The following is a 55,061-nucleotide window of genomic DNA, read 5'->3' as shown; positions in this document are numbered from 1 at the left end:
AAGTTCGTCACCGACGGCGATGTCCTCGAAGCGGAACACGGTGCGCGGGATGCGCGTGCGTGAGATCGGCGAAAGACGGGCAGTGGTCCGCGAATCCGGTTCTGTCACCAGCGGCGCGTCCACGTCGGCCGCAGCGGCGGTGGCTGGGGAGGTCGTGTCGAGCCCGCTCATGATGACGCGCTCGATCGTGTCGCTGATGTCGGGGTTGACGTCCTCGTTGGTAAGGCCGAGGACGGTGGTGTGCATGATCTGCACGATGTCACCGGTCTGGTCGGTGAAAGTGTTGGTGATGGTGAGCAGGTCCTTGCCCCCGATACGACGTGTCGAGGACAGCTCGACATCGCTGACCAACCGGTCGCCGGTGAGCACCGGCTTGTACATTTCGAAAACCTGATCGGTCTGCACGACCACGTCGTAGCCGGTCATGACGATCTCGAGCAGCCTGCGGTTGGCCAGCATCGCGGCAGTGGAAATGAACGTGGTCGGCGCGATCAGACCGGCGTATCCCAGCTCACCAGCAGCCCCTTCGCTCCAGTGCGCCGGGTGGAAGTCCTGCACCGCTCGCGCGTACTCGCGGATCTTCTCCCGCCCCACCTCGTAGAAGTCATCTGTGCGATAGCGATGCCCTACCAGCCCAGCCACATCGAACGCTGCTTCCACCAAGCCCCTCCTCCATCCGGATCTATTCCACACTTGTAACCGGCACCGGCAGTGCCGAATTCACGAGTGAAACCCCACCTTCTCACAAGACGCGGCGCTACACCGAGAAAAGCAAACGTAGGTTCGCGAGACGCATTGAGTTGCTTGAGATTTCCGCACGACGAACGAGGCAAACGCCGCTGCACCGTCGACCAGATCGCCGCCGTCGCCCCGGCGGAGGCGGCCGGCCATCATCAGTTCGATCACTGGCTCCGGTGTGGCCGACGGCGGTGACGCTGTGGCCCCAATCCAGCGCTGGCACACTGCTCAGCAGTTCCGGATGCAACTGATCCACGACTGTCACCGGGTGGCCGCTGACGTCGGCCACCCGGTGACGATGTGTGGTTGCGGTGTGGGCTTTACACGACCACGGGACGCCGGGCGGCGTTTTCGGCGATGGCCGAGATGATTTCGCCGAACAGCGGCGCGGGAATGTCATGCCCCATCGCCTCGAGCGGCAGGTAGCTCGATCCGGGGATCGCCGCATGGGTGGCCTCGCCGCCGACGATCTTGATCAGCGAATCCTCCGCGCCATGGATCACCAACGTGGGCACCTGCAATCGCTGGAGGTTTCTCGTGCGGTCGGGGGCGATGACGGCTGCGGTCACCTGACGAGCCGCCCCCTCGGGATGGCGCGCGCGGTCGTAGGCGTGGGTCGCCAGGGCGTAGCGGCGTTCACGCTCGCTCTCGGCGTAGGTCTTCGACCCGATGAGGGTGTACAGGGCGACGATCTGCTCGATCGCGTCGTCGCGATTCGGCGGAAGCGGTTTCATCAGCTCCTGGAGCACGTCACCGTCGGCCATGCCGATGCTGGCGTGCGGAGTGCTCATCATCGAGCACAGCGACCGTACCCGCGCCGCGTGCTCGATCGCGACCAACTGAGCGACCATCCCGCCCATCGACGCGCCGACCACGTGCGCGTGGTCGATACCCAGGTAATCGAGCAACTCGACAGTGTCGCGCGCGATCGCCCTGAGGAAGTACTGGCTCGGAGTGACCTTCCACTCGGTCAGGCCGCTGTCGCGGTTGTCGGGACGGATGACGCGGTAGCCGCGCGCGCCGAGACCATCGACGATTTCCTGAGGCCAGTGGATCAGCTGCGAGCTGAGCCCCATGATCAGCAGCATCGGTTGCCCCGCCGGATCACCCTCGTCGCGGTAGCACATCCTGACCTCGGACAGTTCAGCGAATCGGTCGATCCCATTGCTCATGACAAACCTCCCGAAGTTGTGGCCGACGATTGCAAACATCGAGCATTGCAAGACGAACTGCACCCGGGTGTTCATGAAGCTTTCGACCGCGACAGGCCTGTTCATCGATCCGACGGCCGTCGCCAGTCCATGATCCCACCCGAGGCTCACCGCGTATCACGTTTCGCCCAGTACAGCCGGACACCGGCCACAGTGGGCCGCTCAGTGGCGGGATCGCGGGGTCGGCGGGCTCATGCCCGACCAGCCCAAGTGGCACGCGCGATCGGGCAAATGTGTCGGTGGGCGGTCTGGCCTTACGCTGTCAGGCAGTGGCGATCAGTTCGTCGACGCGGCCACACCTCACCCGTGCGTTCGGCGAGCATCCAACCGTTCTAGCGTTCCAGCCCCGCGGTCAACCTCGTTACGTACTCTCGTGCCCGAGCCCGTGGCTCCGCACGCGTGAACCGGGACCCGACCCTCGACATCAACGAATTCAACTCGGCCACAACATGATCCAACACCACATCTACCAGCGCAGACCCAGACGAGTGTCGTTGCGGTCGGTCAATAGGTGAGGTGCGGAAACCGGTAGCTGCCAGTGGGGCGCGATAGGTCGTCAGCGAGCAGACCCCCTGCTACGGACAGCTGGCGTGACGCCGAGCTCGGCGGTTCTCATTCGCCCGCAATATCTTTCGGAAACGGCAAGATCGATGCCCGCCTCGCCGTACGCTGGCCCACCGTCCCTGAACAGTTATCGGCACCACTCGGAGGCACCATGCTGTCCCTGCAGGAGATTTCGGACCGTCTGGAAATAGAGGACCTCATGGTCCGCTATTCCCACGCCGTGGACACCCACCAATGGGAACTGCTGGACGAGATCTTCACCCCCGACGCCCACATCGACTACACCGCCATGGGCGGCCCGGCCGGCGACGTGGAATCCACCAAGAAGTTCCTCGCGACCGTCATGCCGAATTTCTCCGCCTTCCAGCACATGATCAGTAACTCCTCCATCCGCGTGGAGGGCGATCACGCTACCGCCCGCACCATGTGCCACAACCCCATGCTGGTCACCGCCGCCGACGGCACCCGCCAGCTCATGCTGTGCGGGCTGTGGTACCACGACACCTTCGTGCGCATGGACGGCGAATGGCGCATCGAGCAGCGGGTGGAGGAGAAGAGCTACATGTTCATCGCCCCCGACGCGGTCCCGGGCACCTGAATCCTGTGGGGGTCACTCCCCCTTCAGCAGCTCGATGAGCGGGCCGAACCGGTCCATGTTGTGCTCGAGCACCGTGATGTAGTTGAACCCGAAGCGTTCCCGGCGTTCACGCAGGGCTTCGGCCATCTGCGCGGCGGTGCCGACCAGCAGTACGGGCAGGTCCTCGAGCGCGCCGGTGTAGCCGAAGGGCAGGTGCTCGGTCAGGTACGCGACCGCGGCCTCGCGATCGGTGGGTGCGGCGATGCCCTGCACCAGCAGGTTGAATTCGACGGTGCCGGCGCGGTTTCCGAGCAGCCCGCGCACGTAGGCCGTCTTCTTCGCGGTCGAGTCGGCATCCGCGAGCGTGAGCAGGCCGCTGTCGGCCGAGCTCGCGCCGGTGAAGGCGACGATGTCGGCGTACTCGGCGGCCAGCCGCAGCGCCCGCTCACCCCAACCGGCCAGGAGCAGCGGCGGCCCGGAAGGCTGCGCCGGACGCGGCTGATACTCAGGATCGGCGAAGAGGCGGCGCAGCGTCGTGACCGTCTCCTCGAGGTGACCGACGCGGCCGCCCGCCGACGGGAACGGCATTCCAGCGGCCTCGAATTCGGACCGCACGTACCCAGCCCCCAACCCCAGCTCGAACCGCCCTCCGGTGAGCTGATCCAGGCCGGCCACGTCGCGGGCCAGCAGGACCGGGTTGTAGAAGGGCGTATTGAGCACGAAGGTGTTCAGCCGCGGCCGTTCGGTGACATCGGCGGCCAGCATGAGCGCCGGGAACGGAGCGGGCAGCCCGAGATGGTCGGGCACTCCGATGACGTCGTAGCCGAGTCCCTCGGCGCGACGGCACTTCTCGATCCATTCCGGGCGGGACGCGGGGGCCAGCAGGTTCACGCCGAAGCGGAAAGGGAGGACCATGACTTCTTGTCTACCAGTCGAATCCGGAACCGTTCGAGGGCGGGACCGGGCGGCGAACGCTGCGAAGCCGCCCGGAACGAATCAGCGCACGGACTGCGGCGAATGCGGCCCGCGCGATGCGACCGCGCGCCATCATGGGATATCGCTCGGTCCGGTCGCACCGCGAGGAGTTTGCTCCATGACCAGTGGGCGTAGGGCGCGAGCCCGGTCCTTCAGGGCTGGGTCAGCGCGTCAATCTGGCTGTGGCGCAACCACAGTGTCTTGTCGGTGGGTGAAGATACGATGCGGGGGTGCAGCTGCGGTACAACTTCCGCGTCTACCCGACGCCCGGCCAGCGGAGCGCGCTGGCGCGGGCGTTCGGGTGTGCACGGGTGGTGTACAACGACGGGTTGCGGTTGCGGCAACGAGCCCGCGAGGCGGGGTTGCCATACATCAAGGACTCGGCGCTGCACACCCTGGTGATCACCGACGCGAAAAGGACCCCCGGACGGGCATGGCTCGCCGAGGTTTCCAGCGTCGCGCTGGTACAGGCGTTGGGCGACTTGCACACCGCCTACCGCAACTTTTTCACCTCGGTCACCGGCAAGCGCAAGGGAGCGCGGGTAGCGCCGCCGACGTTCCGGTCCCGCAAGGACAACCGACAGTCGATCCGGTTCACGCGCAACGGGTTCACACTGCGCCCGAACGGGCGACTGTATATCGCGAAGGTCGGCGAGCTGACGGTCAGCTGGTCGCGAGAGCTGCCGTCGCAACCGTCGTCGGTGACGATTGTCAAGGACGCGGCCGGACGATACTTCGCGTCGTTCGTCGTGGTCACCGACGACCGGCCGTTGCCGGCGGTGGAGTCCGAGGTGGGTATCGATCTGGGTTTGTCGACGTTCGCGGTGCTGTCCAACGGGCAGAGGATCGACTCGCCCAGGTTTCTGCGCCGAGCCGAACGTCGCCTGCGCAAGGCGCAGCAAGCGTTGTCACGCAAGCAGAAAGGCTCCGCGAACCGCGCCAAAGCCCGCATCAGGGTCGCGAAGGCGCACGCCAAAGTGACCGATACGCGGCGGGATTGGGCGCACAAGCATTCGACACGAATAATCCGCAACAACCAAGCGGTGTTCGTCGAAGACTCGAGCGTGAAGGGTCTCGCACGCACACACCTGGCGAAGTCGGTTCACGATGCCGGGTGGGGCATGTTCACCCGCATGTTGGAGGAGAAAGCCGCCCGATACGGCCGTGGCTTCTCGAAGACGGATCGGTTCTTCCCGTCCACCCGCCTGTGCTCGGTGTGCGGGGCTGTGGGCGAGAAGAAACCGCTACATGTGCGCGAATGGACGTGCACCTGTGGAACCGCCCACGACCGCGATCTGAACGCGGCACACAACATCCTCGCCGCCGGACGGGCGGAGAGGCCAAACGCCTGCGGAGGGGCTGTCAGTCTTTCCGTCTAAAGGAAAGCGAGCCCCGGTGAAACAGGAACCCACCGCAGCGGCGCGAAGCGCCGCAGGAGGAATCCCGGTCCTTCAGGGCCGGGAGGACGTCAAACAGCTGCCAGTCCCTTCACGCCATCGTGCGGAGTTGGAGAAGGCCTGGGTGCGGTGGACCACGGCGTCCTCCGGCCGCCCGCCCGGCACCGAGGTGGTGCTGCGCAACGAGGTGGCGGAGTCGTGGGAGCGGTCGCTGCGCACGGTCGATCCGACGCGCACGGCGGCGCCTGGAACCGATCGGGACGAATTGGGTTCGCGCTGGGCCGAATCACCGCTGCGGACGCCCATCACCGAGATGGCGGGTGAGCTCCGGGCATTGTCGGAGGATTCGGGCATGGTCGCGGTGGTCACCGACGATACGGGGACCGTGCTCTTCAGCTGTGGCGACCGCTCGGTCCAGCGGCGCGCGGAATCGGTCAATCTTGCCCCCGGCGGCTGCTGGGACGAGCCGTACATGGGCACCAGCGGCGTCGCGCTGTCGCTGCACAGCGGCCGCCCCACCTCGGTCTGGGCCGCCGAGCATCTGGTGGAGGCGCTGCACGGCTGGGTCTGCTACTGCGCGCCCATCCGCGCCGCCGACGGCCGTCAGCTCGGCGTGCTGGATCTATCGACGTATTGGGATCGCTCACATCCGCTCATCCTCACGACGGCCCGAGCCCTGGTGACAGCCATCGAAGCCCGAGTCCATGTCGAGCAGTCCCGCCCCGCCCGCAATACCCGGCTGGAATCGCTGGGGGTGCCGCACCTATACAAGCAGGGCAAGCAGATGGCCATGCGGCCGCGTCAGCTGGAGATCCTGACCCTGCTCGCCCTGGAACCGGAGGGCTTCACGCCGGAACGCTTGCACGAGGCCGTCTACGGCGACCGGTCGGTGTCCTCCAGCACCCTCAAGGCCGACGTCTCCCGCCTGCGCGCCGCCACCGACGGCCGCATCGCCGACCGCCGCTACATGCTCACCGAGCCCCTCGCCTGCGACGCCGTCGAACTGCTCGCTGCCCTCGAAGCGGGCGACCTGACCACCGCCGTCCGCCTGTATCGCGGTCCGCTGCTGCCTGATTCGGACGTTCCGGGCATCGTGCAGTGGCGCGAACACCTCAACGTCTGCCTGCGCACCGCCGTGCTCGCCGACCGCAACCCCGAGCACGCCCTGCGATTCGGCCAGCGCTGCCCGGACGACATCGAGATCCACGAGCACGCCCTGCACCTGCTCTCCCACGGCGACAGCCGCCGCGCCCTGGCGACCGCGCGCCTGCACACCGCCTTACGCGCGTAATCGATGCCGGAGCGCGTGCACAGGTGCACGTCATGCCATGAATATGTCGGCCTTGTCCGGAATGTTCATTACCGCAGTCGTATTCGACAGCAGTGACTCAGCAACGTTTCGCCAACCCGGCGCCAACCTCGCGCCAACCTTCGCGGTTCATAGTGACCCCCGTCACCGCAGATACGGGATCAGGAGCCGCGCCATGATCTACGCCAAACCCGGCACCGCCGGGAGCATCGTCAGCTTCAACCGCCGCTATGACAACTTCATCGGCGGCGAGTGGAAAGCGCCGATCGAGGGCAGATACTTCGACAATCCCTCCCCGATCGACGGTGAAACCTTCTGCCAGGTGGCGCGTTCGAGTGCCGCGGACATCGATATGGCCCTGGAGGCGGCGCATCGGGCGGCCGACGCCTGGGGTGCCACGTCGGTAACGGATCGTGCCAACATCCTCAACAAGATCGCCGACCGGATCGAGACGAACCTGGAGCGTCTCGCCGTCGCCGAAACCTGGGAGAACGGCAAGCCGGTCCGTGAAACCCTCGCCGCCGACCTGCCTTTGGCGATCGACCACTTCCGCTACTTCGCCGGGGCGGTGCGCGCACAGGAGGGTCATCTCTCCCAGATCGACGCCGACACCGTCGCCTATCACTTCCAGGAACCGCTGGGTGTGGTCGGGCAGATCATTCCGTGGAATTTCCCGATCCTCATGGCGGCCTGGAAGCTGGCACCCGCGCTCGCCGCGGGCAACTGCGTGGTCATCAAGCCCGCCGAGCAGACCCCGGCCTCGCTGCTGCTGGTCATCGAGCTCATCGCCGACCTGCTGCCGCCCGGAGTCGTCAATGTGGTCAACGGTTTCGGCGTCGAGGCCGGCAAGCCGCTGGCCTCCAGCCCACGCGTCGCCAAGGTCGCATTCACCGGCGAGACCACCACCGGCCGGCTCATCATGCAGTACGCCAGCGAGAACATCATCCCGGTCACCCTGGAACTCGGCGGCAAGAGCCCCAACATCTTCTTCCCCGATGTCATGGCCGCCGACGACGCCTTCCTGGACAAGGCCGTCGAGGGCTTCGTGATGTTCGCGCTCAACCAGGGCGAGGTCTGCACCTGCCCGTCGCGGGCGCTGATCCACTCGTCCATCTACGACGAGTTCATGGCCCGCTGCCTCGAGCGCACCAAGGCCATCAAGGGCGGTAATCCGCTCGACGACACGACCATGATCGGCGCACAGGCCAGTAACGACCAGTACGAAAAGATCCTGTCCTACATCGACATCGGCCGCAAAGAGGGCGCGACGGTCCTCACCGGCGGCGAGATGCGCAAGGTGGAGGGCTTCCCCAATGGGTACTACATCGAACCGACGATCTTCGAGGGCCGCAATGACATGCGGATCTTCCAGGAGGAGATCTTCGGTCCGGTGGTAGCGGTGGCCCGCTTCGACAACGAAGTCGAAGCGGTAACCATCGCCAATGACACGCTCTACGGCCTCGGCGCCGGCCTGTGGACCCGCGACGGCAGTACCGCCTACCGGGTGGGCCGCGCCGTCAAGGCCGGCCGGGTGTGGACCAACTGCTACCACGCCTATCCCGCGCACGCGGCGTTCGGCGGCTACAAGAAGTCCGGCATCGGCCGGGAGAACCACCGTATGATGCTCGACCACTATCAGCAGACCAAGAACCTGCTCGTGTCCTACTCCCCGAATAAGCTCGGATTCTTCTGAACCGCAAGCAATTCGGTTCATTCAGAACTGCCGGTAATTCGAAGTCGGACGGGCCGGACGGTCTGCGAGGAGCGTGATGAAAGCAGGTTCCGTATCCAGGGTGACCATCACCGAGGCCGCCGCACACGTGCTGCAGGACCTCATCGTCCACCACGGTCCGGTGATGTTCCACCAGTCGGGCGGCTGCTGCGACGGCAGCTCCCCGATGTGTTACCCCCTGGGCGAGTTCCGGGTGGGCGCGGCCGATGTGCTGCTCGGGCGCGTCTTCCCGGACACGGCGTTCTGGATCAGCGCCGACCAGTACGAGTACTGGCGCCACACCCATCTGACCGTCGACGTGGTCCCCGGCCGTGGCGGTGGTTTCTCCCTCGAGGCCCCCGAGGGAGTCCGATTCGTCATCCGGTCACGCCTGTTCACCGATGCCGAGACAGCGGCGTTGGAAGCGGCTCCCGCTCCGCTGCGCGGCAACGAGCTGGCCGGATGAAGGAAGGTGGCGCGGCCGGTTTCTCCGGGTCGGCCGCGCCATCGTAAACCTCCGGAGCCATCGGACCGCTCCGGACCCGAAAGTCCCTACCGCGGAACGCGACCGGTGCCCAGCCACGCGGTGGTGGACAGCGGCGTGCCCGGCACGTAGTGCTCGCGCAGATAGCCGATCATGACCTTCTCCTGGGCTGCCCAGGTGGCCTTGTCGGTGCGCCGCCGGGTGGCCTGCAGCGGTGCGCTGCCCCGGGTCAGCCGGTCCCACATCTGCTCGGCGCTGTCGTAACTGAACGATTCGGAGTGCGGCCGCAGCACCACCTCGGTGAAACCGGCCGCGAGCAGCTCCTTCTCGAACACGTTCGGGTTCTCGAGGCTCTCCGGATTCGGCTGGGGCGCGGGGAATCCCGGAATCCCGGCCTGGAACGCCTCGAACAGCAACGTCATCAGCGGCGAGTCCGTGATCGGGGCCCAGCTCGACACCACCGCGATGCCGCCCGGCCGCAGCACCCGGTGCAGCTCGGCGAACCCGCTGGCCCGGTCCGGGAAGAACATGAGTCCGAACATTGAGAACGCGGCGTCGAAAGTGTTACTGGCGTAGCGCAATTCCTGCCCGTCGCCGACGCCGGTGAGCACATTGCCGACCCTGGCCTGCATGATGGCGCGCCGCAGCCGCCGGATCATGGCCTCGGAGAAGTCGACCGCGACCACCTCCGCGACTCGCGGCGCGGCCAGCAGCGCCAGCACACCGGGCCCGGTGGCCACATCGATGATCCGGGACCGGTCGCTCAGCTCGGCCGATTCCAATGCGCGAATCGCGAACGGCCGCATCATGTCCGATACGACGTCGTCATAACTCTCAGCGACCTGGTCCCACGCGCCCGGCGCGGCAAGCGGATTCTCCGGCATTCGACCACCCTTCCGACGGGTACAGTGTACGCACACCGGACGGGCGGTCCAGCGGGGAGATCAGCGACCCGGCAGGAACCGGATGCCGCGGGCGATGGCCATGAGGAACGGCTGCCACTTGGTCTGCGGGATGAAGGGCGGGGCGTCCAGGTTCAGGAACCGCGTGACCACGATGGACTGGGGTTCGGTGAACTTCAGCAGGCCGTCGGGACCGTGGCGGCGGCCGACGCCGGAGATGCCCATGCCGCCCATCGGCGCGCCGGTGGTGCCCCACGCGGGCGCGTAGCCCTCGTCGACATTGACCGTGCCCGCGTGCAATTGCTCCGCGATGCGCTCGCCCTCGGCCTTGCTGCCCGCCCACACGCTGGCGTTCAGTCCGTACTCGGTGTCATTGGCGCGGGCGATGGCCTCCTGCACCGAGTCGACCGGGTAGATCGACACCAGTGGGCCGAAGGTCTCGTTGCGGCCGCATTCCATCGCGTCGGTGACCTCAGACAGGACGGTCGGTTCGAAGAACAGCGGGCCCAGGTCCGGGCGGGCATTGCCGCCGGCGAGCACCTTCGCGCCCTTGGACACCGCGTCGGCCACATGCTTGGTGACCGTCTCCAGCTGGGCCTCGGAGATGAGACTGCCGATATCCTGCGAGAAGTCGTACGCGGCACCGAGTTTCGCGGCCCGCACCGCCGCGACGAACTTCGCGGTGAACTGGTCGGCGACCGCGCGCTCGACATAGAGCCGCTCGATGGAAATGCACAACTGGCCCGCATTGGAGAAGCAGGCGCGGACCGCGGCCTTGGCCGCCTTGTTCAGATCGGCGTCGCGGGTGACGATCATCGGGTTCTTGCCGCCGAGCTCGGCCGAGAAACCGATGAGGCGGCGCCCGCACTGCTCGGCCAGGGTGCGGCCGGTGGCTGAGGAACCGGTGAACATCAGATAGTCGCAGTTCTCGACGATGGCCGTGCCGACCACTGTGCCCGGGCCGGGAACCACCGCGAACAGATCGCGGGGCAGCCCAGCGCGCGCGAACAGCTCGGCATTGACCAGCGAGGAGTACGGGGTCTGGCTGTCGGGCTTGACCACCACGGCATTCCCGGCCAGCAGCGCCGGAATCGAGTCGCCCACCGAGAGCAGCATCGGGTAGTTCCACGGCGCGATCACCCCGACCACGCCCTTGGGCACCGCGCGCACCGAGGCCCGGTTCAGCAGCGGGAACGCGCCCGCCGCACTGTGCGGGGCGAGCAGCCGCGGGGCCACCCGGGAGAAGTAGCGGGCCGCGAACATCAGGCCGATGACCTCCTCCTGGGCCGCCCACCGGGCCTTGCCGGTCTCGGCCTGGATGATGTCCATCAGGTACGCGCGGTTCTCGACCACGAGCGCCCGGTACCGATCCAGCACCTCGGCCCGCTGCTTGGGTGTCCGCGCGGCCCATTCGGCCTGCGCGATACGCGCTTTGGCGATGGCAGCCGCGACATCGGCGGCGGTCCCGACCGGCACCGAGCCCAGGGTCTCGCCGGTGAACACCTCGGTGATCGCTCGGGTCGCATGGTCCTGGGTGGTATCCACGGCCGCGAACGAGCGCAACCGCTCGAACACCGTGGCAGCCGGCACCGGCATCATCGCCTCCTACTTGCGGGTAACTTCCAGGTACACACAATCTACTCCGCTCCGCACGCGCCGGGCCGGGACCGCGGGATTCCGCCCGCTCGGATCGGGTTCCGGGCGGATTTTCGGCTCGGCTGAAATGTCGTGATTGCCCTAATTTCGGCTTCTACCTGCGAAATCTGTAACTGATCGTGAACGCAGAACGAAGAAACAGCCGGCAGTACCCGGGCACGGATCTACCGCCGGTGAGGCAGCACCGGCGACAATGCCCGATCCCGCGCACGCACGAGGGGTGCGTGCGCGGGATCATGAAAAGCGCTGCGGGAATAGGTTGTTCGTTGACCAGTACCCGGAATCGACAGTGCTACGGCGGAGATCGGCGCATCGGCCGCAGATGCGGTGATCGTGAAGGGGACGCCATCCGGGTTCGGGGTGTGCGCGCCACCGTCGGGTGCCTCGTCGTCGTGCCGGAAGCTTCCCGCACCCAGCACTTGACCGGTCGCGTCGTAGCGGGCCGCGTGCGCCTCCAGTGCCAGCACATCACTGATGTCGGAGGTGATGGCGAAAGTGCCGCGTACCGCAGCGCCTTTCCCGTGCTGCACGTCGTCTCCTCCGTCCGCGCGTCCCGGATCACCGGGCGCGGCCCGCTGTCCCGGGCGCAAACGAAGCTAGTGCTGAAAGTTTGCCCACTCTGGTCTCGAGGGAAGCTCACAGCCGACTCGAAGGCAAATGAATTCTAAAGAAATTGCAGAGAGCTCGGCAAACCCCGGGCTTACGGGACTCGTCTCGTCAGTGTCAAATCCCGTCCCGCACAAAAGGACTCGACTCGCGGAGCGTATCACGACGCACTTACGTTGCAGCGATGCGCTTTCCGACGCTCGGGGTCCGGACCCGGATCCTGGCCATCGCGCTGGTCCCGAGCGTGGCGTTGGCGGCCATCGGCCTCGGCGTGGCCGGCACCCTGATCGACCGCTCACACCAGGCCCGCACCTGGGCCGACGAGATGCAGGCCGGCATCGCGCCCACCCGCGAGCTGATCGAGGCCGTGCAGGCCGAACGGCAGCTGACCCTGTGGCGGGTAGCCGGGATGGATTCCGATGTGCGCCGGCTGACGACGGCGCGCCAGCGGCTCGACAGTGCCGTGCGACTGATCGCCCCGGCCCAGTCGGCGCTGTCGCGGATCGGACCCGCGTCCATGGGCCAGGCCACCGGCGCCCTCGGCGAAATGAGCAAGCAGCTGGCCGGAATTCGCGCCGGCGTCGATGCGGGCACCCTCGGACTGGCCGACGCCTACGCCTTCTACAACCACATTCCCGAGGCCGTCATGGCGGGCGTGCAGGTCGCGCAGAAGACCGCGCCCGATGCCGCCACCGCCGTCGAGCTCACCCAGGCCGCGGACGTACTGCACTGCCTGGAGGCCATGAGCCGCGCGAACGCGCTGGGCGCGGCCCTCGTCGACGGCAACGACCTCTCCCCCGAGCTGGGCGCCGAATACCTCAGCCTGGTCGGCTATTACCGCACCCGGGTCGACGGCATCGTCAGCGCGCCCGACGAGAAACAGGCCGCCGCGGCGCGGGCGCTGGTCTCGACCGCCGCCTGGCAGCAGCTGGGCCTGGTGGAGCCGGTCCTGGCCCAGCACACTTTGGTGCCGGCCGACGGCTCGGCCAAACGCTCGGCGCTGCAATCGCTTCCGATCTCGGTCGCGGAATGGCAGCACAGCGCCGGGGAGGTCACGCACGGTCTGGCGAACCTCTGGCAGGCGGAAAACGCCGAGGCCCAGCACCTGGCCGGGGCCGCCGCGGTCGACACCACCAGGAAATCGCTGGCGGCCGGGGCGGGCATGGTCGTGGTCGGGATGGGCGCGATCCTGGTCGCGCTGGCGTTGGCCAATCGCATCATCCGCCGACTCCGGCGTTTGCGTGACCGCACCTTCGCCCTGGCCGACGAGCAGCTGCCCGAGACGATGAGTCGGCTGGCCGCCGGTGAACACCTCGATATCGAGACCGAGACCCCCGTGCTGGACTTCGGCCGCGATGAAATCGGCCAGGTCGCCGAGGCTTTCGGCCACGCCCACGGGACGGCCGTCGCCGCCGCGGTCACCGAGGCGCGCACCCGGGAGGGCGTGAAGTCGGTCTTCCTCAATATCGCGCACCGCAGCCAGGTGGTGGTGCACCGGCAGCTGGAGATCCTCGACGAGGCCGAATCCCAGCAGGAGGATCCGGAGCTGCTGGACATCTACTTCCGGCTCGACCACCTGGCCACCCGCGAACGTCGCAATGCCGAGAACCTGATCATTCTCGCGGGTGGACGGCCCGGCCGCCAGTGGCGCAATCCGGTGCCAATGCTGGAACTGGTGCGGTCTGCGGTCGGCGAGACCGCCGACTACACCCGGGTCCGAACCGGCCGCCTGCCAGCGGCTTTCATTGCCGGTCGGTCCGTCGCCGACCTCATCCACCTACTGGCCGAGCTGATCGACAACGCCGCATCCTTCTCCCCGCCGCAGTCCCGCGTCGAGATCTCCGGCGCCTCGGTGGCCCGCGGGGTCGCGGTCGAGATCAGCGATCAGGGCATGGGCATTCCCGAGTCCGACCTGGCACGGCTCAACGAGCTGCTCGCCGGTCCACCGGATTTCGCCGTCACCAGCCTGTCCTCGGATTCCCGCCTGGGCCTGTTCGTGGTGTCGCGGCTGGCCGTCCGGCACGGCATCTCGGTGCGCCTGTCCGATTCCGATTACGGCGGCACGCGCGCCATCGTCCTCATCCCGTCGGGGCTGATCGAGGGCGAGCTCGGTGCGGCGGAACCGCGGACGGAGAACAGGCCGCCGCAGCGTCGAGTCGAACTCGAGCGGGCCTCGACCGCGTCGCCGGAATTTCGCGAGGCCGCAGCATCATTCGATGCGTGGCATCCGGGCGGGTACGAGCCGGACTTCCCCGCATCTGATCCGCAGGTCACCGCCGATCTCCGGCCCGAGCTGCCGCGTCGGCGCCGCCAGGAGCATCTCGCGCCCGAGCTGGCCGAGAACCCTGCCGTCGAGCACTCTCCCGCCGTGGCCCCGGCGCCCGGCGAACGCAGCGCCGAGCAGGCGCGAGAGCTGTTCTCGGCAATCGAGAACGGCACCCGGCAGGGGCGGCAGGCCGATCCTGGCGCGCCGCCCGCCACTCGACAGGAAGGTGATGGTGAAAACCTCCCCCGCTGGTGATCTCGACTGGCTACTCGACGATCTCGTCGGCAAACTCGCGGGCGTGCGGCACGCGGTGGTGCATTCCGCCGACGGGCTGCTGCTCGGCCGGTCGGCCCGGATGAGCCGGGAGGACGCCGAGCACTTCTGCGCCATGTCCTCGACCCTGTTCGGGCTGTCCCGCAGTGCCGGGCACCGATTCGACGCGGGTGGGGTGCGGCAGGCCGTGATCGAACTCGACCGAGCGGTCCTGTTCGTCACCGCGGCGGGCGCCAATGCCTGCCTGGCACTGCAGGCCGGGGCCGACGCGAACCTGGGCATGGTCGCCTACGAGATGAACCTGACCGTTCAGCGGGTCGGATCCTTCCTTTCTGCTGCACCGCGCCAACGTGCATGAGGGTCGCGAATCGTGCTGTCCTGCCATCGATTCCGATTGCCAGAAGATAGCTGGATTAGGGGAGCCTTTGTAATGTACGTGCATACATGAATAAAGAAGTCAATCTCAGTCCTGCTCAACGGGATCGGTGGGGCATACGTGACTTAGGCCCCGTTACCTTTGCCCGATGTTCAGAGCGAGGCTCGGGGTCCGGACCCGCGTGCTCGCCATCGCACTTGTCCCGAGCCTGGCGCTGCTCGTGATCGGCGTGGGTGGCGCGGGGTACCTGGTGGTCGAGGGCAAGCACGCGCGGGATTGGGCGGACGCGTTGTCCGCCGCGGCACCGCCCACCGGAGAAGTAATCGCCGCGGTGGAGCAGGAGCGCCAGCTCTCCCTCGCCCAGATGGGTGGCGGCGAGGACGCCAGCCCGAAGTCGTTGGCGCAGGCACGCACCCGTCTCGACAGTGCGTTGCAGGGCATGGCGCCGGTCAGCGCCGCCATGGAGAAGAACGGCCCGAAATCCGTCACCGGCGACGTCGGCGGGCTGCTCACCCTGACGCGCCAGCTCGCCGGCTTGCGCACCCAGATCGACACCAACGCCGTGTCGATATCCGACGTCTATTACTTCTACGGCAAGCTGCTCGAGTTCGTCTGGATCGGCACCCGCATCGTCGCCGACACCGCGCCCAGTTCCGAAGTGGCCCTGGAGGTCGCCAACGGCCTGCAGGTCGTGCAGGCCGCCGAGATGCTCTCCCGCGAGGCCGCGGTCGGCGAGGTCCTGCTCGCCGGCGGCTCCCTGCCACCCGAGCTGGCCATCGAATTCTCCCGCGTGGCAGGCACCTACCGGGTGAACCTCGGCGTGCTGGCCGGCGGCGACGGTACCAACGGTGACGTCGACATGCAGGCCCTCATGAACGATCCGGACTGGACGAAGATCGTCATGATGGAGAACGTGCTGCTGTCGCGGGCACTCGATCCCATGACCGTGCCGCCCGTGAAACCCGGTGGTACCACCCAGGTCGCACCCCTGACCTTCACCGCGCAGGAGTGGCGCGATACCGTTGCCCGGCTCAACACCCAGATCCTGCACCTGTGGGACAAGATGAGCCGCCACAACGAGAAGCTGGCCGCCGAGGTGGCCGACAGCAATTCCCGCAACTCCGCGCTCGCCGGCGGCGGCATACTGGCGGTGTCCGGGCTCGCCTTCCTGGTGTCGCTGGTGCTCGCGAACCGCATCATCCGCCGCCTCAAGGGCCTGCGCAACGAGACGCTGGTGCTGGCCGACGAGCGGCTGCCCGAGATCATGGCCAAGCTGCGCACGGGCCAGCCGGTCGACGTCGCCGCCGAGGCCGCGGCGCTGGACTTCGGCCACGACGAGATCGGCCAGGTGGCAAAGGCGTTCACCCACGCCCACTCCGCCGCCGTGGCGGCCGCCGTCACCGAGGCCCGCACCCGTGAGGGCGTCAAGGCGATGTTCCTCAATATCGCCCACCGCAGCCAGGTCATCGTGCACCGCCAGCTGGAGATCCTCGACGCCGCGGAGTCGTCGCAGGAGGATCCGGCGCTACTCGACATCTACTTCCGCCTCGACCACCTGGCCACCCGCGAACGCCGCAATGCCGAGAACCTCATCATTCTCGCGGGTGGCCAGCCCGGCCGGCAGTGGCGTAATCCCGTGCAGCTGCTCGAGATCGTGCGCTCGAGTGTCGGTGAGACCCTCGACTACACCCGCGTCAAGATCGCGCGGCTGCCCGACGTATCCATCGCGGGCAGCGCGGTCGCCGACCTCGTGCACCTGCTCGCCGAACTCGTCGACAACGCCGCCCACTTCTCGCCGCCGCAGTCGCAGGTCGAGGTGCGCGGCAACGTGGTCGGCAAGGGCGTCGCCATCGAGGTGATCGACCAGGGCATGGGCATGCCCGAGGAGGAGCTGGCGCGGATCAACGAGATCCTGCGCGACGCACCCGATTTCGGTGTCGCCATGCTGCCCGACGACTTCCGCCTCGGCCGCTTCGTGGTCGCCCAGCTGGCGGCCCGCAACGGGATCTCGGTGCGGCTCACCGAATCCGACTACGGCGGTGTGCGGGCCATCGTGCTGGTACCCAACAGCCTGGTCGTGCAGCCCTCGGGCCGTACCGGTGAGATCCCGGTCGTGCCGCGGCAGCTGGATGCCGCCGAGCCGTCCGCGGCCTCGCTGGCGGTGGCCGCGCTGCCGCAGCTCCCCGCGGCGCCGGCGGTTCCCCCGTCGACGATCTCGAGCTACGAGCTGCCCATCGTCGGTTACGAGGCCTACACGCCCCCACTCGCGCCGGAACCGCCCGCCACGCCCAGCGCGCCGGTGGCTCCGGTCGCGCCCCAGCCGGAGCCGTTCGGGCCGTCCACCGGCTCGCTCGTGCCGCCGGTCATGTCCTTCGGAGCCGCAACGCCGTTCGACCCGCCGACCAACCCGCGGCCGAACCCGAATCCGCCGGTCGAACCGGTTCCGCCGGTAGAAAACGGTTTCCGGTCTCGCGAATTCGGGCGATCCCATTACACTGGCTCCGACGCCCGGCCCGCGCTCCCGCGTAGGCGCCGGCAGGCAAGTCTCGCACCGGAATTGGCGCAGGAGCAGTCGGCCCCCGAGTCGACGGTCCAGGCCACCCGCACGGCCGAGCAGGCCCGAGACCTTTTCTCCGCCATCGAAAACGGAACCAGGCAGGGCCGCAGAGCCGACCCCGGTTCGTTCGGGCCTGAGTCCCAGGCCTTCTTTGAAGGCACACAGTCGGAACGACAGGAAGGCGACGGTGACCACCTCAAACGCTGGTGATCTCAACTGGCTACTCGATGATCTGGTCGACCGGCTCGCAGGCGTCCGTCACGCGGTGGTGCACTCCACCGACGGGCTGCTGCTGGGCCGCTCATCCGCCATGAGCCGCGAGGACGCGGAGCACTTCGGTGCCATGTCCTCCACCCTCTACGGCCTGGCGCGCAGCGCCGGAGGCAGATTCGACGGCGGCGGCGTCCGCCAGGCGGTCATCGAACTCGAGCGCGCGGTGCTGTTCGTGACCGCCGCCGGCAGCCATGCCTGCCTCGCGCTGCAGGCCACCGAACAGGCCAACCTCGGCATGGTCGCCTACGAGATGAACCTGACCGTGCAGCGCGTAGGCAACTACCTGTCCACCACCCCGCGCCACAACCTGGCCGGACAAGGCAATCCCCGACTGTCATGAGGCCGGGGCCGGGGGAACAGTGGTTCGATGACGCGGCCGGTCCGCTCGTGCGTCCCTACGCACGGACCGGTGGCCGAACCATGGGTGCGGGGCACGATCTGGACATGCTCACGGTGGTGGTGGTACCCAACGCCGCCCCACCGCTGCGTCGTGCCGAACCGGAGTACGCGGAAATCGTCCGGTTGTGTCGGCTGCCGCTGTCGGTGGCCGAGGTGTCGGCCGCCCTGCGGCTGCCGCTGGCGGTGACCAAAATCCTGGTGGGGGACCTGATTTCAGACAACATCCTCAACTTCCGGGCCCCGGCCTCCCCCGAGGCCGCGCCCGGTGACCTCAACATTCTGCGAGCGGTACTCGATGGCATTCGAAAACTCTGATACCGCCCAGCCCATGGCCGCCTCGGTGAAGATCCTCATCGCGGGCGGCTTCGGCGTGGGCAAGACAACAATGGTGGGGGCGATCAGTGAGATCACTCCGCTCCGCACCGAGGAACTCATTACCGAATTGTCCGCCGGCGTCGACGATCTGCGCGGCGTCGAGGGCAAGACCACCACCACGGTGGCGCTGGACTTCGGTCGTATCACCATCGACCAGAACCTGGTGCTCTACCTGTTCGGCACGCCGGGCCAGGACCGCTTCTGGTTCCTGTGGGACGAACTGGCTCGTGGTGCGCTGGGCGCGGTCGTGCTGGCCGACACCCGCCGCCTGGAGGGGTCGTTCGCGGCGATCGACTTCTTCGAACGCCGCGGCGTCGCTTTCACGGTGGCCGTCAACTGTTTCGAGGGCGCGCCCCTGTACACCCCGTCCGAGGTTCGCGACGCCCTCGACCTGGACGAGCGAATCCCGGTGCTGCTGTGTGACGCCCGCGACCGCGGCTCGTGCAAGAACGTGCTGATGACTCTGGTCGAATACCTCATCGATCGGGCTGCCACCGCCGGCGTGCGCTGACAGCTGTCTCGAACGCGAGGCGAGCCCGCCCGGAGAAATCCGGACGGGCTCGCCTCGTCTTCGCTTGTGCAGCAGGTCAGCTGGGCACGATGTCGGCGAAGTCGCCGATCCAGCGGTGCGGGCCGCGCGGGCTGTTCGGCTCGCCCGGGCGGGTGACGCCGATGGCCTGCCAGCCCGCTGCCACAGCGGCGTCCACCTCGTCGGGGTGGTCGGACAGGAACAGGATCTGGTCGGCGGGGACGCCGATGGCGCTCGCGATCTTCTCGTAGGAGGAGGCTTCGCGCTTCGGGCCCGCGGTGGACAGGTCGAAGTGGCCGCTGATCAGCGGGGACAGATCGCCGCCCCGGGCGAACGCCAACCAATCCTTCTGGTTGCGAACCGAACCCGAGGAGTAGATGTAGAGCTCCAGACCGGCGTCGCGCCAGGCGCGCAGCACCGGCGGCACGTCGGGGAAGAACTCACCGTGCAGGGACCCGTTGCGGAAGCCCTCGGCGCAGATGATGCCCTGGGCGGCCTTGAGCGGCTCCGACTTCACGTCGGTGTTGAGCCACTCGATGAGGATCCGGGCCACCTCGGCAGCGTCGGCGTCGGGGCGGTTCGCCTGGGCGCGGGTGGCCTCGAGGATGGGATCCGCTGCGCCGCCGGTGTTCTCGGCCAGCCAGGCCGGGAGCCGGTCGCGGGTGTAGCCGTAGAGGTCCTCCCGCACCGAACTGGTCGGGCTGGTGGTTCCCTCGATATCGAGCACGACCGCCTTGATCATGCCGGGGCCAGCAGCTCGTCGAGGGTCGGGAAGCCGGACGAGATCTTGTCGCCGGTGAAATCGCCGATCCAGCCGTCCTCCTCCTCGAAGAAGCGCACGGCCACGAACTCCGGCCGGGTGCCCATGTCGAACCAGTGCAGGGTGCCCGCCGGCACCGAGACCAGATCGCCCGCAGTGCACACGGTGGCCAGCACCTCCTCGCCCAGGTGCAGATAGAAGCAGCCCGCGCCGGCCGCGAAGAAGCGGACCTCGTCCTCGGCGTGGCGGTGCTCGTCCAGGAACTTGGTGCGCGCGGCGACCGCCTTGGCGGGCCACTCCGGATCGCTGTCGTCAGGGTGGATACGCGCCACGTCGATGAACTTGTAACGGCCGTCGACATTCAATTCGTCGATGCGGCCCTGGTATTCGGCCAGCAGCTGTTCGGTGGTGGTGGCGGGACTGAAACCCTCGAGCAGCGGCCAGCGCTCGAAGGTGATGCCGCGCTTGCCCAGCTCGGCGGCGATCACCGCGTCATCGTCGGTGCGCAGGACGACATCACCGGCGTCCTTGTCGGACATGATCTGCAACAGAGTCATAGGAGGTTCCTTTCTCGGAACGCTGTATTCAGTTCAATCATGGTCCCCCACCGGGATCTCGCGGTGTCCGGTCAAGGTGGTCAGCTCGCACATGGCCTCGAGGCACTCCGCGCGATCGCGCGCCTGCGCCAGGCTCGAACCCCAGGCGGTGATGCCGTGCCCGGCGATGAACAGCACCGGCGGGGCCTCCGGATGCTCGATCAGGTACTTCTCGATATCCGCGCCGATCCGCGGGACATCGGTGTGGTTCGGGAACACCGGGATGTCGATGACATCCGGTCGGGCCGAACCGAGGCCCTTGATCAGCTCATAGCCCGCGAAACGCGCTGTGGTGACGCCCGATCCGGCGGTCGTGATCGAGACGGCCGTGGCGTGCGGCGGGTGCACGTGCACCACCGCGTCGGCGCCGCGGGTGCGGTAGACGGCGGTGTGGATGGTGGTCTCCGCCGAGGGCTTGCGGCCGGAAGCATCGACGGGCTGGGAGTCGACCACGGCGACGCTCACCATGTCGGAGGCGGTGAGCTCGCCCTTCGACAACCCGCTGGCGGTGACTAGGGCCGTATCGCCCTGGCGCACCGAGATATTGCCGGCCGTGCCGGGCATCCAGCCGCTGGCGTAGAGGCCGCGCGCGATCTCCGCGATCTCCGCGCCCGCCGCCGGCTTCGGGGTGGTGGCCGCCGAAGCGGAAGTCCGTGCGGCCGCCGGATGCTCGAGCACCCCGAACTCGGTGACCACTGCGGTCACCAGCTCGGCAGGGGTGACATCGAAGGCCGGGTTGAACGTTTTCGTGCCCTCGGGAGCCGTTGCGACGCCGCCGAATCCGGTGACCTCGGCCGCGGTGCGCTGCTCCACCACGATGTCCGAGCCCTTCGCGGTGGAGATGTCCCGCGTCGATTCGGGCGCGACCACGATGAACGGAATGCCGTGGTGCTGCGCCGCGATGGCCAGCATGTAGGTGCCGATCTTGTTGGCGACGGACCCGTCCGCGGTGATCCGGTCCGCACCCACGACCACGGCGTCCACCTGCTCGGTGGCCATGGCCCACGCGGCGGCGGAGTCGATGGTGAGCCGGTGCGGGATACCGGCTTCGGCCATCTCCCACGCGGTCAGGCGCGCGCCCTGCAGCAGCGGGCGGGTCTCGTCCACGATCACCTCGGCGAGCGCGCCCCGCTGATGCAGGACCCGCAGCGCGCCGATGGCGGTGCCCCACGCGGTGGTGGCCAGGCGGCCGGTATTGCAGTGAGTGAGCAGCCGCAGCGGGCGGTCCGCGCACAGCCGCTGGATCAGGTCGGCGGCCGCGGTGGCGGCGGCCAGGTTCACCCGCCCGTCCTCGGCCAGCATGTCGAGGGCTTCGTCGAGCATGGCCTGGAGTCCCTCGGGGAGCTTGGCCAGCGTGCGCTGCACACCCCAGGCCAGATTCACCGCGGTCGGCCGAGCGTCCGCGATACGCGCGGCCTCGGCCTCGACGCGCCCGGTGTCGACCACGCCATCGGTGGTGGCGGCACGGGCCGCGATCACCACACCGAACGCGCCGCACACGCCGATCGCAGGCGCGCCGCGCACGGCCAGGGTCTTGATCGCATCGATGACCTCGTCGACCGTCGTGATCCGAAGCTCCCGCATCTCGTGCGGCAGCGCCCGCTGGTCGATGGTGACCAGCGCACCGTCGGCCCACGCGATCGAACTCTGATCCATCTAGTTCTGTCCTCTTGACTGGAGAATTGCGTCGACGCCCACGGCTGTGGGCACACTCCACCGTATCGAACTCGGATCCGCTCCTGACCGGTAGGTTTCGGATCAGCGCAATCCGAATAGCCGGTTTTCGTGCGGGATGTGCCGGGAGCGGCTATTGCATCTCTCGGCGATGTCAGCTCGCGTCCGCGGGTCATACCGCTCTACCATCGCGGTATGGCGAGACCGCGTCGTACCCGCAAGATCACCGTCACGATGCCGGAGGAGATCGCCGCCACCCTCGACGATTGGCGCAGCGCCGGCCGCATTGCCTCGATTTCCGCGTTCGTCGCCGAATCCGTGAAGGCCCGGGTCGATCGGGCCGAATCCCTGGCCCGCCTGGAGAACGCGCTCGGCGGCCGCCCGCCGCTGGATCTGATCAATCGTGCCCGTGCTGTCCAGGGGTTGCCGCCCTTATCGGACAAGGAGGATCCCGGCGACCGCGCCGGTGCGGCATGACCCCCGCCGCGACGCTGGGCGGCGTCGTGTTCGACACCGCAGCGCTGACCGCCTGGGCGCATCGTGTGGCGTACGTGCAATCGGTGGTGTGGGCGACCGCGGACGCGGGCCACACCATCATCGTCCCGGCCACCGCTCTCGCCGCGGCCCGCGCGCTGATTCCGCCCGGTCGCCTGGACATCCTCTCGGTGCTGCTGGACCTGCCGAACACCGTCATCCAGCCGCTCGACCGCCCGGCCAGTGATCATCTGGGCGACACGCTCGCCGATCGCCCCGACGCCGACGCACTCATTCCGGCGGGCCATGCGACGCTCGAAGCAGTGAGCCGGGATTGGCCGTGTCTGACCGACCGTCCCGATACGCTGCGCAAGCTGGACCCGCGTGTCCAGACGGACAAGCTGCCCTGAGCTTTCGAATCAAGCTCGGCCCGGGGAATATCGATCAGGCGCGTCCCAGCGCGAGGGTGACATTGTGGCCGCCGAAGCCGAAGGAGTTGCTCAGCGCGTACCGGAGCTCCTGGTGGCGCGGTTTGTCGGCCACCACATCCAGCTCGGTATCGGGGTCCGGGGTCTCGAAATTCAGTGTGGGCGGCACGATCTGCTCGTTCAGGGTGCACAGGGTGAGCATGGCCTCCAGGGCGCCGACCGCGCCGATGGAGTGGCCGAGGGCCGACTTGGGCGCGTATACCGAGGCATGCGGCGCAACCGTCATGACGGCCTTCGCCTCGGAGGCGTCGCCGATCTGGGTGCCGGTGGCATGTGCATTGATGTGGTCGATGTCCGGGCCGGTCAGACCGGCCGTGGCGAGGGCCTTGCGCATGGCGCGGGCGGCGCCGTCACCGTCGGGCGCGGTGCCGGTGATGTGGTAGCCGTCGGAGGTGATGCCCGCGCCGAGGACCCGGCCGAGCATCCGCGCACCCCGCGCCCGCGCATGCGCTTCCGACTCCAGCACCAGCAGCGCACCCGCCTCGCCGAACACGAACCCGTCCCGGTCCTTGTCGAAAGGCCGTGAGGCGCGCTCGGGTTCGTCATTGCGGGTGCTCATGGCCCGCATCATGGCGAAACTGGCGATCGGCACCGCGTCGATGCGCCCCTCGACGCCGCCCGCCACCACCACGTCGGCCTCACCGGTGGTGATCAGCCGCCAGCCGTGTGCAATGGCCTCCGCGCCCGAGGCGCAGGCCGAAACCGGTGCGTACACACCGCCTTTCGCCCCGATCTCCAATCCGACGGTGGCCGCCGAACCGTTGGGCATGACCATGGGCACCGTCATGGGCGGGACCTTCCGGTAGCCCCCGGTCTTCATCATGTCCACGGCGTTGACCAGCGCCTCGCCGCCGCCGAGCCCAGTGCCCACGGCGACCGCCAGCCGTTCCGCCTCGACCCCGGGCGTCCCTGCCTCCCGCCAGACCTGCCGGCTCAGCACCAGTGCCAGCTGCTGCACGAACGACATCCGCCGCTGCTCGATCCGGGTCAACTGCTGCCCCGGCTGCGCGACCAGTCGCCCGCCGATCCGCACCGGTAGGTCGTTGTCGGTGACGAAATCGTCTGTGAGCGTGCCGATCCCGCTGTCCCCCGCCAGCAGTCGCGACCAGGTGGTGTCGAGATCGGCCCCCAGGCAGGTGGTTGCCGCCATTGCCGTCACCACGACGCCCCGGCGAGTTTCTGTACCAGTCGTTACACTCATGCCTGCATGCATACCTGTACCACCCGCTACAGTCAATCCGTGCCCCGCCCACTCGACCACGCCCGCCGCGCTCAGCTCCTCGAAGGCGTCATCGCCTACATCGCCGAGTACGGCCTGGCCGAACTCTCCCTGCGCCCGCTGGCGGAATACCTGGGCACCAGCTCCCGCATGCTGATCCACTACTTCGGGACGAAAGAGGCAATGCTGGTCGCCGCCTTGGAAACCCAGCGCCCCGACATCGCCGCCCTTTTCTCGGGCATCGACTCCGCGGAGGTCCTCCGCGAGCGACTCTCGGCGTCCTTCGCGATCAATACCGCGGGCCAGTTCGCGACCAGCCTCCCGGTGCTGCTTCAGGTTCTGGGAGCCGCCACAGTCCCCGACAGTCCGTTCAAGGCCTACGCGACCGACGCCATCCTGGTGCTCGTCACCGCAATGACCCGGTCCCTCAGCCGAGTCGACCCCACCATCCCCGACCCCGAGGCCTCCGCCACCCTGCTCATCTCGGGCATGCGCGGCCTGATCCAGGACTGGTGGGTCACCGGCGACACCGCCCGGGTCCACCGCGCCGTGAATCTCCTCGTAGCCCAAGCCATCCCCACGCCCTCGTGAACGGAGAACATGCCGTGGCGCAACACCGGAAACGGTGCTGCGCCACGGCATGCCGGCGAGTCAGGCGGGGGTGAGGGAGGGGCGATTGCGCAGGATCGCGGCGGCGGCCAGCACGGACAGTGCCAGTAGAGTCAGCGCGAAGGTCGTCGCGCCGGTCGAGAGGCCGACCGCGTCGCTGAGGTACCCGGCGCTGACGGGCAGCAGACCGGCGGGGATGTAGCCGCCGATATTGAACGCCGCGTTGGCTTCCGCCAATCGAGCGGCCGGGACGGCGTGGTTGAGCAGCGACAGCCCACCCAGCTGGCCCAAGCCCTGGCCCGCCCCGGCGAGCAGCGCCGAGGCGATCAGGTAGGTCGGCGACTGGGTGTGGACGGCGATCACGAGGGTCAGCATCGCCAGGGCGGTCGCGACGGCGGAGATCGTCATCGTCGCCGGGCGCGGCAGGGACCGGGCGGCGAACTGGACGGCGGTGGCGGTGAAGAACATCGCGAAGGCCATGGCGCCGGCGACGATTCGGTTCGTCGTGCCGAGCAGGCCGGACAGCAGGGCCGGGCCGAGAGACAGCACGAAGGACGTGGCCGTGATTCCGGGCGCGAACACCGCGATGCCGAGGAAGAGCTGGCGGCGGTTCGCGTGGGGCACCCGGGGCACCCGGATCCATGAACCCGCACCCCGGTGCGCCGGACGACCGACGGGCATCCGCAGCACCGTCACGAAAGCGGTTGCCAGCAGCGCGATCTCGACCCCGAAGACGGTGACGGTCGGGGCCGGGACGGTCTCGGACAGGACGCCGGACAGCAGCGGGCCGACGCCCGCGCCCAGCACCATCGCCGTCGAGGCGAACAGCGCGCCCAGGTGCTTGCGCTCGGGTCCCGCGACATCGGTGACGGCGGCCATGCCCGCGGAAACCGCCGCCCCCACCGCGATACCGGTGAGCAGGCGAGCGATCATCAACGCGATCACACCGGGCGCGGTGGCGAAGATCAGACATGCGGCCGCCGCGAGGATCAGCGCCGGGATGAGCACGGCTTTGCGGCCGAGCCGGTCCGAGGCGACGCCGGAAACCAGCAGCGATCCGAGCAAACCGACGATGTAGAACGCGAAGACCACGGTCATGGTGCCCTTGGAGAACCCGAAGTCGCGCTGCCACAGCACATACAGCGGCGTCGCCGCGTTCGAGAGCACGAAGACGGCGGTCACGGGCCATGCCGCGAGCCAGATCCACCATGTCGGGGCGACGCGAGATTCGGCTCCGAGATCGATCGGCTCCCCGGCTTGCGCCGGACGGGATTGTGTCGCAACCACTTCCACTACCTCCACTCAAAGTTCGAATTGACTCGAACTAGTACGAATGGAGTCGAACATAGCATGCTGTACGATCAAAGTCGTACAAGCGTCGACAGTGAGGAGTTCATCGATGCCGGCCAAGCAGCACCCCGCGCCGAAGTTCACGCTCCCCGCGGAACCGGACGTCGTGCCGGATCCGTTGCCCGAACCCGGACTCGACGAGCTGCGACTCGAGACCGTCATGGGCGCGCTCAGTGACCCGCTGCGGCTGCACATCGTCCAGAAGCTGCTGCTCGAATCCGAGGCCTACGACCACTCCTGCGGCTGGTTCGGCATCGACCGCCCGAAATCGTCACTGACGCACCACTTCAAGGCGCTGCGCGAAGCCGGTGTCACCCGCCAGCGCCAGTACGGCCTCGAACGCCGTAGTCAGGTCCGTATCGACGACCTCGAAGCCCGCTTCCCCGGCCTGCTCGACCTCGTCGCCGCATGGGAGCCCGCGGACTGACGCCCGTTAGGCTGCGCCAATGCAGACGGAGCGAGAGCAGCGGCTGATCGACACGGTGGCCTGGGTTCGAATCGAGGACGGTCGCATCCTGTGCGCGCGGCCGCGCGGCAAGGACGTCTTCTATATCCCCGGCGGCAAGCGCGAGGGTGTGGAGACCGATGTGCAAACCCTCGTCCGCGAGATCCGCGAGGAGCTCACGGTCGAACTCGCGCCGGACACCGCCGCCCACGTCGGCACCTACGAGGCCCTGATTCCCGACGCCGTCGTGCGCATGGCCTGCTACACAGCCGACTACGCCGGCACCCTCACGGCCAGCAGCGAGATCGACGAGATCGCCTGGTTCACCTACGCCGATCGACCGCACGTCCCGCCCGTGGACCAGCTCCTTTTCGACGATCTGCACGCGGGCGGCCTGCTCGCGCACGGCTGACCGCTCCCGGCAACTAGAACATGTTGTTGACAGTGACCTACGTGTAGGCATCGAGAGACTGGTCCGAATGTAGAACATGTTCTAGTGTGGTGGACACAACATTTCCAGTGCCGGAAAGTTCAGAGGAGCCCACCACACCATGCGTACCGAGATCTGCGATCGCCTCGGCATCGACGTACCCATCTTCGCCTTCACCCACTGCCGGGACGTGGCCGCCGCGGTCAGCAATGCGGGCGGTCTGGGTGTGCTCGGCGCGGTCGGGTTCACCGCCGAACAGCTCGAGGTCGAGCTGCAGTGGCTCGACGAGCACGTGCAGGGCGTCTACGGCGTGGACCTGGTCATCCCCTCCAAATACGAGGGCAAGGGCGTCGAGGGCCTGAGCCCCGAGGAGCTGGAAGCCCAACTGGCCAAGCTGGTTCCGCAGGAGCACCGCGACTTCGCCGAGAAGATCCTCAACGACCACGGCGTACCGCACCTGCCGCCGGAGGAGCGCCACAATCAGTTGCTGGGCTGGACCGCCACCACGGTCGCCCCGCAGATCGAGGTGATCCTCCAACACCCCAAGGCCAAGCTGGTCGCCAACGCCCTGGGCACCCCGCCCGACGACGTGATCAAGCAGATCCAGGACTCCGGCCGCCTCATCGGCGCGCTGTGCGGTTCGGTCAAGCACGCGCTCAACCACAAGAACGCCGGGCTGGACTTCGTGGTCATGCAGGGTACCGAGGGTGGCGGCCACTGCGGTGAGATCGCCTCCATGGTGCTGTGGCCGCAGGTCATCGACGCCATCGGCGACATGCCGGCGCTCGCGGCCGGTGGTATCGGCAATGGCCGACAGGTCGCGGCCGCCCTCGCCATGGGCGCGGCGGGCGCGTGGACCGGCTCGCTGTGGCTGACAGTGGAGGAGGCCAATGTGCCGCCCGCCCAGATGCAGACCTACATCGACGCCACCAGCCTCGACACCGTGCGCTCGCGGTCGTGGACCGGCAAGCCCTGCCGCATGCTCAAGAACGACTGGACCGAGGCGTGGGAGCGCCCCGACACCCCGAACCCGCTGGGCATGCCGCTGCAGATGATGGTCGCACTCGACGGCGTCAAGCGCGGCCACCGGTACCCGGAGCAGGCCAAGGACGTGAACTTCAACCCGGTCGGCCAGGTCGTCGGCATGATGAACAAGATGGAGCGCTCCGCCGACGTGGTACAGCGGCTCATCACCGAGTACCTGGAGTCCTGCGAGCGGCTGAACAAGCTCAACAACGCCTGATTCTCAGAACATCGACACCGCCTGATCTTCAGGCGATTCGGCGCGTCGGGTAGGGGCTGCCCGGCGCGCCGACGCATATCCGGCGGGCGCGGCACCAGGTCGCGGGCTGCCGGGTCGGACGATCGTCCGGCGCTAGGGTTGTGCCCATGGGGAAGGTCGAGCGGGTACTGCGGGCCGCGTACTACGCGCTGCTCTCGGTGCCGGTTGCCTTCGCGCCCACGGGGGTTCGGGCCCGGGTGGCGCGGCGAGTGTTCCGGGCGCCGTTCGAGCTGCGGGAACCGGGACCGTGGCGGACCGCAGTGCATACGGTGCTGGCGGTCGCGGTCGGACTGGTCGCCTGGTTCGCGGCGTTCCTGATGGTCCTGGCCGCGGTGCGCGGCATCTGTTATCCCCTGGTGGCCGCGCACGATTTCGAACATTCCTGGGGCGGGCCGACATTGGCCGGCGCGTGGGCGGTGCATTTCGCCGGGGGCGCGCTGCCACTCCCCCTGTGGATGCTACTCATCGCCGGGTTCGGAATGCTCGAACAGCGTCTAACCCAGCGGTTGCTGGGCCGCAGCGGGCCGTGGTGGCCGGTGCCGATGGCCATCGCCCTGTGCCCGGGCGGCACGGCGTTCTTCATAGCTTGGTGGCATCAGATCTGAGATGACACGGTGACGCGCCGGAGACCATGCGGAAATCCTTGCACCGTCATTGTTTTCGCTCTCCGCGCGGCCCAGTATGGAATTGCGGCGGGTGTACCGCGAGTCCGATTCCGGACGCGAATTCTCGGGGCGCGGTGTGACACCGGTCTCGGAAACCCACGTGCGGCTTGCCGTTTCGGGTCGCTGATTGCCAAGGTTTGCGGGATATGTTGCACACGAAGCCGTCACGCCTATCGAAGCCCCTGTCCCCGGCCGCCGCGGGCGGTGATGCGCGGTGACATCGTCGAAGATCCGTTCCTCCCCCGCCCTGCGCCGCCTATTGAAAGCGGCCGCGTCGCTGCTGTTCGTGATCATGCTGGCCATCGTGGCCGCCGTCCTCGAAAAGCATGTCGGCACCGGTAAACCGGACGCGAGCGGCCCGCCGATTCCGGATCGCGGCGCTCAACCGGCGGGATCGGCCAAGGAGATCGGCGGTCTGCTGGGAAAACTGAAGGCGGCCGACGAACTGCCGATGACCGGTTACTCGCGCGACCGATTCCCGCACTGGGACACCGACAAGCCCGAACACGGATTCGGTGACGCCTTCGCGCAGTACAGCCGCTGCACCACCCGTGACGTGGTGCTGCTGCGCGACGCGACCGGGCCGGTGAAGCTGGATCCGAGCAGTTGCAAACTGAGCGTCGGCACCAATGGTGGCTGGCGCGACCAGTACGGGGTCATGGACAAGAAAACCAATGCCCTCAAGCCCTACAAGTGGACCACCGATTCGTCGGCCCTGGACATCGACCACATCGTGGCGCTGGCAGAGGCATGGCGCTCGGGCGCGTCGAACTTCGACGACGACACCCGGCGTCATATCGCCAATGACGCGCTGAACCTGGTGATTTCCGATCCCACCGCCAACCGCTCCAAGGGCGACCAGGATCCGTCGAGTTATCTGCCGCCCGGGACTTTCCGGTGCGCCTATATCGGGCGCTACATCCAGGTGAAAGTAAAGTACGGATTGAACGTCGATGCCAAGGAGCAGACCGCACTGCAGACCGCGGTGAAGGACTGTGTCACCAAGGGAGAGTTCACATAGCCGCCGTCGTCGAAATCCGCAGCGAGGCAGCCGTCATGACCCGGGAAGAGGGAACGGTCTCCGGGGATCTCGATGTGACGCTGGATTATTCGGGCCATGGGCTGGTGCGTTATCGCGGCACCGCCACCTGGTACACGATCGGCAATCTGGAGGACGAGGAACCCCGCAGCTGGACCAGCGTGCAGGATCTGGCCACCGCCATCGAGAACGAGAGCGGTGGCCGCGACGCCGCCGGCAATGTGCTGCCGTTCGAGGCGTGAGCGCTAGTCGCGCACGGCTTTCAGGGCCTCGGCCCGCGTCTTGACGGCGTCGGTCATGCCCTCGAACCCGGTGGTCAGCGCGCCGCCCAGGAGGCCGGCGACCACCGGGGCCAGCGGTCCGTTGAGCTGGAAGTGCGAGAGGTAGCGCGTGCGGCCGTCCTCCAGCGGGGTCAGGGTGTGCGAGCGCTCGCTACTGAGCAGGCCCAGCGGCGCGGGCTTCATGTTGTAGCTGAATTCCTTACCCGGTGTGTGGGAACGGATGAACTCGCGCTGCTGCTTGGGCTTCGGCCCGACCAGCCGCACCTTCATGTCGATCGGCGATCCCGGCTCGAGGGTGGTCTTGCACTCCAGGCAGAAGGGATTCCATTCCCCGTACTTGTCCACGTCGGTGAGCACCTGCCAGACCAGCTCGGCGGGCGCGTCGATCTCCACGGTTTTGTCGATGACGAAGGCCATACGGGAACAATACTGAAACCAGTTCTAGACGGTGGGGTGGGCCGTTACTCCACGGAGGGATGGCCCTCCCACCCTCACGAGTGATCCGGGGCGCGATCGCGCCACCCTACGGTCGGCCCATGACGGACGAGCGGGCCATAGCGGTGGTGCCGCGGCTGCGGGAACTCGACGCCCTGCGCCGATGCCGCTGGATCCGCCACCACCGCTACGGCCCCATCGAATTCCTGCTCCGCACAATCACTTACGGCCCCAAGCGCCTGCGCCCGTCTCCCAGTACCGTCGAACCATGACCCTCGCCGACCGCTACCCCCTCCTCCACACCCCCGCTCGGTGGGAATGGGGCGGCCTCGACGTCCAGTTCTCCACCGACCTCCCACCGGACGACCTGGTCACCAACATCCACGTCGTCTGCTTCCTCGGCGACCGCATCGTCCTCTGCCGCGACGACCGGAACCGCTGGATCCTCCCCGGCGGTACGCGCGAAGCCGGAGAATCCATCGAGTCCTGCGTGATCCGCGAACTGGCCGAGGAAGCCGGCGCCGAACTGTCCGGCCCCCTCCACCACTTCGGCGCCCACTACGCCACCACCGATCGCCCCACCCCCTACCGCCCCTGGCAACCCCACCCCCGCAAAGCCTGGCTCTGGTGCACCGCCGACGTCACCCTCACCGGCCACCCCACCAACCCCGATGACGCCGAACAAATCCTGGAAGTCCGCGCCTTCCCCCTCGCCGAAGCCATCCGTCTGACAGCCACAGACGGCTCCCACGTCCCCGAACTACTCCAGTTGGCCGACGAACTTCACCCACGCTGATCCTCGAGGACCGCAGCGCATGTCAGCCATCCAATCGACTGAATGGAATGACCGCCGAATAAGGGCTCTCCAGCAGCAACGCGTTTTCATGGGTTTCGGCGAGCCGATAAGTCCGCGCGGCCCAGTCGAGCCGGTACTCCTGGATCATCTTCACGTAGAGGCTGGAGTCCAGATAGACGATCAGATAGACCGGAATCCCCTCGTACGCGTATTCGGCGAGCTTGTCGACGGTATCCGTGTATCCGGAACCGGGCGATACGACTTCTACGACCAGCAATGCCTCGGCAGTGGTGAGTTTGGTGCCACGTTCGACGCAGCGGTACACGGTCACGTCGGGGCGGCGGAACGAGAAGGCCCCGTCGCGCCGCTTCCTCCGCGTGAAGTGGACGTCGACATCGGTCGACACCCGCATGCAGGGGTCGTCGGGCTTCGCCGCTTCGAGATGATTGGCGAGCCGCCGCGCGACATCGCTGTGTTCCGCGCTGCCGCTCTGGCAGCGGATGATGTTCCCGTCGATGACTTCGATCAGCTTGCGCAGGGCATCCGGGAGCTCGTCGTAACGCTCCTCGGTGAGCTCCAGCGCCCCGGGGTCGTCGGCCCACACGGGCAATTCGGTCACCGGCAACCTCGCTCTACACGGGACGTCAGGGCATCGTCATCGTACGCGCCGGATCCCGGAACCCAGTGGATGCTCGGACGCCGTACCCGGCTGATGGCTGTCGAATCATGGTGCAACGCGTTATAGTTCTGGCCGGACACGCGTGCGTGATGGAGGGGAAATGGCGGGGCAGGTCGAGGCTGCGGCGGTGAGTATCGGGCTCGGGATCGATACCCGGATTACGTTGGTGGCGGCGGGGTTGCTGTTCATTCTGGCGCTGTTGCTCGGGGTGTGGAAGTACCAGCAGGTCAGTGCCTCTCCGGACGCGACTGCGCATGTGTATGTCGATATCGCGCATCGGGCCACCCTGCTGTACTCGTTTGCGGCGCTGCTGCTGGCGGTGTTCACCGAGCTGAGTGCATGGGCGACGGCGGTGAATCTGACTGCCGATGTGGTGGTTTTGTTCTTCTTCGTCGCGGCGATCGCGGCGTACATCTATCACGGGTGGCGGCGGGATACCACGAATCAGTTTCATGGGCAGACCGACAAGCTCGGCACACGAATTTCGATGGGGTTGCTGATCGTGGGCGAGGTCGGTGGATTTCTGGTGCTGTTCAGTGGGTTTCTCGCCGGGCAGTTCTGACGGTTACGGGCACAGGGCGTCGCCGAGCAGACCGGTGATGTCCGGCTCGGTGTCCGGGGAGTCGTTCATCGCGATGGTCACCGCGCGGCCCTCCCGGGTCGCGCCGGAGATCGTGAGGTAGCCCGCGATTTCGCCGACGTGGCCGAAGTATTGTGCGCCGCAGGGCAGTCCGATCGCGCCGATGCCGAGGCCGTAGTCGAGGGCGGTGTCCGGGGTGCGGGGCGGGATCGTGAGCATGTCGTGCAGCTGCCCATCGGCGACGATCTTCCCGGCGAGCAAAGCCATGAAGAAGCGGTTCAGGTCATTGCCGGTGGAGATCAGTCCGCCTGCCGACCACCCCACCGACGGCTCGGAGCGGGTGACGTCGGTGGGGACGCCTCCGACGAGGGCGTAGCCGTGCGGGTGGGGCCCGCGGAAGCCGGTCTCACCCGGACTGGGCAGATAGGTGTCGGCGAGCTGGTTCGGCGTGGTGATGCGGCCGACGAGCTCCTCGGAATACGTTCTGCCCGTCACCTTTTCGACCAGCATGCCCGCGACGATGAAATTGGTATTGGTGTACTTGAACCGCTCCCCCGGCGCGAACTGCGCGGGTCGGCGCAGCGCGATCACGATCTCCTCGGCGGGAGTGAAGGTGCGGCCGCCGGCCGCGGCGCGCACTTCGTCGAGTTCGGGGTCGTCGGACAGTTCCGGCAGTCCGCTGCGGTGCTGCAGGATGTGCCGCACGGTGATCGCGCGCCCGTCCACGCCATTGCCCCTGAGCAGCCCGGGCAGATAGGTGTCGACGGGTTCGTCGAGTCGCACCTTCCCCTCCGACACGAGTTGCATGATGAGTGCCGCCGTAAAGGTTTTGGAGATGCTGCCGACCCGCACCTGCTGCGGCGGGGCCATCGGAATCGGCGCCCGGCTGATGCGGTCCCCGACCCCGGCGGTGAGGGTGATGGTCTGGCCGTTCTCGGTGAGGGTCGCGATCACCCCGGTGGTCCCGGCCCGCACCAGCCCGTCGATGTCGTCGCGAATCCGCTCGACTCGCTTGGGCGACACCGCCATCGGGGTGGTGGAGACCAGCTGCGGCACCGAGGTCGTCACACTCCCGCATCCCGCGGCCCCCACCAGCGCCAGCACTGTCACCGTCAGCCCGATTCGCATATCTCGACGGTAGGGACGACCGCGGACCGGGACATCCGGACAACCCCTGAGACCGTCCCTGAGAATCTACCCGGATACCGGCGCGGCCTTCGGTATTCGCGCTGCCAGGCCCAGAACACCGGCGGCCAGCGAAGCGCCGGCGATTACGTACCAACCGTGCTGGAAGGCGTCGAGGGTCGACTGGGCACCGGAGGGCGTACCCAGCACCGCCACCAGAACGGCCACACCCACGGCCATTCCGAGCTGCCGCGCCATGCTCAGCACCGCCGACCCGGTCGCGAACTGCTGTGACGGCAGCCCTGCCGTCCCGGCCGCCACACTGGTCGGCATGGTCAGGCCGACGCCCAGACCGGTCACCAGCATGCCGCCGAGCAGCCCGGTCGGATAGTCCGGCTGCAGCGTGATCGCCTGCGCCCACCAGACGATTCCGGCCGCGAATGACACCCCACCCAGCGCGAGCACAGGCCCGACACCGATCCGGGCGATCAGCCGGCCTGCCGACACCGCCACCAGCGGCACGATCAGCGGCCCGGGCGCGATCCCCAGCCCGGTCCGCAAGGCCGACCATCCCCACACGTTCTGCATCCACAGCACCGCCGACAGCAGCATCCCCGCGAACGCGATATTGAACAGCAGCGAATTGCCGAGCATGAGTGCGAAATTCGGCACACGCAGCAGTCCCGGATCGACGACGGGACTGTGATGGCGGCGCGACGAGACCACGAACGCCACCGCGAACACAGCGGTCGCCGCGAACGCGCCGATGACACCGGGCGATCCCCACCCCCAGTCCTCGCCCTTGACGACGGCCAGAATCAGCGACGCCACCGAACCGATCAACATGAGCGCGCCGACCCCGTCCGGCATCGATCCGCCCGTGCCATTCGGCCGTGGCAACAGCCGCGCTCCCAGCACCAGCGCGATGATCCCCAGCGGCACATTCACCAGAAACACCCAGCGCCAATGCAGTTCGACCAGCAGTCCGCCGATCACCGGCCCCAGTGCCGCGCCCAGACCGCCGAACGCCACCCACAGTCGCACCGCCGTCGCCCGCCGCTCGGCCGGTGTCGCGGCCAGCAGCAGGCCCAGCGAGGACGGTGTCAGCAATGCCGCGCCCGCCGCCTGCAGGACCCGGAAGGCCACCAGCGCACCGGTATTCCACGCCACCGCGCACAGTGCCGACCCCAGCACGAAGACGCCCAGCCCGGTCAGGAACGCGGTCTTGTTCCCGTTCCGATCACCCAGACGTCCGGCGGGAACCAGCAGCGCCGCGAACACGATCGAATACGCGTTGAGCACCCACGACAGTCCCGTGATCCGGGCTCCCGAGAAGTCCTCCGCGATCCGCGGCAGCGCCACATTGACGATGAACAGGTCCAGGCTGGACAGCAGCACCGCCACCGCGACGATCCCGAGCACCACCCGCGGATCGACGGCCCGCCGTTCCTCCTGCACGACAACGGTGTTCATCGTTCTTCCCCCTGCGTCCGGCCGTCGGCCCGAGTGAGTTTCTTCATGAGACTGACCATAGGCGAGTGGGTCTCTTCAAGCAACCGACTATGCTGGGATCATGCGGCGAACCAGCTTCGAGGACATGAACTGCTCCATCGCCCAGTGCCTGGAGGTGGTGGGCGAATGGTGGACCCTGCTCATCGTCCGCGACGCCCTCTTCGGCATCACCCGCTTCGACGACTTCCGCTCCCGCCTCGGCATCGCCCGCAACGTCCTCACCCAGCGCCTGGAACACCTTGTCGCCCAGGGCATCCTGGACAAAACCCCCTACCAGGACAACCCGGTCCGCTACGACTACCTGCTCACCGACAAGGGCCGTTCCCTCTGGACGATCCTGGCCGCCATGCGCCAATGGGGCGACGAATGGGCCGCCCCCGACGGCCCCCCGATCGAATCCGTCCACAAATCCTGCGGCCACACCGTGACCGTCCAGCCCGTTTGCTCCGAATGCGGCGATCACCTCACCGTCAAGGATCTACGCCCCCAACTGGGCCCCGGCGCACATGACCCGTCCCTGCTGCCCGGTCGTGACTGAGGCGGAATCGCTTCGGAACACGGGAGCGAGGTTCGGTGCGTGCGCACGTGCGCGATCCCGACCTGTCACCATCGTCGCGCTGGTGGCCTTACTCCGTCTGCGGTGCGGCGGCAGCGATCAGCCGGTCCGCACTCGATCTCCGATCAACCGTGCCGGTTGTCTGAAGCCGACCACGGTGCGCCACAGTCGATCTCAGGCAGAACGGACTGTGTTCACCGGCTGGCCGGTGGCCTTGGCGATGCGGGGAAGTTCGGCGGTGATCTGGGCGGTGGGGATGGGTGTGCTGTCGAACATCGACACGGTCAGGTCGCCTTTGTCGAGGTCCCAGGTTCCGGTGATCCGGCCGCCGGTCAGGACGAGTGGGGAGATCCAGCCGGCGGTGCGGCTGACCTTGGCGCGGTGGTCGCCGGGCAGGAGGGCGGTGTCGCCGGTGCCGGGGCCCAGGATGTACTGGTCGAATTGGCCGAGGAGGTGAACTGCGGAAGTTGGTGTGGCCCTGGCGAGTTCGTCGAGGTGGGCTGTGAGGAAGTAGCCGGGGCGGCCCTCGACTTCGATCTCCGTCAGCTCCTTACCGAGGTTCGAGAACCAGCGGCGCACGGTGGGTTTGCTCAGGAAGCCACGAGTCAGCCAGGTGTTGAAGATTTCCGGGGTGGCCGGGCCGTAGGCGCCGAGGTAGGCACGGATGATGGTGGGCGCGGCGGTGTCCGGGTCAGGGATGCCGGACCAGCCGGGGATGACGTGCGCGGGATTGGTGAAGGTGACCGACGTGCCGCGGGACGGGCCGTGGCACAGTGCGCCCTGCCAGGCCAGGGGCTTCAGCATCGAACCCCAGCCGGAGCGCAGATGGTCCTCCAGCGGCTGGAATCGCCGCTCGGCGATCAGCTCCGTGACCAGTTCGTCGCGAGTCAGCACGCGCCCGTCGAGGATGTCACCGACGGCCTCGACCAGCGCCGCAACATCATCCGGTGTCGCCCCGGAAGCCCTGGTCCACGCGGGTTTCTCCCACGTGCGTGCCGACGCCATGAGCGACAACGCCGCGGCCCCCTGCTCCGGCGTCAGCGCGTGCAGCGTGCCACGCATCGCCCAGGTCTTCATCAGCGCGCCCTCCCCCAGCGCCGCCACCACCGCACCGGGCTCGCCTGCCGAACGCCGAAGCGCCACAGCGGTTTCCGCCGCCGACGTCACCTGCGCCTGCACCCCGCACAGCCGCTCGACCACGGCCCCGGCATCGCCCTTCGTCCGCGGATCCACGAACTGCCGCCGCACCCGCCAGCTGAACACCTGATCCCACGAAACCCGCACAACGCCTCCCCGCACCCGCTCCGCACGCCAGCCGCACGACGGCCCCAGCTTACGGCCGACCCCGACACGATCGGCCATCTCCGCTGCGCCGCCGCCCTTCCGGCACAACATCCTCCGAGGCCATCCCGTTGGACCCGATGGGTGGGAACCGCTCAGATGGTTGCAGCCGAGCGGTCCACGTCGTCCTCGATGCTGCCGTTCGGCCGGCGGCGACAACGGGCCTGAGGCCCCGATGCGGGCGCCGGTCTCAGAGACGTTCGATGATGGTGGCGTTGGCCAGGCCGCCCGCCTCGCACATGGTCATGAGGCCGTAGCGGCCGCCGGTTTGTTCGAGGTGGTTGAGCATGGTGGTGAGGATGCGGGTGCCGGAGGCGCCGAGGGGGTGGCCCAGGGCGATGGCGCCGCCGCGCGGGTTGAGCTTGGCCGGGTCGGCGCCGAGCTCGTGTGCCCAGACCAGCGGCACGGGTGCGAACGCCTCGTTCACCTCGTAGACGTCGATGTCGTTGATGGACAGTCCCGCTCGCGCCAGCACCTTGCGGGTGGCGGGGATGACGGCGGTGAGCATGAGCAGCGGGTCGTCACCGGTGACCGCGAAGGAGTGGAAGCGGGCGCGCGGCTTCAGGCCGAGCTGGCCGGCCTTGTCCTCGCTCATGATGAGCGCCGCCGACGCGCCATCGGTGAGGGGCGAGGAGTTGCCGGGGGTGATGGACCATTCGATTTCGGGGAACCGGGCCTTGAACTCAGCATCCACGAAGGCGGGCTTCAGCCCGGCCAAGCCCTCGACGGTGGTGCTGGGCCGGATGGTCTCGTCGGCGGTGAGCGATCCCGCCGGGACAAGTTCGTTGTCGAAGCCTCCGGATGCCGCGGTGGCGGCGGCCAATCGGTGTGAGCGCGCCGCGAATTCGTCGAGCGCGGTCCGGTCGAACTTCCAGCGCGCGGAGATCACCTCGGCGGAAATGCCCTGCTGCACAAGCCCGTCCGGGTATCGGTGCGCGATCGGCCCGCGGTTGGCGTCGCGGCCCTGGGCGTTGGAGAACATCGGCACCCGTGACATGGATTCCACGCCGCAGGCGATGGCGATGTCATAGGCCCCCGCGATGACGCCCTGCGCCGCGAAATGGGCGGCCTGCTGAGAGGATCCGCACTGCCGATCCACCGTTGTGGCGGGCACCGCTTCCGGGAAGCCGGCCGCCAGCACCGCGGTGCGGGAGATATTGAAGGCCTGCTCGCCACTTTGCGTGACGCAACCGCCGATCACATCATCGACGAGCGCGGGATCGATGCCGGTGCGCTCGACCAGGCTGCCCAGCACGCCCGAGAGCAGCGTGGCCGGATGGACTTCCGACAGGCCGCCACCGGTTTTCCCCTTCCCGGAGGGGGTGCGGACAGCATCGACGATGACGGCGGAGGTCATGACTTCTCCTTGTTCCCACTGGGCATTCCAGTTGCGAATTCCGGTTAACATACGCACTGTACCGCACCGGCGGCCCGGCGTCACCGGCATGAATTTTCGCCTCCGGGTCGGCATGTTGCGGATTGCTAGCCTGTTGCTGTGACTGCGATCGGCAAGCAACCCCGCGAGCCCTTCTGGGATCTCGAGATGCGGCTGTCCGCGGTGCTGTCAATGCTGGCGGGATTCATCGGCGCGGCCGCGTACGCCCACTCGGAGGGCTATTTCGTCACCTTCATGACCGGCAACACGGAACGCTCGATTCTCGGCAACTTCGCCGGCGACCCGACCCTGGCCGGTGGCGCGGCCGCGATCATCGCCTGCTTCCTGGCCGGCGTGTTCATCGCCTCGATCTGCCGCCGGTACTGGTGGACCAACCATCCGCACGGCGCGACCATGCTCACCACCGGCGCTCTGCTGCTCGCGGCCATCGCGGACGTCGTGCTCGACGAGCGCGCCATCGGCCTGGTCCCGATCCTGTTCGTCGCCTTCGGCATGGGTGCGCTCAACACCTCCTTCGTCAAGAAGGGCGAGGTCTCCATTCCGGTCAGCTACGTCACCGGCACCTTGGTGAAACTCGCGCAGGGCATCGAGCGGCACGTCTTCGGTGGCGGCACTGTCCGTGACTGGCTCGGCTATGCGACGCAATATGTTTCGTTCAGCACCGGCGCGCTCATCGGTGGCCTGGTGTCGCTGGTGGTGAACGGTTCCTCGATGCTCAATGCCGCGGTCGTCGGTTCACTGCTGGTCGCCGGATACACGTGGCGGGCCGACATTCGCTGGGTGCGGCGCAGCGCGCGCCGCAGCGCCGGCGACGATTGAGTCATGTCACAGCCGCGCAACACTTGGCTAATTGAACGCAAACGTCCCGAACTGGTCATATTCTGCTGAATATGACAACCAGCAAAGAGGGAGTTTACGAAGGGCCGGTTCATGCGCTGGCCCGCAGTGCGTGGCAGTCGATCCTGGTCACCGGCCTTCTCTCGGTGGTGCTGGGCATCCTGGTGCTGGTATGGCCCGGACCCACCCTGGTCGTCGCCGGTGTCCTGTTCGGCATCTACCTGCTCGTATCCGGTGTTTTCCAGCTGATCGCGGCCTTCGGTCTGCACATCAGCACCTGGATGCGGGTGCTGTCCTTCATTACCGCCATCCTGTCGTTCATTCTGGGTTTCTTCTGCTTCCGCAACGAGTTCCAGGCCATCGGCCTGCTGGCGCTGTGGATCGGCATCACCTGGATCTTCCGCGGCACGGCGGTGCTGGTGGCCGCGATGTCCGATGCCGCCCTCCCGGGCCGGGGCTGGCAGATCCTGTTCGGCATCCTGCTCATCGTCGGTGGTGGTCTGCTGATCGTGGAGCCGTTCCGCTCGATCACGGCCCTGGTCGTGGTGGTCGGTTGCTGGCTGATCGCCATCGGCGTCTTCGAGGTGATCTCGGCCTTCCAGGTGAAGAGCCGTGCCAAGGATCTGCCCACCGCCGTCTGACCGGTTCGATCCGCGTGACCCACGGCGGTCGCCCTCCCCGGGCGGCCGCCGTTTCTCGTGCGGCACAACCCGGATCAGCGCAGCCGCTTGGGCCGCTTGTCCATCAGCCGCAGGATCAGCGGCGTGAAGATGAGCTGCATCGCCAGGTCCATCTTTCCGCCCGGCACCACGATGCTGTTGGGCCGCGACATGAACGAATCGTGCAGCATGGACAGTAGATACGGGAAGTCGATGACCTTCGGATCGGCAAAGCGGATCACCACGAAACTCTCGTCCGCGGTCGGAATGGTCCGGGCGGTGAAGGGATTCGAGGTGTCCACCGTGGGCACCCGCTGGAAGTTCACATAGGTCCGCGAGAACTGCGGGCAGATGTGCTTCACGTAGTCGGGCATGCGCCGCAGAATGGTGTCGATGATGGCCTCGCTGGAGTAGCCGCGTTCGGTCTTGTCGCGGTGCACCTTCTGAATCCACTCCAGATTGATAATGGGAACAACGCCCACCAGCAGATCGGCATAGCGGGCCACGTCGACCCCATCGCCGACCGCCGCCCCGTGCAGGCCCTCGTAGAACAGCAGATCGCTGCCCGGGGACAGCTCCTCCCACGGAGTGAACGTGCCCGCCGGCTGCCCGAAGGGTTTGGCCTCGTCGTCATCGTGCAGGTAGCGCCGCACCGCGCCTACACCGGTCTCCCCGTACTCGCGGAACAGCGACTCCAGTTCGGTGAGCAGATTCGCCTCCGGCCCGAAGTGCGAGAAGGTCAGGTTGCGCTGCTGTTCGGCCTCGGCCATGGCCAGCTTCATCTCGTTGCGGTCGTAGCGATGGAACGAATCCCCTTCCACGATGGCCGCGCTGATTCCCTCGCGGCGGAATATCTCCTGGAAGGTTCGCGTGACGCTGGTCGTCCCCGCACCGGACGACCCGGTGATCGCGACCACGGGATGTTTGACCGACATGGCACCTCCTCGATTGCCGGACAACAGCTTTCACCCGGCCGCTCAGTGCCGGGACGCGCGGAACAGGGAGCGGGAACCGAAAAGTGAGGCGTCGAAACTGGGCCCCTCCTCCGGTTCGCGGTGATAGCGCTCGATTCGCTCGACCTCGTTGCGGGAGCCGAAGATGAACGGGATCCGCTGGTGCAGCTCCTCGGGCCGCACATCGAGCACCCGTTCGTGCCCGGTGCTGGCCGCGCCCCCGGCCTGCTCGACGATGAAGGCGATCGGATTGGCCCCGTACAGCAGCGAGACCCGGCCCGGGCGTTCGGGATTGCGCGTATCGCGCGGATACATGTAGAGCCCGCCGCGGGTCAGGATGTGGAAGGTGTCGGCCACCAGTGACGCGACCCAGCGCATATTGAAATCCCGTCCGCGCGGGCCGTCCACGCCTTCGAGACATTCGTGGACATAGCGACGGACGGGGCGTTCCCAGAACCGCTCATTGGCGGCATTGATCGCGAAACCGGAAGTGTCGTCGGGGATTCGCATGCGCGGATGGGTGAGGACGAACGCGCCCACCTCGCGGTCCAGCGTGAACCCGTCCACCCCGTTGCCGGTGGTGAGCACCAGCATGGTCGCGGGCCCGTACAGCGTGAACCCGGCGCACACCTGCTGCACGCCCGGCTGCAGGAAGTCGGTGCCCGCGGCCTCCCGCCCGTCCTCCGGAGCGCGCAGCACGCTGAAAATCGTTCCCACCGGCAGATTCACGTCGATATTGCTGGATCCGTCCAGCGGATCGAAGGCCAGCAGATACTTTCCGCGCCGGTACTCGGTCGGCACCTGATGGCACTCGCGCATCTGCTCGGACACCAGCGCCGCCAGCGGTCCGGTCCACTGGCTCTCTGCCACCATGATGTCGTTGGCGATGGCATCCATCTTCCGGTGCACGGTGACCGGCAGATTCTCGGCATCGGAAGCGCCCAGGGAGCCGACGATCGCTCCCCGGGTCACTTGATTCCCGATGATCTTGGTTGCGGTGGCGAGCACGTTCAGCAGCGCCGAGAACTCCCCGGACGATCCGGGATGGCGGTGCTCCTGCTCGATGGTGTAGCGGGTGAGGGTCTTCAATCCTTCGGGCACAATCGCTCTCAATTCGTCATGGAGGGGCCCCCTCGTCGGCGAGGGCGTCCGCGAACACACTGCTGCCGAGGACATCGCTGTCCGTCAGGGTGATCAGATCCGTGCGACCGACCGGCCGGTGCAGTTCGACCAGGCGTTTGGCCTGCCGCAGCCGGCAGCGCTCGAGGGCATTGCGCACGCTGCGGGCATTGGCGAAGCGGGGGCGGGCCATGCGCAGCGTCAGATAGCGCGAGAAAGCCTGTGCGGCTTGCGGATCGAAGCGGAAGTTCTCCTGGCGCACCATGAGTTCGGCGATGGCCATGAGCTCGTCGTGAGTGTAGTCGGGGAACTCGATGTGGTGGGCCACCCGGGAGGACAAGCCGGGGTTGGCGGAGAAGAAGGTCTCCATGCGGTCCGGATAGCCGGCGAAGATGACCACCAGGCTGGTGCGCTCGTTCTCCATCTCCTGCAGCAGGATCTCGATGACCTCCTGCCCGTAGTCGCGCTCGTTCTCGGGACGGAACAGGTAGTAGGCCTCGTCGATGAACAGCACTCCCCCGGCGGCCTTGGCCAGGGCCTCCTTGGTCTTGGGTGCGGTGTGACCGATGAACTGGCCGACCAGATCATCACGGGTGACGGTGTGCACCTTGGGTTTCCGGATGTACCCGAGGGCGTGCAGCATCTCGGCCATGCGCAGGGCGACCGTGGTTTTCCCGGTGCCGGGCCCGCCGGTGAAGCTCATGTGCATGGTCGGGCGGGTAGCCTGGAGCCCGAAACGCTGACGAGCGCGATCGATCAGCAGCAATGCGGCGATTTCCCGCACGCGGCGTTTGACGTTCGCCAGACCCACCAGTTCCGCGTCGAGGCGGGCGAGAGTGTCCTCGACGTCCTTGCCCGCGATATCCGTCGATAGATCCAGCAGGGCGTCGTCGGCCAGCATCTCCGGTGGGCCGGAAACGGGGCGGTGCAGGTGGTCGGCCGCCGAATCCTCCGGTCGGGGAGGACCATCGGCGGCCGTACCGCGCACCGGTGCGGGGCTCGTGACCCCGGGCCGATGCATCTGGAACCCGCCCGCCGGGCGGCCGGCTGCAGGCTGCCGGCCGCCCGGTATCGCGGGGCGTTCCGCGCTCACGATATCCTCCCGTTCCGAAAGCTGTTCAGCCGTCATACCTTTGGCCCGGACGGTCGTCGAGTGCGTAGGCGTGGAAGCCGTAGTGCTGGCGGCGATCGTCGGACTCGGTGCGGTCGAGGCGGAAACCGGGCTCGTGGGCGGGGCGCTGTACGAGGAAGCTCAGCGCCGTGGTCTGCCGGCCATAGGACGCGTCGTAGGCGTTCACGCGAATGTAGCAGCGCGGGAACGTGGCCCGGCAGGCGTTGACCTCGGCGAGCACCCCGTCGGGCTCGTCCAGATCGAACAGCGGCAGACCCCACATCTCCCAGTAGTTGTTGCGCGGGTGCGGATCGTCGGTGTACTCGATGGACACCGGCCAGTTGTTGAGCAGGGCGTAGCGGACCTGGGCGGCGATCTCGGTGTCGTCGAGGTCCGGCAGGTGCGAGAAGGTGCCTTGGCGCAGATGCATGGGGATTCCTCGACTTTCAGCGGGAGGCCGTCGGGACGGCGTCGGGGGCGTCGGTGGAGGTGTAGTCGAAGGTGACATCACCCCAGGTGGCGAGCGCGACATCGAGCGGGCGGCAGATCTCGGCGGCGCGGCGCAGCACGTCCGGGCCCTCCTCGAGCAGATCGCGACCCTCGTTGCGCGCCTTGACCACCGCCTCGAGAGCGACCCGGTTGGCTTCCGCGCCCGCGGCGATGCCCATGGGATGCCCGATGGTGCCGCCGCCGAACTGGAGGATGGCGTCGTCGCCGAACAGGTCCAGCAGCTGATGCATCTGGCCGGCGTGGATGCCGCCCGAGGCGACCGGCATGACGCCGGGCAGGCTGGCCCAGTCCTGGTCGAAGAAGATGCCGTTGACGGGGTTCATCGGAATGTGGTTGTCGCGCAACGTGTCATAGAAGCCCTTGACCGTGTGCGGATCACCTTCCAGCTTGCCGATGACCGTACCCGCGTGCAGGTGATCCACCCCGATCAGCCGACACCACTTGGCCAGGACCCGGAAGCTGACGCCGTGGGTCTTCTGCCGGGTGAAGGTGGAGTGCCCGGCCCGATGCAAGTGCAGCAGCATGCCATTGCGCCGCGCCCACTTCGACATGGACTGCATGGCGGTGTAGCCGACCGTCAGGTCCATCATGATGATGCAGCTGCCGAGCGATTTCGCGAATTCCGCGCGCTCGTACATGTCCTCCATCGTGGCGGCCGTGACATTGAGATAATGCCCCTTCATTTCTCCGGTTTCGGCGATGGCGCGGTTGACGCCCTCCATCGCGAACAGGTAGCGGTCGCGCCAGCGCATGAACGGCTGCGAGTTGATGTTCTCGTCGTCCTTGGTGAAATCGAGTCCACCCCGGCAGGCCTCGTACACCACGCGGCCGTAGTTGCGGGCCGACAGGCCGAGTTTCGGTTTCACCGTGGCGCCCAGCAGCGGTCGGCCGTATTTGTTCAGATACTCCCGTTCCATGACGATTCCGTGCGGCGGACCCTGAAAGGTCTTGACATACGCCACGGGAATGCGCATATCCTCCAGCCGCAATGCCTGCAGCGGTTTGAAACCGAATACATTGCCGATGACCGAGGAGGTGAGGTTCGTGATGGAACCCTCCTCGAAGAGATCGAGATCGTAGGCGACATAGGCGAAGTACTCGCCCTCGCGCCCAGGCACCTCGTCGACGCGGTAGCACTTGCCCTGGTAGCGCTCGTGCGCGGTGAGCCGGTCGGTCCAGACCACCGTCCAGGTGGCCGTGGACGATTCACCCGCCACCGCCGCGGACGCCTCCACCGGATCGACGCCCCGCTGTGGCGTCACCCGGAAGACCGCCAGGACATCGGTGTCCTTGGGCTGATAGTCGGGAGCGTAGTATCCCATCGACGCGTACGACTGCACACCCGGATCCCACCGGCTGCGCTGATCATCGACAGATCCGGCCATCATTCCTCCTGCGAACCGGGTTGGGCGACTTGTGATTCCCAGGATGACGGGGCCGTTAACGACAAACAATTCGATTGTTTCTGTTCTCGCTCAACCTTTTCGTCGAGTTTGCTACCGTTGAGTATGGGTACGGTGAGCGCGGTGCGCATGGAAACCTTTCTCGCCGTTGCCAAGCACTCCAGCATTCGCCGCGCGGCGGCACAGTTGCACATCACCGAAGCGGCGGCGTCCGCGGCCGTAGCACACATCGAGAAACAACTCGGCGCGAAACTGGTCGCCAAATCCGGTCGGGGTATCGCGCTCACCGAGGCCGGGCGGGTCTACGCCGACTACTGCCGCAGCATCCTCGGTTTGATGAAGGAGGCGCACGCCGCTGTCCAGGAAGCCGAGACCGGCCGGTTGCGTATCGGCGTGGTAGCGACCGCCGGCGAATACGTGCTGCTCCGGCTGCTCGCGTCCTTCCGCATCCGGTATCCGGACATCGAACTGGGTCTGTCCATCCAGCCCCGCGACGTGCTGTACCTCGAATTGACCCACCACGAAACCGATCTCGTGATCGCCGGCCGCCCACCCCGCGACGCCGGGCTGGTCACCCGCGCCCGCCGCCCCTGTCAGCTGGTCGTGGTCGGCGCACCCGACGCCTGGCCGGACCCCTGCGAGGCCACCTGGCTGCTCCGCGGCAAAGGCTCCGGAACCCGCGACACCACCCTCGCCCTCTTCGACCGTCTCCAGATCCGCCCGCCCACACTGACTCTCGGCACCCATGGCGCGGCGCTGGCCGCCGCCCGGGAGGGACTGGGCATCACCCTCATCCACTCCGACGCCATCGCCACGGACCTCGCCGCCGGTCACCTGGAGGTCCTGCCGGTCGACGGCACCCCGCTCAACCGTCCCTGGCACGTCGTCACTACCCGCACACCCGCGCCGGCCGTTCGCCTGTTCCTGTCCCACATCACCGATCCGGACCGGGTCGGCGACAAGGCATTTCGCGGAGTCTGACCGCTGCTTCGAGCAGGAAGTGCTGATCGCCCACAGGCGCGTCACCAGCCAATGCGGCTGTTGCCGGCCATCCACGACTATGGCGCCAACACCGGCATCAAGGCGGTTTCCGGTGGGGCACATGGGCACAACGAGTACGGCATTCGATACGCCCGACGAAGATATCTGTATCGAAGCGGCGCGATGGATCGCGATCGAGATCGCCACCGGCATCCGACGGCCCTCGGTATCGGTCTCGACCGATCGCGCAGGTTGAATTCATGTTCACGCGGCGCGCCGATGCACGCCGGCGTGGACGTGCTCGGCGATCAGGGCGGCGATGCGATCGGGTGCCTCCAGCATGGGGACGTGTCCGGCACCGTGCACCAGGATGCGGTCGGCCGAGTCGGGCAGCTCGCGCAGGAAACGCTCAGCGTAGGCGAGGTTGGGTGTCACCCGGTCGCGTTCGCAGATCAGCAGGCGTACCGGGGTTTTCAGTGTCGACAGGTGGTCCGGTCCGGGCATGCGCAGGCCGCCGACCAGCAGCGGCAGCATGGCAGGGCAGTGCAGCGCCGCGGTGATCGCCGTGGTCACCGCGCGCGCCGGCACTACCGAGGGGTCGCCGCTGAGCGCCGCCAGCGCCAGCCGGCGGGCGGGACCGCTGAATCGCAGCGCCGGACCGAGCTGCTTGCCCAGCGCCACGATCGGTACCAGCGCCAGGAACTTCAGCCCGATCCGCAGTTGCAGCAGCGAGGGGCAACCCCAGCCGCCGGCCGGCGCGATCGCGGTGAGGGTGCGAGCGCGGCCCCGGCGGGCCAGTTCGAAACCGACCCAGGCGCCGAGTGAATTGCCGGCGATATGGCAGGTGCGCCACCCCAATTCGTCGAGCTGGTTTTCGATCTCATCGGCCAGCGCTGCCACATTCAGGTATCGGCCACGCAGCTCGGGTCCGCCCCAATGGCCGATCAAAGCCGGGGCGAACACCTCACACGTGTGCGACAGCCGCGCTGCGACCGGCTCCCAGCAGCGCGGGGACATCATGAACCCGTGCAGCAGCAGAAGGGGCTCGCCGGACCCGGTGTGCAGGGCCTTCAGCGACGGTAGGGGCGTGGGCCGACTGGTGGCTGACGTCATTGTCATCGCCTCTTTCTGGACTTCGTTGTCCGCGAAGAGGCCCGACCAGTGTGCCCACGACGACATCGATCAGAGTGCGCGGCCTGCTTTGACCGGCCGACATCGCCGCAGGAGGCGATTCCTCATCCGCGTGTGTGTGAGGTGCAGGCCGGATCCAGTGACAGTCCGGCTCGCACTATGCAGGGCGGTTCGAACGGTTGCGGCGCATGCCGAGCGCCATCGAGCCCAGCCCGAGCAGCAAGGCGACCACACCGGCCACCACGTTGCTCCAGATCGTCGCGGTATGGGCGGCATCGCCGCTGACGACCCAGGGGGTGATGATCATCCATACCCCGAGCAGCGGGGCGGTCCAGCCGATGCCGTGGATCCGCCCGTACATGGAGGCGAACCCCAGCGACAGCACCGCCAGGGCGATCCCGACGATCAGGTTGTTCACGGTCAAGGCCGGGTACCGGGTGAATCCGACAACCCACGCGGAGATCGCGATGTAGAGCCCGGTCAGGAACATCAGGCCGGTGACCGCTTGGGGGGCCGGTTCCATCGCGGCGAGTTCATACTTCTCATGCTTCGCCCGCAACTCCACGATGTCGGGATGCAGGTGCATGCTCATGGCCTCAGTAGCCATGTCTTCCACCACCCTTCGGACTTGCAATGAAGGCGCTCGAACCGGACGGCTGAGACGACAGTGACATGCAACCGATCCGAGTCACCACCGGTCCTTACGTCATAATGTGATAATATCACTTCATGACGCATGAGTCGACGTCGCGGTCCGAACCCCTGACCGACCAGGAGTACTCGAGACTGCTGGCGTTCCGCGCCGAACTGCGCCGGTTCCTGCGCTGGAGTGAGCACCGGGCGGCCGACGTGGGACTCACCGGTGCTCAGCACCAACTGCTGCTGGCGATCCGGGGCCATCTCGACCCGGGCGGGCCCAGCGTCAGCGAAATCGCGGAATATTTGAGCGCCCGTCACCACAGCGTGGTGCAACTGATCGATCGCACCGAGCAAGCCGGGCTCGTCGCCCGTAACCGGGAGGAGGGCAAGGACCGCCGCGTCGTCCGCCTCACCCTGACCGAGGCAGGCAAACAAACCCTCGCCTTGCTCAGCGCCACGCACCTGGAAGAACTTGGGCGACTGACCCCCCTCGTCGACGCGCTGGCCGACCTGACCGTCGCCATTCCGCAGGCACGATAGCCACTCCGCCATTCCCGCCCACGCCATTCGAAGACCGTCCGCACCGTCTCCCGGTCGGACCCGTGCGAGACGCGCCCATCGCGTGACGGGATCGCCCAGCGACCTCTACGCCCACGCCGCAGCTCTCGACTCGTGGAGGCGGGGCGTCGGCACGCTTGACCTTGTCCCCGGGGGCAGGGTTTACCGTCGGCGGGTGAGAATAGGGCAGGTTGCGCAGCTGGCGAAGGTGAGCCCGAAGGCGGTTCGACGTTACGAGGCAATGGGTTTGATCACACCGGACCGTTCCGGCAACGGCTACCGCGAGTACTCCGAGCACGACGCGCGGCTCGTGCGTGAGATCAAGGAGTTGAGCGGACTCGGGATTCCCGTCGATGAGACGCGGCCGTTTCTCGAGTGCCTCGCCTCGGGCGAAGAGCATGTCGATGATTGCCCGGCGTCGCTGGCGGAGTACCAACGGGCCATCGATGAAATCGACTCGCGCATCACCGCATTGAACGAACGCAGGGGCGCGCTGGCGGCTCGATTGCGCGATGCCGCCTATCGCCACAGTCGGGTCTCGCCGCCGGTGACCGACCTGCTCACACTGCCCGCGGACCTGCCGGTGCCCGAGGACGACGGCGCGGCGGCACACCTGGCCGGTACGAAACTGCCGGCGCTCGTGCTCGACTGCACCGACGGGACCAAGGTTGATCTGGCCGCCTTGCCCGCAGGACGGACGATCATCTACCTGTATCCACTCACCGGCCGGCCCGATACCGACATACCGCTCGGGTGGAACGAGATCCCCGGCGCACGTGGCTGCACCCCGGAGGCGTGCGGCTTCCGTGACCATCACGGTGAATTGCTGGCTGTCGGCGTCGCTCGGGTATTCGGACTGTCCAGTCAGGACATCGAGTATCAGAGCGAGGTCGTCGACCGCCTGAACCTTCCGTTCGGATTGCTCTCCGACACCTCTTTCCGCCTGGCAGCCGAATTATCGCTGCCGACCTTCGAGTCGGATGGCCGCGACCTCTACAAGCGTCTGACTCTCGTGGTCCGGGACGGGGTCATCGAGCATGTCTTCTACCCGGTGTTCCCGCCGGACCGGCACGCGGATCAGGTGCTGGAGTGGTTGGCCGGGGCCATCCCCGCTTGCCGTTGAAATTGCCCGCCGGGGCTCCGGCTCGCCGCGGCGAGCCGGGCGATTCCGGTGAGTGAGCCATCACACGATTTCATTAGTTAGCGACATGCAACTATATTTAGGCGCTGTTCGTTCGTTGACTTGCGGGAGGCTCTGATGGCTGCGGCCCCTACCACCGGTTTGGATGCCGGTGACGTCCAGACCATTCGGAGACGCCTCCGGATCGAGCATGATCACCCCAAATACAAGTGGGTAGCGTTGTCGAACACGACGCTGGGCATGCTCATGGTGACGATCAACTCGTCGATCGTGACGATCTCGCTGCCGGACATCTTCCGCGGGATCGGGCTGAATCCGCTCGAGCCGGCCAATGTCAGCTACCTGCTGTGGCTGATGATGGGGTTCCTGCTGTCCTCGGCCGTGCTGGTGGTGATGTTCGGGCGGCTCGGCGACATGGTCGGGCGCGTCAAGATCTACAACTACGGGTTCGTGGTGTTCACCATCGCGGCCGTGGCCCTGTCGTTCGATCCGTACACACACGGCGGCGGCGCGGTGTGGCTGATCGCCTGGCGTGTGATCCAGGGTGTCGGCGGCGCCATGCTGATGGCCAATGCGGCCGCGATCCTCACCGACGCGTTTCCCGCCGACCAGCGCGGATTCGCGCTGGGCATCAATCAGGTTGCGGCCGTGGCCGGTTCGTTCCTGGGTCTACTCATCGGCGGCGTGCTGTCGCAGTGGGATTGGAAGGCCATCTTCTGGGTGAGCGTGCCGTTCGGCATTCTCGGCACCATCTGGTCGTATCGCTCGCTGCACGACAATGGCCAGCGCAGCCCGGGCTCGCTGGATCTGCCGGGCACCATCACCTTCGCGCTGGGTCTGACCGCACTGCTCACCGGCATCACCTACGGCATTCAGCCGCACGGGGATTCGAAGACCGGCTGGACCAACCCGTGGGTGCTGGGCGCGGTGATCGGCGGCATCGTGCTGCTGGTGGTGTTCTGCGTGATCGAGACCAAGGTCGCCCAGCCCATGTTCAATCTGTCGCTGTTCAAGAACCGGGCGTTCGCGCTGGGCAATGTCGCCGGGCTCATGTCGTCGCTGGGTCGGGGCGGTCTGCAGTTCATGCTCATCATCTGGCTGCAGGGCATCTGGCTGCCGCTGCACGGGTTCTCCTTCGAGCAGACCCCGCTGTGGGCCGGTATCTACCTGCTGCCGCTGACCGTGGGATTCCTTGTGGCAGGACCGGTTTCGGGCAAGCTGTCGGACAAGTACGGGGCGCGGCTGTTCGCCACCGTCGGCATGCTGATCACCGGACTGACGTTCGTGCTGCTGGTGGTGTTGCCCGTCGACTTCGACTACTGGGTCTTCGCGCTGGTCATCGCCCTCAACGGCCTCGGCTCGGGCATGTTCGCCTCGCCGAACACCGCCGAGATCATGTCGGCCGTGCCCGCGGCTCAGCGAGGTGTCGCCTCGGGCATGCGCGGCACGCTGTTCAACGGCGGTATGGCGCTGTCGATCGGCCTGTTCTTTTCGCTGATGATCGTGGGTCTGTCGAATACGCTGCCGGACGCCATGAATTCGGGTCTGCAGCAGCAGGGTGTGCCCGCGCACTCGGCGCAGGCGATCGCCGACCTGCCTCCGGTGGGCAGCCTGTTCGCCGCATTCCTGGGCTACAACCCGATCAAGGAATTGCTCGGTCCCAGTGGCACTCTGAATCAGCCCGGCGTGCACGGCGATGTGCTCACCGGCCAGGAGTTCTTCCCGCACTTGATCTCCGGCCCCTTCCACTCGGGTCTGGTCGTGGTCTTCCTGGGAGCCGCGATTATGATGCTGATCGGCGCGGTGGCCTCGTGGTTCGCCGGTAGCCCCGCCGTCCCGGACGAGGCTGCCGAACTGCGTGAAGCCGTCCGCGAGGGAATCTGACCGGAGGAGATCACGCTGCCCGAGCCCACGAGCGTCGCCGACCCCGACCAGCTCACCGAAGCTGCCGACCTGTACCACTCGATCGGCCGCCTCCTACGCTTGTTGCGCCACTCCGGCGACCTCGGGGCCCTCAGCCCTGGGGCGGCCTCGGCCCTGGCCACCGTCGCCCGCTCCGGACCCCTCCGCCTCGGCGACCTGGCCAATGTCGAACGGGTCAGCGCCCCAACCATGTCCCGCATAGTGACGGGCCTGGAAAAAGGTGGCTACCTGACCCGGGACGCCGACCCGGAGGACGGCCGAGCCCAACTCCTGACCGCGACGGCCGCCGCCCACGACCTGGTCACGGGCCTCACCTCGGCCCGCATCCAGCGCTTCGCCGGCGCCCTCGAAACCCTCACCCCGGCCCAGCGCGAGTCCGTCAAATCCGGCCTCAACACCCTCATCGAGGCCCTCGACCAGTAGCGCGGTGCCGCGTTTCCGCCTCACTCGATGTCGTGTCGATCGCCGCCCGTCGCCTCGGCGTGACCTGGTCGTCCTTGTGTCGGATCCCGTTGGATCACCGAGCACGTCGGTGAGCTCAGCGTCGAGGAAATGGAAGCCATCGACATCCGTCTTCGCTCGACGCTGAGTCCCCGATATCGGAAGGACGGGCGTGGTCACGGTGTCAGGACGGAACGGATCCGATTGTCCGGGTCCACTCGACTGCGGAGCTCGGACAGGCGGGTGTGGTTGCCGCCGTAGTAGCGGGACAGCGGATCGCCGGGCTCCAGGTAGTTGACGTACGCGCCGACCGAATCGGAGGCGAGGGTGGCGTGGGCGTCGGAGAGCCAAGCCATTGCGGCGTCGTGCGGAATCGGTTCGTAGGCACCCCATTCCACCATGGCGGCGTGGTCGCGCCAGGGGAAGGCGGTGGCGGTGGGCGACAGATCACGGATCGCGCCGTCGAGGGTGTTGATCTGTACCCAGCCGGTGCCGCCGACGCTGGAGAACCGGGTGACGGCCTCGAGCACTCGGCCGATGGTGTCGGGGGTGAGGTCCGAGATGATGTCGGAGCCGTTGGTGAAGGCGGCGCGTGGCTGATCCGCCGTGCCACCTGCCAGATACAGGACGGTGTCCATATGGCTGAGGGTGCGGGTATCGATGTCGGCGGGCACGACGCCGATCGCGTCGGTGAGCGCGGCCGTGACCGTCTCTGCCGTACCCGCCGGGCAGACCAGCTGCATCCAGCAGCGGAGGCCGCCCTCGCCGTCGGCGTCCACACTGACATCGGCCCACTGTTCGCGGTCGGCACTGCGCAGCCACTCCTGCCAGCCGCTGATGACGCGATCCGCGTTCTCGCCCGAGAAGGTCAGGCGCACCACGTCTTTCGCGGTCGCAGGGATGGTGTCGAAGGTCAGCGAGGTGACGATGCCGAACAGCGAGCCGCCGCCGCGCAGCGCCCAGAACAGGTCCGGGCGGGCAGTGGCGGACACCTCGGTGATGGTGCCGTCGGGCAGGACCAGGGTGGCGGCGGTCAGCCGATCACAGGTGAGGCCGTAGGCGCGGGATTCGAAGCCGAACCCGCCGCCGAGGGTGAGACCCGCGACGCCGACGCTGGGACACATGCCCGTCGGCAGGCTCTGCCCGGACCGGTCGAGTTCCCCGTAGACCTCGTAGAGGGTGTGACCCGGTGATATGACGGCCCGTTCGGCCTCGACTCGGACTCCGCGCAGACGTCGTACGTCGACGACCAGCGTGCCCGTAGCCGTGGAGACCCCGGCGTAGGAATGCCCGCCCGCCCGCGCCGCCACCTCGAGATCGTTCTCGGCGGCGAAGCCGAAGGCGGTGGCCACATCGTCGGCATCCGCGACCTGCACGATAGCCGTGGGCGTCTCGTTGTCGAACCGAGTGTTGAAGACCTCTTTGGCCATCGGGTATCCGAGATCGCCGGGGAGTATCACCCGGCCGCGCAGCTTGTCCTGTAACGCACGCCATTTCGGGTCGGCACTGCCGGTCCCGGAGCCGGTGGCGCTGCCCGACGAACCGGCGGTGCCGTCGGAGGAACCCGCGGCGGGCGCCGCGCCGGAGGCAGGCAGTCGGGTGGTCCCGGCGAAACCGACACCGGCGACCGCGATTCCGAGCGCACCCCGCAGGAACACGCTTCGCGCGAAGCGGGGACTCACGACGGTCTCCCGAAGCCGATCGAGATGCGGTGCGCCGCCCGGTTATTCGCTTTCGATATCAACGTTCGCGACCCGCCTATACCCATCGGACAACACAACACCACTCGATCATGGTTCACTCACTGTTCATTCGCTCAATCGAGCCCGGGTGTGTCGACGCCCCGCTACCGAGATCCCATGTCAGCCGGAGTGTCGGGCGGAATGAGCCACCAGGCGAAGGTCTGCTCCGGCTCACGATGACCACATCGGCCCGCTCCACGAGATCCCCTGGCAGCTCACCGTTCTCGAAATGCTGCGGCGACGGCCAGGACATGCCATCGTAAACCCTTGTGTTCCAAGATAATTCCCCCGAGTCGGTGTGGGCCTCGGTCGGTCGCCATACAAGATCGGATATGGGCATGGGGGCCACTGATCCTCGAGTGCAGATCAAGACTCGGCGTGACCATGACTTTCGACAACCTCGGCTGCGAGGTAGTCGGCCCAACTGGACGCGGAAGCGACTCGTGCTTCGAGCCCAGGCGATATCTTTCCCCTCGCGGAGGGCCAGCCTCGTCCCGCCGACCAGAGCTGGGCACTCTGTGCCCATCGGGTGAGGTTCCTAACGTTCGAGTCAAGAACAGCGCGAGGGCCGGGTCCAGCAGGACGTCTCGTTCGGCGTGCTCGCCGGCGGCGATGCCAGCGAGGATCTTCACCGCGATGCCCTGCTGGAGCGGATCGGTCAGCGCGTTCAGGTGGGGTGCCCGGCACATGGCGAATTTACTGGGGTTCGGCCTCGGCCTGCCCTGCGTGATGGCATGCTGAGCAGCGGATACGTCCCTGCTCAACTGGGTTCAGCACAGCTGCGGGCACGCCGTTACCCGCAGACGACTCGCGGGAAGGTGAGGGCAATGAGTAAGCGCAGCCAGAAGCTTCGCGGTGAAAATGGCGGCAAGCTCGCAATTTCTGGTCACCCATATGGTTTGGCCGCGGTCGCGTACGCGACGACACGGAAGAAGTGGCCGGACAGGACGTTTGTGGTGACCGACGTCGGTCCTACCCGGGAACCTGCGTCCACCGAGCGCCC

The 55,061-nt window shown here is 67.3% G+C and carries 57 protein-coding genes (2 of these 57 cut by a window edge); 32 read left to right on the top strand and 25 right to left on the bottom strand.

Annotation, left to right across the window (positions count from 1 at the left end; translation table 11 throughout):
* Together ACIRRA_RS31960 and ACIRRA_RS31955 are read right to left on the bottom strand one after the other, a co-directional pair.
* A protein-coding gene (locus ACIRRA_RS31960; protein ID WP_402775901.1) for a fused (3R)-hydroxyacyl-ACP dehydratase subunits HadA/HadB crosses the window boundary here: on the bottom strand, positions 1-663 show its 5' portion. It extends 381 nt beyond the left edge of the window; the window shows 663 of its 1,044 coding nt (coding positions 1-663); the start codon lies at positions 661-663; the stop codon falls past the left edge of the window.
* Between the two features lie 395 nt (positions 664-1,058).
* Positions 1,059-2,015, bottom strand: coding sequence for an alpha/beta fold hydrolase (locus tag ACIRRA_RS31955; protein WP_402775898.1), 957 nt, complete (start codon positions 2,013-2,015; stop codon positions 1,059-1,061).
* Positions 2,016-2,664: 649 nt separating this feature from the next.
* Here ACIRRA_RS31955 and ACIRRA_RS31950 point away from each other — a divergent pair.
* Complete coding sequence (locus tag ACIRRA_RS31950; protein ID WP_402775896.1) at positions 2,665-3,111, top strand: nuclear transport factor 2 family protein; 447 nt, start codon at positions 2,665-2,667, stop codon at positions 3,109-3,111.
* 12 nt (positions 3,112-3,123) lie between these two features.
* Here the strand turns inward: ACIRRA_RS31950 and ACIRRA_RS31945 are convergent, their stop codons facing one another.
* Positions 3,124-4,005: an LLM class F420-dependent oxidoreductase gene (locus tag ACIRRA_RS31945; protein ID WP_402775894.1), complete on the bottom strand. Its 882-nt coding sequence runs from the start codon at positions 4,003-4,005 to the stop codon at positions 3,124-3,126.
* A 290-nt stretch (positions 4,006-4,295) separates the two neighbouring features.
* Here ACIRRA_RS31945 and ACIRRA_RS31940 point away from each other — a divergent pair, with 290 nt between their 5' ends.
* The 4 genes from ACIRRA_RS31940 to ACIRRA_RS31925 all read left to right on the top strand — a co-directional run bounded on the left by ACIRRA_RS31940 (position 4,296) and on the right by ACIRRA_RS31925 (position 8,948).
* Positions 4,296-5,444 (top strand): RNA-guided endonuclease InsQ/TnpB family protein, encoded by a 1,149-nt coding sequence (locus ACIRRA_RS31940; RefSeq protein WP_402775891.1) that lies wholly within the window; start codon positions 4,296-4,298, stop codon positions 5,442-5,444.
* A gap of 127 nt (positions 5,445-5,571) precedes the next feature.
* Entirely contained in the window at positions 5,572-6,753 is a 1,182-nt protein-coding gene (locus ACIRRA_RS31935) for a transcriptional regulator (RefSeq protein WP_402775888.1), read from the top strand.
* A 193-nt stretch (positions 6,754-6,946) separates the two neighbouring features.
* Entirely contained in the window at positions 6,947-8,464 is a 1,518-nt protein-coding gene (locus tag ACIRRA_RS31930; RefSeq protein ID WP_402775885.1) for an aldehyde dehydrogenase family protein, read from the top strand.
* A 76-nt stretch (positions 8,465-8,540) separates the two neighbouring features.
* Positions 8,541-8,948 (top strand): DUF779 domain-containing protein, encoded by a 408-nt coding sequence (locus ACIRRA_RS31925; RefSeq protein WP_357005940.1) that lies wholly within the window; start codon positions 8,541-8,543, stop codon positions 8,946-8,948.
* An 86-nt stretch (positions 8,949-9,034) separates the two neighbouring features.
* On the opposite strand, the gene ACIRRA_RS31920 is transcribed toward ACIRRA_RS31925, so the two are convergent.
* From ACIRRA_RS31920 to ACIRRA_RS31910, 3 genes are all read right to left on the bottom strand, one after another.
* On the bottom strand, positions 9,035-9,850 hold the full coding sequence (locus ACIRRA_RS31920; protein WP_402775882.1) for a class I SAM-dependent methyltransferase: 816 nt from the start codon (positions 9,848-9,850) through the stop codon (positions 9,035-9,037).
* A 60-nt stretch (positions 9,851-9,910) separates the two neighbouring features.
* Positions 9,911-11,464, bottom strand: a complete 1,554-nt coding sequence (locus tag ACIRRA_RS31915) for a succinic semialdehyde dehydrogenase (RefSeq protein ID WP_402775879.1) — start codon at positions 11,462-11,464, stop codon at positions 9,911-9,913.
* A gap of 224 nt (positions 11,465-11,688) precedes the next feature.
* A complete protein-coding gene (locus ACIRRA_RS31910; RefSeq protein ID WP_402775876.1) occupies positions 11,689-12,054 on the bottom strand; it encodes a hypothetical protein in 366 nt (121 codons plus the stop codon).
* Between the two features lie 260 nt (positions 12,055-12,314).
* Between ACIRRA_RS31910 and ACIRRA_RS31905 the strand changes: the two genes are divergently transcribed.
* The 6 genes from ACIRRA_RS31905 to ACIRRA_RS31880 all read left to right on the top strand — a co-directional run bounded on the left by ACIRRA_RS31905 (position 12,315) and on the right by ACIRRA_RS31880 (position 19,160).
* Positions 12,315-14,651 (top strand): nitrate- and nitrite sensing domain-containing protein, encoded by a 2,337-nt coding sequence (locus ACIRRA_RS31905; protein WP_402775874.1) that lies wholly within the window; start codon positions 12,315-12,317, stop codon positions 14,649-14,651.
* Positions 14,626-15,027: a roadblock/LC7 domain-containing protein gene (locus ACIRRA_RS31900; RefSeq protein WP_402775871.1), complete on the top strand. Its 402-nt coding sequence runs from the start codon at positions 14,626-14,628 to the stop codon at positions 15,025-15,027. Before ACIRRA_RS31905 ends, ACIRRA_RS31900 begins: the two co-directional genes overlap by 26 nt.
* Positions 15,028-15,193: 166 nt before the next feature.
* Positions 15,194-17,812 (top strand): nitrate- and nitrite sensing domain-containing protein, encoded by a 2,619-nt coding sequence (locus tag ACIRRA_RS31895; protein WP_402775868.1) that lies wholly within the window; start codon positions 15,194-15,196, stop codon positions 17,810-17,812.
* A complete protein-coding gene (locus ACIRRA_RS31890; RefSeq protein ID WP_040857697.1) occupies positions 17,790-18,215 on the top strand; it encodes a roadblock/LC7 domain-containing protein in 426 nt (141 codons plus the stop codon). Before ACIRRA_RS31895 ends, ACIRRA_RS31890 begins: the two co-directional genes overlap by 23 nt.
* On the top strand, positions 18,212-18,589 hold the full coding sequence (locus ACIRRA_RS31885) for a DUF742 domain-containing protein (protein WP_357005953.1): 378 nt from the start codon (positions 18,212-18,214) through the stop codon (positions 18,587-18,589). Before ACIRRA_RS31890 ends, ACIRRA_RS31885 begins: the two co-directional genes overlap by 4 nt.
* Positions 18,570-19,160 carry an ATP/GTP-binding protein gene (locus ACIRRA_RS31880; RefSeq protein ID WP_040857695.1) on the top strand — a complete coding sequence of 197 codons (591 nt, stop codon included), beginning with the start codon at positions 18,570-18,572 and terminating at the stop codon, positions 19,158-19,160. Before ACIRRA_RS31885 ends, ACIRRA_RS31880 begins: the two co-directional genes overlap by 20 nt.
* Positions 19,161-19,236: 76 nt before the next feature.
* On the opposite strand, the gene mtnC is transcribed toward ACIRRA_RS31880, so the two are convergent.
* The 3 genes from mtnC to mtnA are packed head-to-tail and all read right to left on the bottom strand — an operon-like array spanning position 19,237 to position 22,190.
* Positions 19,237-19,920 (bottom strand): acireductone synthase, encoded by a 684-nt coding sequence (gene mtnC / locus ACIRRA_RS31875; RefSeq protein WP_402775862.1) that lies wholly within the window; start codon positions 19,918-19,920, stop codon positions 19,237-19,239.
* Positions 19,917-20,495 carry a 1,2-dihydroxy-3-keto-5-methylthiopentene dioxygenase gene (locus ACIRRA_RS31870; RefSeq protein ID WP_402775860.1) on the bottom strand — a complete coding sequence of 193 codons (579 nt, stop codon included), beginning with the start codon at positions 20,493-20,495 and terminating at the stop codon, positions 19,917-19,919. Before ACIRRA_RS31870 ends, mtnC begins: the two co-directional genes overlap by 4 nt.
* Positions 20,496-20,528: 33 nt before the next feature.
* Positions 20,529-22,190 carry an S-methyl-5-thioribose-1-phosphate isomerase gene (gene mtnA, locus ACIRRA_RS31865; RefSeq protein WP_402775857.1) on the bottom strand — a complete coding sequence of 554 codons (1,662 nt, stop codon included), beginning with the start codon at positions 22,188-22,190 and terminating at the stop codon, positions 20,529-20,531.
* A 213-nt stretch (positions 22,191-22,403) separates the two neighbouring features.
* Here mtnA and ACIRRA_RS31860 point away from each other — a divergent pair, with 213 nt between their 5' ends.
* Complete coding sequence (locus ACIRRA_RS31860; RefSeq protein ID WP_402775854.1) at positions 22,404-22,685, top strand: hypothetical protein; 282 nt, start codon at positions 22,404-22,406, stop codon at positions 22,683-22,685.
* The gene (locus ACIRRA_RS31855) at positions 22,682-23,092 is read left to right on the top strand and encodes a hypothetical protein (RefSeq protein WP_402775851.1); all 411 of its coding nucleotides are present in this window, start codon (positions 22,682-22,684) and stop codon (positions 23,090-23,092) included. Before ACIRRA_RS31860 ends, ACIRRA_RS31855 begins: the two co-directional genes overlap by 4 nt.
* 34 nt (positions 23,093-23,126) lie before the next feature.
* On the opposite strand, the gene ACIRRA_RS31850 is transcribed toward ACIRRA_RS31855, so the two are convergent.
* A complete protein-coding gene (locus ACIRRA_RS31850; protein ID WP_402775848.1) occupies positions 23,127-24,371 on the bottom strand; it encodes a KasA/KasB family beta-ketoacyl-ACP synthase in 1,245 nt (414 codons plus the stop codon).
* Positions 24,372-24,410: 39 nt separating this feature from the next.
* Between ACIRRA_RS31850 and ACIRRA_RS31845 the strand changes: the two genes are divergently transcribed.
* Positions 24,411-24,980, top strand: coding sequence for a TetR/AcrR family transcriptional regulator (locus ACIRRA_RS31845; RefSeq protein WP_402775845.1), 570 nt, complete (start codon positions 24,411-24,413; stop codon positions 24,978-24,980).
* Positions 24,981-25,040: 60 nt separating this feature from the next.
* Here the strand turns inward: ACIRRA_RS31845 and ACIRRA_RS31840 are convergent, their stop codons facing one another.
* A complete protein-coding gene (locus ACIRRA_RS31840) occupies positions 25,041-26,285 on the bottom strand; it encodes an MFS transporter (RefSeq protein WP_402775842.1) in 1,245 nt (414 codons plus the stop codon).
* A 112-nt stretch (positions 26,286-26,397) separates the two neighbouring features.
* On the opposite strand from ACIRRA_RS31840, the gene ACIRRA_RS31835 reads away from it, so the two are divergent.
* From ACIRRA_RS31835 to ACIRRA_RS31810, 6 genes are all read left to right on the top strand, one after another.
* Positions 26,398-26,775, top strand: coding sequence for an ArsR/SmtB family transcription factor (locus tag ACIRRA_RS31835; protein ID WP_402775840.1), 378 nt, complete (start codon positions 26,398-26,400; stop codon positions 26,773-26,775).
* Between the two features lie 19 nt (positions 26,776-26,794).
* Positions 26,795-27,205, top strand: coding sequence for an NUDIX domain-containing protein (locus ACIRRA_RS31830; RefSeq protein WP_402775838.1), 411 nt, complete (start codon positions 26,795-26,797; stop codon positions 27,203-27,205).
* A 139-nt stretch (positions 27,206-27,344) separates the two neighbouring features.
* Positions 27,345-28,466, top strand: a complete 1,122-nt coding sequence (locus ACIRRA_RS31825; protein ID WP_402775837.1) for an NAD(P)H-dependent flavin oxidoreductase — start codon at positions 27,345-27,347, stop codon at positions 28,464-28,466.
* Between the two features lie 146 nt (positions 28,467-28,612).
* Entirely contained in the window at positions 28,613-29,110 is a 498-nt protein-coding gene (locus ACIRRA_RS31820) for a hypothetical protein (protein ID WP_402775834.1), read from the top strand.
* 274 nt (positions 29,111-29,384) lie between these two features.
* Positions 29,385-30,191 (top strand): HNH endonuclease family protein, encoded by an 807-nt coding sequence (locus ACIRRA_RS31815; RefSeq protein ID WP_402775833.1) that lies wholly within the window; start codon positions 29,385-29,387, stop codon positions 30,189-30,191.
* Positions 30,192-30,226: 35 nt separating this feature from the next.
* Complete coding sequence (locus tag ACIRRA_RS31810; RefSeq protein ID WP_402775830.1) at positions 30,227-30,451, top strand: hypothetical protein; 225 nt, start codon at positions 30,227-30,229, stop codon at positions 30,449-30,451.
* Positions 30,452-30,454: 3 nt separating this feature from the next.
* On the opposite strand, the gene ACIRRA_RS31805 is transcribed toward ACIRRA_RS31810, so the two are convergent.
* Positions 30,455-30,907 (bottom strand): SRPBCC family protein, encoded by a 453-nt coding sequence (locus ACIRRA_RS31805; protein ID WP_402775827.1) that lies wholly within the window; start codon positions 30,905-30,907, stop codon positions 30,455-30,457.
* Between the two features lie 119 nt (positions 30,908-31,026).
* Here ACIRRA_RS31805 and ACIRRA_RS31800 point away from each other — a divergent pair, with 119 nt between their 5' ends.
* Together ACIRRA_RS31800 and ACIRRA_RS31795 are read left to right on the top strand one after the other, a co-directional pair.
* Positions 31,027-31,197: a hypothetical protein gene (locus ACIRRA_RS31800; RefSeq protein ID WP_402775824.1), complete on the top strand. Its 171-nt coding sequence runs from the start codon at positions 31,027-31,029 to the stop codon at positions 31,195-31,197.
* Positions 31,194-31,721: an NUDIX hydrolase gene (locus ACIRRA_RS31795; RefSeq protein WP_402775821.1), complete on the top strand. Its 528-nt coding sequence runs from the start codon at positions 31,194-31,196 to the stop codon at positions 31,719-31,721. Before ACIRRA_RS31800 ends, ACIRRA_RS31795 begins: the two co-directional genes overlap by 4 nt.
* 22 nt (positions 31,722-31,743) lie before the next feature.
* Here the strand turns inward: ACIRRA_RS31795 and ACIRRA_RS31790 are convergent, their stop codons facing one another.
* Positions 31,744-32,340, bottom strand: coding sequence for a Uma2 family endonuclease (locus ACIRRA_RS31790; RefSeq protein WP_402775819.1), 597 nt, complete (start codon positions 32,338-32,340; stop codon positions 31,744-31,746).
* Between the two features lie 160 nt (positions 32,341-32,500).
* On the opposite strand from ACIRRA_RS31790, the gene ACIRRA_RS31785 reads away from it, so the two are divergent.
* Positions 32,501-32,962 (top strand): hypothetical protein, encoded by a 462-nt coding sequence (locus ACIRRA_RS31785; RefSeq protein WP_402775816.1) that lies wholly within the window; start codon positions 32,501-32,503, stop codon positions 32,960-32,962.
* A gap of 3 nt (positions 32,963-32,965) precedes the next feature.
* Here ACIRRA_RS31785 and ACIRRA_RS31780 read toward each other — a convergent pair whose 3' ends face one another.
* Positions 32,966-34,108: a serine hydrolase domain-containing protein gene (locus ACIRRA_RS31780; protein ID WP_402775814.1), complete on the bottom strand. Its 1,143-nt coding sequence runs from the start codon at positions 34,106-34,108 to the stop codon at positions 32,966-32,968.
* Between the two features lie 66 nt (positions 34,109-34,174).
* The gene (locus tag ACIRRA_RS31775; RefSeq protein ID WP_402775812.1) at positions 34,175-35,578 is read right to left on the bottom strand and encodes an MFS transporter; all 1,404 of its coding nucleotides are present in this window, start codon (positions 35,576-35,578) and stop codon (positions 34,175-34,177) included.
* A gap of 100 nt (positions 35,579-35,678) precedes the next feature.
* Between ACIRRA_RS31775 and ACIRRA_RS31770 the strand changes: the two genes are divergently transcribed.
* Positions 35,679-36,155: a winged helix-turn-helix transcriptional regulator gene (locus tag ACIRRA_RS31770; protein WP_402775809.1), complete on the top strand. Its 477-nt coding sequence runs from the start codon at positions 35,679-35,681 to the stop codon at positions 36,153-36,155.
* Between the two features lie 192 nt (positions 36,156-36,347).
* Here the strand turns inward: ACIRRA_RS31770 and ACIRRA_RS31765 are convergent, their stop codons facing one another.
* Together ACIRRA_RS31765 and ACIRRA_RS31760 are read right to left on the bottom strand one after the other, a co-directional pair.
* Positions 36,348-37,535, bottom strand: a complete 1,188-nt coding sequence (locus ACIRRA_RS31765; protein ID WP_402775806.1) for a winged helix DNA-binding domain-containing protein — start codon at positions 37,533-37,535, stop codon at positions 36,348-36,350.
* A 169-nt stretch (positions 37,536-37,704) separates the two neighbouring features.
* Entirely contained in the window at positions 37,705-38,871 is a 1,167-nt protein-coding gene (locus tag ACIRRA_RS31760) for a thiolase family protein (protein WP_402775803.1), read from the bottom strand.
* Positions 38,872-39,057: 186 nt separating this feature from the next.
* On the opposite strand from ACIRRA_RS31760, the gene ACIRRA_RS31755 reads away from it, so the two are divergent.
* Together ACIRRA_RS31755 and ACIRRA_RS31750 are read left to right on the top strand one after the other, a co-directional pair.
* Positions 39,058-39,729 carry a YoaK family protein gene (locus ACIRRA_RS31755; protein WP_402775988.1) on the top strand — a complete coding sequence of 224 codons (672 nt, stop codon included), beginning with the start codon at positions 39,058-39,060 and terminating at the stop codon, positions 39,727-39,729.
* 71 nt (positions 39,730-39,800) lie between these two features.
* Positions 39,801-40,388: an HdeD family acid-resistance protein gene (locus ACIRRA_RS31750; RefSeq protein ID WP_402775800.1), complete on the top strand. Its 588-nt coding sequence runs from the start codon at positions 39,801-39,803 to the stop codon at positions 40,386-40,388.
* 74 nt (positions 40,389-40,462) lie between these two features.
* Here the strand turns inward: ACIRRA_RS31750 and ACIRRA_RS31745 are convergent, their stop codons facing one another.
* Genes ACIRRA_RS31745 through ACIRRA_RS31725 form a run of 5 tightly spaced genes read right to left on the bottom strand, consistent with a single transcriptional unit; the run spans position 40,463 to position 45,484 of the window.
* The gene (locus ACIRRA_RS31745) at positions 40,463-41,341 is read right to left on the bottom strand and encodes a phosphoribulokinase (RefSeq protein WP_402775797.1); all 879 of its coding nucleotides are present in this window, start codon (positions 41,339-41,341) and stop codon (positions 40,463-40,465) included.
* Positions 41,342-41,383: 42 nt separating this feature from the next.
* The gene (locus ACIRRA_RS31740) at positions 41,384-42,460 is read right to left on the bottom strand and encodes a class 1 fructose-bisphosphatase (protein ID WP_354832763.1); all 1,077 of its coding nucleotides are present in this window, start codon (positions 42,458-42,460) and stop codon (positions 41,384-41,386) included.
* Positions 42,461-42,476: 16 nt separating this feature from the next.
* A complete protein-coding gene (locus tag ACIRRA_RS31735; protein WP_402775793.1) occupies positions 42,477-43,571 on the bottom strand; it encodes an AAA family ATPase in 1,095 nt (364 codons plus the stop codon).
* Positions 43,572-43,596: 25 nt separating this feature from the next.
* Positions 43,597-44,019, bottom strand: a complete 423-nt coding sequence (locus ACIRRA_RS31730; protein ID WP_402775790.1) for a ribulose bisphosphate carboxylase small subunit — start codon at positions 44,017-44,019, stop codon at positions 43,597-43,599.
* Positions 44,020-44,035: 16 nt separating this feature from the next.
* Positions 44,036-45,484, bottom strand: coding sequence for a form I ribulose bisphosphate carboxylase large subunit (locus ACIRRA_RS31725; protein WP_402775787.1), 1,449 nt, complete (start codon positions 45,482-45,484; stop codon positions 44,036-44,038).
* A gap of 123 nt (positions 45,485-45,607) precedes the next feature.
* On the opposite strand from ACIRRA_RS31725, the gene ACIRRA_RS31720 reads away from it, so the two are divergent.
* Positions 45,608-46,483, top strand: a complete 876-nt coding sequence (locus tag ACIRRA_RS31720) for a LysR family transcriptional regulator (protein ID WP_402775785.1) — start codon at positions 45,608-45,610, stop codon at positions 46,481-46,483.
* A gap of 264 nt (positions 46,484-46,747) precedes the next feature.
* Here ACIRRA_RS31720 and ACIRRA_RS31715 read toward each other — a convergent pair whose 3' ends face one another.
* Both ACIRRA_RS31715 and ACIRRA_RS31710 read right to left on the bottom strand, forming a co-directional pair.
* Entirely contained in the window at positions 46,748-47,602 is an 855-nt protein-coding gene (locus tag ACIRRA_RS31715; protein WP_402775782.1) for an alpha/beta fold hydrolase, read from the bottom strand.
* Positions 47,603-47,771: 169 nt separating this feature from the next.
* A complete protein-coding gene (locus tag ACIRRA_RS31710) occupies positions 47,772-48,221 on the bottom strand; it encodes an SPW repeat protein (protein ID WP_402775779.1) in 450 nt (149 codons plus the stop codon).
* Positions 48,222-48,343: 122 nt separating this feature from the next.
* On the opposite strand from ACIRRA_RS31710, the gene ACIRRA_RS31705 reads away from it, so the two are divergent.
* The 4 genes from ACIRRA_RS31705 to ACIRRA_RS31690 all read left to right on the top strand — a co-directional run bounded on the left by ACIRRA_RS31705 (position 48,344) and on the right by ACIRRA_RS31690 (position 52,298).
* Positions 48,344-48,793 (top strand): MarR family winged helix-turn-helix transcriptional regulator, encoded by a 450-nt coding sequence (locus ACIRRA_RS31705; protein ID WP_402775776.1) that lies wholly within the window; start codon positions 48,344-48,346, stop codon positions 48,791-48,793.
* A 193-nt stretch (positions 48,794-48,986) separates the two neighbouring features.
* Positions 48,987-49,934, top strand: coding sequence for a MerR family transcriptional regulator (locus ACIRRA_RS31700; RefSeq protein WP_402775773.1), 948 nt, complete (start codon positions 48,987-48,989; stop codon positions 49,932-49,934).
* A 135-nt stretch (positions 49,935-50,069) separates the two neighbouring features.
* Positions 50,070-51,836 (top strand): MFS transporter, encoded by a 1,767-nt coding sequence (locus tag ACIRRA_RS31695; RefSeq protein WP_402775770.1) that lies wholly within the window; start codon positions 50,070-50,072, stop codon positions 51,834-51,836.
* Between the two features lie 99 nt (positions 51,837-51,935).
* Positions 51,936-52,298 carry a MarR family transcriptional regulator gene (locus ACIRRA_RS31690; protein ID WP_357010756.1) on the top strand — a complete coding sequence of 121 codons (363 nt, stop codon included), beginning with the start codon at positions 51,936-51,938 and terminating at the stop codon, positions 52,296-52,298.
* Between the two features lie 194 nt (positions 52,299-52,492).
* On the opposite strand, the gene ACIRRA_RS31685 is transcribed toward ACIRRA_RS31690, so the two are convergent.
* Positions 52,493-53,998 (bottom strand): FAD-binding oxidoreductase, encoded by a 1,506-nt coding sequence (locus ACIRRA_RS31685; RefSeq protein ID WP_402775767.1) that lies wholly within the window; start codon positions 53,996-53,998, stop codon positions 52,493-52,495.
* An 887-nt stretch (positions 53,999-54,885) separates the two neighbouring features.
* Here ACIRRA_RS31685 and ACIRRA_RS31680 point away from each other — a divergent pair.
* A protein-coding gene (locus tag ACIRRA_RS31680) for a hypothetical protein (protein ID WP_402775764.1) crosses the window boundary here: on the top strand, positions 54,886-55,061 show its 5' end (the start). It continues 310 nt past the right edge of the window; 176 of the gene's 486 nt are visible here — the first part of the coding sequence; the start codon lies at positions 54,886-54,888; the stop codon falls past the right edge of the window.

It is taken from the genome of Nocardia sp. NPDC101769 (assembly GCF_044766925.1).
Classification (GTDB): Bacteria; Actinomycetota; Actinomycetes; order Mycobacteriales; family Mycobacteriaceae; genus Nocardia.
This window is presented reverse-complemented; position numbering and strand designations above follow the sequence as displayed.

Bases quoted from the DNA above. Each gene is read 5' to 3' on its own strand.
- ACIRRA_RS31780 (WP_402775814.1), bottom strand. From the start codon at position 34,108: ATGCGAATCGGGCTGACGGTGACAGTGCTGGCGCTGGTGGGGGCCGCG.
- ACIRRA_RS31860 (WP_402775854.1), top strand. From the start codon at position 22,404: ATGGCGAGACCGCGTCGTACCCGCAAGATCACCGTCACGATGCCGGAG.
- ACIRRA_RS31755 (WP_402775988.1), top strand. From the start codon at position 39,058: ATGCGGCTGTCCGCGGTGCTGTCAATGCTGGCGGGATTCATCGGCGCG.
- ACIRRA_RS31955 (WP_402775898.1), bottom strand. From the start codon at position 2,015: ATGAACAGGCCTGTCGCGGTCGAAAGCTTCATGAACACCCGGGTGCAG.
- ACIRRA_RS31695 (WP_402775770.1), top strand. From the start codon at position 50,070: ATGGCTGCGGCCCCTACCACCGGTTTGGATGCCGGTGACGTCCAGACC.
- ACIRRA_RS31835 (WP_402775840.1), top strand. From the start codon at position 26,398: ATGCCGGCCAAGCAGCACCCCGCGCCGAAGTTCACGCTCCCCGCGGAA.
- ACIRRA_RS31745 (WP_402775797.1), bottom strand. From the start codon at position 41,341: ATGTCGGTCAAACATCCCGTGGTCGCGATCACCGGGTCGTCCGGTGCG.
- mtnA (WP_402775857.1), bottom strand. From the start codon at position 22,190: ATGGATCAGAGTTCGATCGCGTGGGCCGACGGTGCGCTGGTCACCATC.
- ACIRRA_RS31850 (WP_402775848.1), bottom strand. From the start codon at position 24,371: ATGAGTGTAACGACTGGTACAGAAACTCGCCGGGGCGTCGTGGTGACG.
- ACIRRA_RS31920 (WP_402775882.1), bottom strand. From the start codon at position 9,850: ATGCCGGAGAATCCGCTTGCCGCGCCGGGCGCGTGGGACCAGGTCGCT.
- ACIRRA_RS31945 (WP_402775894.1), bottom strand. From the start codon at position 4,005: ATGGTCCTCCCTTTCCGCTTCGGCGTGAACCTGCTGGCCCCCGCGTCC.
- ACIRRA_RS31805 (WP_402775827.1), bottom strand. From the start codon at position 30,907: ATGGCCTTCGTCATCGACAAAACCGTGGAGATCGACGCGCCCGCCGAG.
- ACIRRA_RS31825 (WP_402775837.1), top strand. From the start codon at position 27,345: ATGCGTACCGAGATCTGCGATCGCCTCGGCATCGACGTACCCATCTTC.
- ACIRRA_RS31760 (WP_402775803.1), bottom strand. From the start codon at position 38,871: ATGACCTCCGCCGTCATCGTCGATGCTGTCCGCACCCCCTCCGGGAAG.
- ACIRRA_RS31885 (WP_357005953.1), top strand. From the start codon at position 18,212: ATGAGGCCGGGGCCGGGGGAACAGTGGTTCGATGACGCGGCCGGTCCG.
- ACIRRA_RS31895 (WP_402775868.1), top strand. From the start codon at position 15,194: ATGTTCAGAGCGAGGCTCGGGGTCCGGACCCGCGTGCTCGCCATCGCA.
- ACIRRA_RS31800 (WP_402775824.1), top strand. From the start codon at position 31,027: ATGACGGACGAGCGGGCCATAGCGGTGGTGCCGCGGCTGCGGGAACTC.
- ACIRRA_RS31725 (WP_402775787.1), bottom strand. From the start codon at position 45,484: ATGGCCGGATCTGTCGATGATCAGCGCAGCCGGTGGGATCCGGGTGTG.
- ACIRRA_RS31705 (WP_402775776.1), top strand. From the start codon at position 48,344: ATGACGCATGAGTCGACGTCGCGGTCCGAACCCCTGACCGACCAGGAG.
- ACIRRA_RS31710 (WP_402775779.1), bottom strand. From the start codon at position 48,221: ATGGCTACTGAGGCCATGAGCATGCACCTGCATCCCGACATCGTGGAG.
- ACIRRA_RS31770 (WP_402775809.1), top strand. From the start codon at position 35,679: ATGCGGCGAACCAGCTTCGAGGACATGAACTGCTCCATCGCCCAGTGC.
- ACIRRA_RS31730 (WP_402775790.1), bottom strand. From the start codon at position 44,019: ATGCATCTGCGCCAAGGCACCTTCTCGCACCTGCCGGACCTCGACGAC.
- ACIRRA_RS31765 (WP_402775806.1), bottom strand. From the start codon at position 37,535: ATGGCCGATCGTGTCGGGGTCGGCCGTAAGCTGGGGCCGTCGTGCGGC.
- ACIRRA_RS31715 (WP_402775782.1), bottom strand. From the start codon at position 47,602: ATGACAATGACGTCAGCCACCAGTCGGCCCACGCCCCTACCGTCGCTG.
- ACIRRA_RS31810 (WP_402775830.1), top strand. From the start codon at position 30,227: ATGACCCGGGAAGAGGGAACGGTCTCCGGGGATCTCGATGTGACGCTG.
- mtnC (WP_402775862.1), bottom strand. From the start codon at position 19,920: ATGATCAAGGCGGTCGTGCTCGATATCGAGGGAACCACCAGCCCGACC.
- ACIRRA_RS31720 (WP_402775785.1), top strand. From the start codon at position 45,608: ATGGGTACGGTGAGCGCGGTGCGCATGGAAACCTTTCTCGCCGTTGCC.
- ACIRRA_RS31870 (WP_402775860.1), bottom strand. From the start codon at position 20,495: ATGACTCTGTTGCAGATCATGTCCGACAAGGACGCCGGTGATGTCGTC.
- ACIRRA_RS31950 (WP_402775896.1), top strand. From the start codon at position 2,665: ATGCTGTCCCTGCAGGAGATTTCGGACCGTCTGGAAATAGAGGACCTC.
- ACIRRA_RS31915 (WP_402775879.1), bottom strand. From the start codon at position 11,464: ATGCCGGTGCCGGCTGCCACGGTGTTCGAGCGGTTGCGCTCGTTCGCG.
- ACIRRA_RS31855 (WP_402775851.1), top strand. From the start codon at position 22,682: ATGACCCCCGCCGCGACGCTGGGCGGCGTCGTGTTCGACACCGCAGCG.
- ACIRRA_RS31750 (WP_402775800.1), top strand. From the start codon at position 39,801: ATGACAACCAGCAAAGAGGGAGTTTACGAAGGGCCGGTTCATGCGCTG.
- ACIRRA_RS31775 (WP_402775812.1), bottom strand. From the start codon at position 35,578: ATGAACACCGTTGTCGTGCAGGAGGAACGGCGGGCCGTCGATCCGCGG.
- ACIRRA_RS31795 (WP_402775821.1), top strand. From the start codon at position 31,194: ATGACCCTCGCCGACCGCTACCCCCTCCTCCACACCCCCGCTCGGTGG.
- ACIRRA_RS31905 (WP_402775874.1), top strand. From the start codon at position 12,315: ATGCGCTTTCCGACGCTCGGGGTCCGGACCCGGATCCTGGCCATCGCG.
- ACIRRA_RS31785 (WP_402775816.1), top strand. From the start codon at position 32,501: ATGGCGGGGCAGGTCGAGGCTGCGGCGGTGAGTATCGGGCTCGGGATC.
- ACIRRA_RS31830 (WP_402775838.1), top strand. From the start codon at position 26,795: ATGCAGACGGAGCGAGAGCAGCGGCTGATCGACACGGTGGCCTGGGTT.
- ACIRRA_RS31930 (WP_402775885.1), top strand. From the start codon at position 6,947: ATGATCTACGCCAAACCCGGCACCGCCGGGAGCATCGTCAGCTTCAAC.
- ACIRRA_RS31820 (WP_402775834.1), top strand. From the start codon at position 28,613: ATGGGGAAGGTCGAGCGGGTACTGCGGGCCGCGTACTACGCGCTGCTC.
- ACIRRA_RS31900 (WP_402775871.1), top strand. From the start codon at position 14,626: ATGGTGAAAACCTCCCCCGCTGGTGATCTCGACTGGCTACTCGACGAT.
- ACIRRA_RS31925 (WP_357005940.1), top strand. From the start codon at position 8,541: ATGAAAGCAGGTTCCGTATCCAGGGTGACCATCACCGAGGCCGCCGCA.
- ACIRRA_RS31880 (WP_040857695.1), top strand. From the start codon at position 18,570: ATGGCATTCGAAAACTCTGATACCGCCCAGCCCATGGCCGCCTCGGTG.